The sequence below is a fragment of the Pedobacter heparinus genome, assembly GCF_032678725.1.
Classification (GTDB): Bacteria; Bacteroidota; Bacteroidia; order Sphingobacteriales; family Sphingobacteriaceae; genus Pedobacter; species Pedobacter heparinus_A.
Genome location: NZ_JAVTSC010000010.1, coordinates 173,015 through 230,102, shown reverse-complemented (window position 1 = coordinate 230,102; position 57,088 = coordinate 173,015). Strand labels below are relative to the sequence as shown.

Annotated in this window: 63 protein-coding genes (2 of these 63 cut by a window edge); 54 read left to right on the top strand and 9 right to left on the bottom strand. The window is 40.9% G+C overall.

Translation table 11 applies throughout. The features are described 5' to 3' along the window. A protein-coding gene (locus tag R2Q85_RS16305) for a hypothetical protein (RefSeq protein WP_316812870.1) crosses the window boundary here: on the top strand, positions 1-493 show its 3' portion. 254 nt of this gene lie to the left of the window's left edge; 493 of the gene's 747 nt are visible here — the last part of the coding sequence; its start codon lies off the left edge, out of view; its stop codon occupies positions 491-493. A gap of 59 nt (positions 494-552) precedes the next feature. Here R2Q85_RS16305 and R2Q85_RS16300 read toward each other — a convergent pair whose 3' ends face one another. After that, on the bottom strand, positions 553-990 hold the full coding sequence (locus tag R2Q85_RS16300; RefSeq protein WP_316812869.1) for a DUF3997 domain-containing protein: 438 nt from the start codon (positions 988-990) through the stop codon (positions 553-555). A 238-nt stretch (positions 991-1,228) separates the two neighbouring features. Between R2Q85_RS16300 and R2Q85_RS16295 the strand changes: the two genes are divergently transcribed. The 3 genes from R2Q85_RS16295 to R2Q85_RS16285 all read left to right on the top strand — a co-directional run bounded on the left by R2Q85_RS16295 (position 1,229) and on the right by R2Q85_RS16285 (position 3,098). After that, complete coding sequence (locus R2Q85_RS16295) at positions 1,229-1,819, top strand: hypothetical protein (protein ID WP_316812868.1); 591 nt, start codon at positions 1,229-1,231, stop codon at positions 1,817-1,819. Between the two features lie 21 nt (positions 1,820-1,840). Next, positions 1,841-2,146, top strand: coding sequence for a hypothetical protein (locus tag R2Q85_RS16290; RefSeq protein ID WP_316812867.1), 306 nt, complete (start codon positions 1,841-1,843; stop codon positions 2,144-2,146). Between the two features lie 208 nt (positions 2,147-2,354). Then, entirely contained in the window at positions 2,355-3,098 is a 744-nt protein-coding gene (locus tag R2Q85_RS16285; protein ID WP_316812866.1) for a GNAT family N-acetyltransferase, read from the top strand. Between the two features lie 93 nt (positions 3,099-3,191). Here R2Q85_RS16285 and R2Q85_RS16280 read toward each other — a convergent pair whose 3' ends face one another. The 3 genes from R2Q85_RS16280 to R2Q85_RS16270 all read right to left on the bottom strand — a co-directional run bounded on the left by R2Q85_RS16280 (position 3,192) and on the right by R2Q85_RS16270 (position 5,621). Further along, on the bottom strand, positions 3,192-4,097 hold the full coding sequence (locus R2Q85_RS16280) for a hypothetical protein (protein WP_316812865.1): 906 nt from the start codon (positions 4,095-4,097) through the stop codon (positions 3,192-3,194). Positions 4,098-4,179: 82 nt separating this feature from the next. Further along, positions 4,180-4,683: a LapA family protein gene (locus tag R2Q85_RS16275; RefSeq protein ID WP_316812864.1), complete on the bottom strand. Its 504-nt coding sequence runs from the start codon at positions 4,681-4,683 to the stop codon at positions 4,180-4,182. A gap of 134 nt (positions 4,684-4,817) precedes the next feature. Continuing rightward, the gene (locus tag R2Q85_RS16270; RefSeq protein ID WP_316812863.1) at positions 4,818-5,621 is read right to left on the bottom strand and encodes a deaminase; all 804 of its coding nucleotides are present in this window, start codon (positions 5,619-5,621) and stop codon (positions 4,818-4,820) included. A 304-nt stretch (positions 5,622-5,925) separates the two neighbouring features. On the opposite strand from R2Q85_RS16270, the gene R2Q85_RS16265 reads away from it, so the two are divergent. The 36 genes from R2Q85_RS16265 (at position 5,926) to R2Q85_RS16090 (ending at position 39,359) form a co-directional block, all read left to right on the top strand. Next, positions 5,926-6,504, top strand: coding sequence for an RNA polymerase sigma-70 factor (locus R2Q85_RS16265; RefSeq protein ID WP_316812862.1), 579 nt, complete (start codon positions 5,926-5,928; stop codon positions 6,502-6,504). 135 nt (positions 6,505-6,639) lie between these two features. After that, a complete protein-coding gene (locus R2Q85_RS16260) occupies positions 6,640-8,064 on the top strand; it encodes a putative phage abortive infection protein (protein ID WP_316812861.1) in 1,425 nt (474 codons plus the stop codon). Between the two features lie 81 nt (positions 8,065-8,145). Further along, positions 8,146-9,321, top strand: coding sequence for a FecR family protein (locus R2Q85_RS16255; RefSeq protein ID WP_316812860.1), 1,176 nt, complete (start codon positions 8,146-8,148; stop codon positions 9,319-9,321). A gap of 228 nt (positions 9,322-9,549) precedes the next feature. Further along, positions 9,550-12,891, top strand: coding sequence for a SusC/RagA family TonB-linked outer membrane protein (locus R2Q85_RS16250; protein WP_316812859.1), 3,342 nt, complete (start codon positions 9,550-9,552; stop codon positions 12,889-12,891). A gap of 11 nt (positions 12,892-12,902) precedes the next feature. Then, a complete protein-coding gene (locus R2Q85_RS16245) occupies positions 12,903-14,303 on the top strand; it encodes a RagB/SusD family nutrient uptake outer membrane protein (RefSeq protein WP_316812858.1) in 1,401 nt (466 codons plus the stop codon). Between the two features lie 74 nt (positions 14,304-14,377). Next, positions 14,378-16,273 carry a redoxin family protein gene (locus tag R2Q85_RS16240; RefSeq protein WP_316812857.1) on the top strand — a complete coding sequence of 632 codons (1,896 nt, stop codon included), beginning with the start codon at positions 14,378-14,380 and terminating at the stop codon, positions 16,271-16,273. Continuing rightward, a complete protein-coding gene (locus R2Q85_RS16235; protein WP_316812856.1) occupies positions 16,267-16,812 on the top strand; it encodes a TlpA disulfide reductase family protein in 546 nt (181 codons plus the stop codon). Before R2Q85_RS16240 ends, R2Q85_RS16235 begins: the two co-directional genes overlap by 7 nt. Positions 16,813-16,823: 11 nt before the next feature. Then, positions 16,824-17,252 (top strand): MauE/DoxX family redox-associated membrane protein, encoded by a 429-nt coding sequence (locus tag R2Q85_RS16230; RefSeq protein WP_316812855.1) that lies wholly within the window; start codon positions 16,824-16,826, stop codon positions 17,250-17,252. Positions 17,253-17,341: 89 nt separating this feature from the next. Further along, a complete protein-coding gene (locus tag R2Q85_RS16225) occupies positions 17,342-17,617 on the top strand; it encodes a hypothetical protein (RefSeq protein WP_316812854.1) in 276 nt (91 codons plus the stop codon). 40 nt (positions 17,618-17,657) lie between these two features. Further along, entirely contained in the window at positions 17,658-18,689 is a 1,032-nt protein-coding gene (locus R2Q85_RS16220; RefSeq protein ID WP_316812853.1) for a hypothetical protein, read from the top strand. Positions 18,690-18,695: 6 nt separating this feature from the next. Next, positions 18,696-19,055, top strand: coding sequence for a hypothetical protein (locus R2Q85_RS16215; RefSeq protein WP_316812852.1), 360 nt, complete (start codon positions 18,696-18,698; stop codon positions 19,053-19,055). 33 nt (positions 19,056-19,088) lie between these two features. After that, positions 19,089-19,415, top strand: coding sequence for a helix-turn-helix transcriptional regulator (locus R2Q85_RS16210; protein WP_316812851.1), 327 nt, complete (start codon positions 19,089-19,091; stop codon positions 19,413-19,415). Position 19,416: 1 nt separating this feature from the next. Beyond that, positions 19,417-19,941 (top strand): hypothetical protein, encoded by a 525-nt coding sequence (locus R2Q85_RS16205; protein ID WP_316812850.1) that lies wholly within the window; start codon positions 19,417-19,419, stop codon positions 19,939-19,941. Positions 19,942-19,979: 38 nt separating this feature from the next. Continuing rightward, complete coding sequence (locus tag R2Q85_RS16200; RefSeq protein ID WP_316812849.1) at positions 19,980-20,168, top strand: hypothetical protein; 189 nt, start codon at positions 19,980-19,982, stop codon at positions 20,166-20,168. Position 20,169: 1 nt separating this feature from the next. After that, on the top strand, positions 20,170-20,532 hold the full coding sequence (locus R2Q85_RS16195) for a hypothetical protein (protein ID WP_316812848.1): 363 nt from the start codon (positions 20,170-20,172) through the stop codon (positions 20,530-20,532). Between the two features lie 166 nt (positions 20,533-20,698). Continuing rightward, positions 20,699-21,328, top strand: coding sequence for a hypothetical protein (locus R2Q85_RS16190; RefSeq protein WP_316812847.1), 630 nt, complete (start codon positions 20,699-20,701; stop codon positions 21,326-21,328). A 67-nt stretch (positions 21,329-21,395) separates the two neighbouring features. After that, on the top strand, positions 21,396-21,626 hold the full coding sequence (locus R2Q85_RS16185; protein WP_316812846.1) for a hypothetical protein: 231 nt from the start codon (positions 21,396-21,398) through the stop codon (positions 21,624-21,626). Between the two features lie 9 nt (positions 21,627-21,635). Next, on the top strand, positions 21,636-22,046 hold the full coding sequence (locus tag R2Q85_RS16180; protein WP_316812845.1) for a putative toxin-antitoxin system toxin component, PIN family: 411 nt from the start codon (positions 21,636-21,638) through the stop codon (positions 22,044-22,046). Positions 22,047-22,359: 313 nt separating this feature from the next. Then, positions 22,360-22,704 (top strand): hypothetical protein, encoded by a 345-nt coding sequence (locus tag R2Q85_RS16175; protein WP_316812844.1) that lies wholly within the window; start codon positions 22,360-22,362, stop codon positions 22,702-22,704. Positions 22,705-22,725: 21 nt separating this feature from the next. Next, positions 22,726-23,172: a MauE/DoxX family redox-associated membrane protein gene (locus R2Q85_RS16170; protein WP_316812843.1), complete on the top strand. Its 447-nt coding sequence runs from the start codon at positions 22,726-22,728 to the stop codon at positions 23,170-23,172. A 129-nt stretch (positions 23,173-23,301) separates the two neighbouring features. Next, the gene (locus R2Q85_RS16165; protein WP_316812842.1) at positions 23,302-23,580 is read left to right on the top strand and encodes a hypothetical protein; all 279 of its coding nucleotides are present in this window, start codon (positions 23,302-23,304) and stop codon (positions 23,578-23,580) included. Between the two features lie 97 nt (positions 23,581-23,677). Then, positions 23,678-24,076 (top strand): hypothetical protein, encoded by a 399-nt coding sequence (locus tag R2Q85_RS16160; RefSeq protein ID WP_316812841.1) that lies wholly within the window; start codon positions 23,678-23,680, stop codon positions 24,074-24,076. A gap of 160 nt (positions 24,077-24,236) precedes the next feature. Further along, positions 24,237-24,425, top strand: a complete 189-nt coding sequence (locus tag R2Q85_RS16155) for a hypothetical protein (protein WP_316812840.1) — start codon at positions 24,237-24,239, stop codon at positions 24,423-24,425. Between the two features lie 31 nt (positions 24,426-24,456). Then, entirely contained in the window at positions 24,457-24,642 is a 186-nt protein-coding gene (locus R2Q85_RS16150; protein ID WP_316812839.1) for a hypothetical protein, read from the top strand. Positions 24,643-24,834: 192 nt separating this feature from the next. After that, a complete protein-coding gene (locus tag R2Q85_RS16145; RefSeq protein WP_316812838.1) occupies positions 24,835-25,479 on the top strand; it encodes a DUF6266 family protein in 645 nt (214 codons plus the stop codon). A gap of 186 nt (positions 25,480-25,665) precedes the next feature. Then, positions 25,666-26,046 (top strand): hypothetical protein, encoded by a 381-nt coding sequence (locus R2Q85_RS16140; protein ID WP_316812837.1) that lies wholly within the window; start codon positions 25,666-25,668, stop codon positions 26,044-26,046. Beyond that, positions 25,986-26,483 (top strand): peptidoglycan-binding protein, encoded by a 498-nt coding sequence (locus R2Q85_RS16135; RefSeq protein WP_316812836.1) that lies wholly within the window; start codon positions 25,986-25,988, stop codon positions 26,481-26,483. Before R2Q85_RS16140 ends, R2Q85_RS16135 begins: the two co-directional genes overlap by 61 nt. A gap of 267 nt (positions 26,484-26,750) precedes the next feature. Next, complete coding sequence (locus tag R2Q85_RS16130) at positions 26,751-27,395, top strand: DUF6266 family protein (protein ID WP_316812835.1); 645 nt, start codon at positions 26,751-26,753, stop codon at positions 27,393-27,395. Positions 27,396-27,672: 277 nt separating this feature from the next. Continuing rightward, positions 27,673-31,056 carry a hypothetical protein gene (locus R2Q85_RS16125; RefSeq protein WP_316812834.1) on the top strand — a complete coding sequence of 1,128 codons (3,384 nt, stop codon included), beginning with the start codon at positions 27,673-27,675 and terminating at the stop codon, positions 31,054-31,056. Positions 31,057-31,066: 10 nt separating this feature from the next. Beyond that, a complete protein-coding gene (locus R2Q85_RS16120; protein ID WP_316812833.1) occupies positions 31,067-34,579 on the top strand; it encodes a DUF6443 domain-containing protein in 3,513 nt (1,170 codons plus the stop codon). Next, entirely contained in the window at positions 34,579-34,926 is a 348-nt protein-coding gene (locus R2Q85_RS16115; RefSeq protein ID WP_316812832.1) for a hypothetical protein, read from the top strand. The genes R2Q85_RS16120 and R2Q85_RS16115 overlap by 1 nt, the downstream gene beginning before the upstream one ends. A 1,142-nt stretch (positions 34,927-36,068) precedes the next feature. Beyond that, on the top strand, positions 36,069-36,734 hold the full coding sequence (locus R2Q85_RS16110) for a hypothetical protein (protein ID WP_316812831.1): 666 nt from the start codon (positions 36,069-36,071) through the stop codon (positions 36,732-36,734). Between the two features lie 344 nt (positions 36,735-37,078). Next, on the top strand, positions 37,079-37,441 hold the full coding sequence (locus tag R2Q85_RS16105) for a hypothetical protein (protein WP_316812830.1): 363 nt from the start codon (positions 37,079-37,081) through the stop codon (positions 37,439-37,441). 249 nt (positions 37,442-37,690) lie between these two features. Continuing rightward, positions 37,691-38,083: a hypothetical protein gene (locus R2Q85_RS16100; protein ID WP_316812829.1), complete on the top strand. Its 393-nt coding sequence runs from the start codon at positions 37,691-37,693 to the stop codon at positions 38,081-38,083. Positions 38,084-38,183: 100 nt separating this feature from the next. Further along, positions 38,184-38,546 (top strand): hypothetical protein, encoded by a 363-nt coding sequence (locus R2Q85_RS16095; RefSeq protein ID WP_316812828.1) that lies wholly within the window; start codon positions 38,184-38,186, stop codon positions 38,544-38,546. A 129-nt stretch (positions 38,547-38,675) separates the two neighbouring features. After that, positions 38,676-39,359 carry a HEAT repeat domain-containing protein gene (locus R2Q85_RS16090; RefSeq protein WP_316812827.1) on the top strand — a complete coding sequence of 228 codons (684 nt, stop codon included), beginning with the start codon at positions 38,676-38,678 and terminating at the stop codon, positions 39,357-39,359. A gap of 365 nt (positions 39,360-39,724) precedes the next feature. Here R2Q85_RS16090 and R2Q85_RS16085 read toward each other — a convergent pair whose 3' ends face one another. Beyond that, positions 39,725-39,973 carry a hypothetical protein gene (locus R2Q85_RS16085; RefSeq protein WP_316812826.1) on the bottom strand — a complete coding sequence of 83 codons (249 nt, stop codon included), beginning with the start codon at positions 39,971-39,973 and terminating at the stop codon, positions 39,725-39,727. A 434-nt stretch (positions 39,974-40,407) separates the two neighbouring features. Here R2Q85_RS16085 and R2Q85_RS16080 point away from each other — a divergent pair, with 434 nt between their 5' ends. The 13 genes from R2Q85_RS16080 to R2Q85_RS16020 are packed head-to-tail and all read left to right on the top strand — an operon-like array spanning position 40,408 to position 51,801. After that, positions 40,408-40,836: a type IV pilin protein gene (locus tag R2Q85_RS16080; protein WP_316812825.1), complete on the top strand. Its 429-nt coding sequence runs from the start codon at positions 40,408-40,410 to the stop codon at positions 40,834-40,836. Between the two features lie 5 nt (positions 40,837-40,841). Further along, complete coding sequence (locus tag R2Q85_RS16075) at positions 40,842-41,369, top strand: hypothetical protein (protein WP_316812824.1); 528 nt, start codon at positions 40,842-40,844, stop codon at positions 41,367-41,369. Further along, positions 41,356-42,786 carry a GspE/PulE family protein gene (locus tag R2Q85_RS16070; protein ID WP_316812823.1) on the top strand — a complete coding sequence of 477 codons (1,431 nt, stop codon included), beginning with the start codon at positions 41,356-41,358 and terminating at the stop codon, positions 42,784-42,786. Before R2Q85_RS16075 ends, R2Q85_RS16070 begins: the two co-directional genes overlap by 14 nt. Position 42,787: 1 nt before the next feature. Beyond that, positions 42,788-44,848: a hypothetical protein gene (locus R2Q85_RS16065; protein WP_316812822.1), complete on the top strand. Its 2,061-nt coding sequence runs from the start codon at positions 42,788-42,790 to the stop codon at positions 44,846-44,848. 1 nt (position 44,849) lies between these two features. Beyond that, positions 44,850-45,968 (top strand): hypothetical protein, encoded by a 1,119-nt coding sequence (locus tag R2Q85_RS16060; protein WP_316812821.1) that lies wholly within the window; start codon positions 44,850-44,852, stop codon positions 45,966-45,968. Next, a complete protein-coding gene (locus tag R2Q85_RS16055; RefSeq protein ID WP_316812820.1) occupies positions 45,958-46,482 on the top strand; it encodes a hypothetical protein in 525 nt (174 codons plus the stop codon). Before R2Q85_RS16060 ends, R2Q85_RS16055 begins: the two co-directional genes overlap by 11 nt. A 13-nt stretch (positions 46,483-46,495) precedes the next feature. Beyond that, on the top strand, positions 46,496-47,461 hold the full coding sequence (locus R2Q85_RS16050; RefSeq protein ID WP_316812819.1) for a hypothetical protein: 966 nt from the start codon (positions 46,496-46,498) through the stop codon (positions 47,459-47,461). A gap of 3 nt (positions 47,462-47,464) precedes the next feature. Next, the gene (locus tag R2Q85_RS16045; RefSeq protein WP_316812818.1) at positions 47,465-47,974 is read left to right on the top strand and encodes a hypothetical protein; all 510 of its coding nucleotides are present in this window, start codon (positions 47,465-47,467) and stop codon (positions 47,972-47,974) included. Further along, positions 47,971-48,558, top strand: coding sequence for a hypothetical protein (locus R2Q85_RS16040; RefSeq protein WP_316812817.1), 588 nt, complete (start codon positions 47,971-47,973; stop codon positions 48,556-48,558). The genes R2Q85_RS16045 and R2Q85_RS16040 overlap by 4 nt, the downstream gene beginning before the upstream one ends. Then, the gene (locus R2Q85_RS16035) at positions 48,559-49,818 is read left to right on the top strand and encodes a hypothetical protein (RefSeq protein ID WP_316812816.1); all 1,260 of its coding nucleotides are present in this window, start codon (positions 48,559-48,561) and stop codon (positions 49,816-49,818) included. Then, complete coding sequence (locus tag R2Q85_RS16030) at positions 49,812-50,168, top strand: hypothetical protein (RefSeq protein ID WP_316812815.1); 357 nt, start codon at positions 49,812-49,814, stop codon at positions 50,166-50,168. Before R2Q85_RS16035 ends, R2Q85_RS16030 begins: the two co-directional genes overlap by 7 nt. Beyond that, on the top strand, positions 50,155-50,634 hold the full coding sequence (locus tag R2Q85_RS16025) for a hypothetical protein (protein WP_316812814.1): 480 nt from the start codon (positions 50,155-50,157) through the stop codon (positions 50,632-50,634). The genes R2Q85_RS16030 and R2Q85_RS16025 overlap by 14 nt, the downstream gene beginning before the upstream one ends. A gap of 3 nt (positions 50,635-50,637) precedes the next feature. Beyond that, positions 50,638-51,801 (top strand): type II secretion system F family protein, encoded by a 1,164-nt coding sequence (locus tag R2Q85_RS16020; RefSeq protein ID WP_316812813.1) that lies wholly within the window; start codon positions 50,638-50,640, stop codon positions 51,799-51,801. A 6-nt stretch (positions 51,802-51,807) separates the two neighbouring features. Here the strand turns inward: R2Q85_RS16020 and R2Q85_RS16015 are convergent, their stop codons facing one another. The 4 genes from R2Q85_RS16015 to dcd form a co-directional block, all read right to left on the bottom strand. Continuing rightward, on the bottom strand, positions 51,808-52,683 hold the full coding sequence (locus R2Q85_RS16015; protein ID WP_316812812.1) for an SDR family oxidoreductase: 876 nt from the start codon (positions 52,681-52,683) through the stop codon (positions 51,808-51,810). A 3-nt stretch (positions 52,684-52,686) separates the two neighbouring features. Continuing rightward, on the bottom strand, positions 52,687-53,448 hold the full coding sequence (locus tag R2Q85_RS16010) for an enoyl-CoA hydratase/isomerase family protein (protein ID WP_316812811.1): 762 nt from the start codon (positions 53,446-53,448) through the stop codon (positions 52,687-52,689). 4 nt (positions 53,449-53,452) lie between these two features. Continuing rightward, entirely contained in the window at positions 53,453-56,158 is a 2,706-nt protein-coding gene (locus tag R2Q85_RS16005) for a TonB-dependent receptor plug domain-containing protein (RefSeq protein WP_316812810.1), read from the bottom strand. 77 nt (positions 56,159-56,235) lie between these two features. After that, the gene (dcd, locus tag R2Q85_RS16000) at positions 56,236-56,772 is read right to left on the bottom strand and encodes a dCTP deaminase (RefSeq protein ID WP_316812809.1); all 537 of its coding nucleotides are present in this window, start codon (positions 56,770-56,772) and stop codon (positions 56,236-56,238) included. Positions 56,773-56,840: 68 nt separating this feature from the next. Between dcd and R2Q85_RS15995 the strand changes: the two genes are divergently transcribed. Further along, positions 56,841-57,088, top strand: partial view of a 4'-phosphopantetheinyl transferase family protein gene (locus R2Q85_RS15995; RefSeq protein ID WP_316812808.1) — the start only. The gene runs 394 nt beyond the window's last position; only the first 248 of its 642 coding nucleotides appear in the window; its start codon is at positions 56,841-56,843; the stop codon falls past the right edge of the window.

The window sequence follows — 57,088 nt, the reverse complement described above, 5'->3', positions numbered from 1 at the left end:
AAAATTGCATGGCAGCAGACATGTTGATGCAACTGCAGATATGGCTAAGATTTTGTGCCTGGCATTAGATGCCATAAAAACCAGTGGTTTTTTTGCAATAACCAAGAACAATGAACCATTCGGATTTGAATGCCTTATGGAGTACCCTGATATATTGAACAATGCCGGTAAAAGAGCCGGATTTATAAAAAATGCCCACAAGCGATATTTTGGTTACTCTCCTTGTTTAAACCCGATCCCTAAAGATTTAGAAGCCCCGCTATTTAATCATATTTTTAGCGCATTAAAGGAAATGGATATCATATGGTGTTACTACAACGCCATGCTTGCCTATTATGTTCGGCTTGCCAATGGCAACGGGCATTTGGAAAAAACATGGTTTGATCAGTTTACTAAAGCCAGAAAAGAAGTGCCCAATGAAGTAGTTGCTTATTTTGATATCAACAGCACCTGGCCGCAGGGGTATCCGCCACAATTAGCCGATTATCGTTAGTTGTAAATTTAATACCTGGACTTTATCAATTTCATATGTATTGCAATGCTAGATAAAATTTACCTATCAAAGGTGAGTTCAACGCCATGTTCTGTCTTAGCTTTTAATAACGCTTTTTCGGATAGAGGGCCATACATTGTGTCTCTTTCTTTATCGATCAGGTAATAGTTCAGTTTATTTTTAAACATACTTTTGAGAGACGTATTGTTATTAAATATGCTGTCATTTTGATCCCCATGATACTTTTCCATTAATCTTTTGTTTGGTTTTTGCGCTGCTAAAATGTACCGGCTGTCTGAAACACATTGTACGACGTCTGCGTAGATCAGTACGTTCTGATAGCTATTTTTTGCACTTGATTGATAGACAATAGCCCCATAGGGATACCCGATATCCAAGGCTTCATCTGCTGGTAAATAATAATATCCCTTACCAAGATCTTCTTCTGAACAGCTTAGTAAACTAACTGCGGTAAGTAATATGAATAACTTTTTCATTTACATTTAATGTAGGATTAAGTTACTGATTATTTCTGTGCAATTTCCTCTTAGCGAGCCAATGCCTTTAAAGCTGATTGCAAAAGTTGTGAAATTCAGGGTAAATGAAATGGTGTAAGGTCTGCATTGAGGTTAGGTTTTCAAACTCTAAATTTTATATATTTAGAAAATGAATCGCTCCTGTCTTATAGCTCTAGTATTGGTTTTCCACTGGTTTTCTGTGGCTAGCCAGGAAAAAATGATCGTCCATGAGGAAGATTGGGTAGCCTATACCTATCAGGAAGCTTCCAAAACAGTGTTATCACTTAACAAATTACCAGTTAACATACAAAAGGAAGTTAAAACATTAATAGACGAATCCTTCTGGGAGTTCAAAGATTCCATTCATTTCGTAAACGCTCAAATCGTAAATATTACCTCTTTTCTTAAAGATGCCCGTCTTCATAATAAACAGGAGCCAGTTCCTAAATATGAACTTAATTTTTATTGGAAAGATGAATCAATAGGCGTTATTCGTTATAACATAACACTACATTTAGACGATTATGGACAGATACTAAAAATAAATTGGCCAATGAATGGCGCTGGAATTAAAAAAACGTTTCTTCCCAGAGATTTAATTAAAGATTTTGCACTAAAAGAAGCCAAAAGACGTCACTACAATCTAGATAAATATCTAGTCAATTTTGAATATAACGAGCAATTTGACAGATTTTGTTGGGAGTTTTCCTTTTTGGAAAGGGAATTGGTAGGTGCTGCGGAATATAACTTCATTAAAGTTCCCTGGGATGAGCTATTTGTAATTGATAGTACTGAATACAATAACTAATTATCCACCGGAAATCTACAAATGGAAAATTACTTACAATGCGCCTGGGGCGATGCTATGGATAACATAGGTATTGACGAAGTAAAAAATGCAATTACCGAATTACAGGAAATGGATGATGAACATGGGGCGTTCTGGGTTTCCGTGTTTGAAGAGGAGGAAACTATACTGGAAATAGATAAAAACATGAAAATGGTTGCCATATTTAATGGCGATGTTGAAAATCCGGTTGTAAAGCAGTTAAAAACCTGGGCGGAAGTTCTATTCTTTTACGAGCTACTGTTAAACAACGATTTTGAAAGTCTACGCACGAGAATGGAACAATAAAACCTCAGATTCATCTAAGGGCTTTCCTATTGTGGCCCAGACGATAAGGGACTCGAACACTTTCCTCGCTGATTTGCAAGTAGCAGTGGGTTTAGAGGATGATTCATTTAATTGGTTACCTCCAGAATTTTAGAATAGTTCAATTAATTTACAGTCGGCAAGTAAGATTACTAACTTTTTTGTTTACTGTAATCGCTACTTTTAGCATATGCAAAACATTAATGTTTCATTTGAGCCTACGTCTGAACAATGCAACGAAATCAAGGAATGGTTAATAGAAGAAGACAACAAAGTTCGGCTATCGGGATTTTTCTGTAACTGGAACAGCATTCAATTTTCTTTTGATGATCGAAAGATGGCTGTAATATCAGTAAACGGACGGACGTCGGGATTTATAACATGGTTCGATATGGAACGTGTGACAAAGATCCAGATTGCGGAAATAAAGCCAGGCTTTCGGAAAATGGGCTTAGGAAAAATATTAACCCATGCCCTGTTAAGCCGTCTAAAAAACGAAGGAGTAATTGCCGTAAGATTGCAATGTCAACCATCTGATGCGGAGAATGCATGGAAGAAAATAGGGTTTAAGAATTTTCCAAGTGTACCAGAAATGGAGCCATTTAACAACTATGACGAAGGTCGTCACCTTTATCAAATATTAACCAAATATGCTGAACCAAACATAACAGAATCCAGCAATGAAATTATTGAAATGTGGGCAGTAGAATCCTATCTTTCCGACAAGCATTCCCCGGTATGGGTTTGGAATCTGAAGTTTGAAAATGGAAGCAGAAAGCTGGCAACACCTATAATTGCGCCAGCTAAACATAAATGGAACATTTGCTGGAAAATCAATGGTGAAATGATAAAAAATAGTCAAATCAAATATTTTAGCAAAACCGAAGTCTATTTTGACAACTTTTTATTTATTGAAGAATTACCTCTAAACTAGTTTGAGAGGGACTGTAAATTGAACTGACACAGTTCAATTTACAGTCTCCAAAATGCTTAAAAATGTCGCTGACACAGTTCAATTACAATCCCATTAAATATCGTTTTTATTTAGCACTGCTTCATACTCTGTAGTTTTTAGTGCTTCTAAGTGTTTTTGGCTGCCTTGTGTAATAATTTTATTATAATCTTCCTTTCCTAGAACATCCAACATTAGATTATTTCCTTTATAGTTTTTTATATCATTTGTTTTAATGTATTCTTTAAACTTTGGGTGTTGTAAAAAGAGTTCTCGCTGCTTTTCGAAACTTTCGGCATGGGAATCGCGATATTTATTAAATGAATCTTCAGTAAATTTTGTCAGATATATGCATTCGTCAAAATCGTCAGTTTTACCGTAATTGTGTTTGCCATCGTATTTAAACAACCTGTGTAATTTAATCGCAAATAGATCAGATCCCATATTTATTGGGAAGTTAGTCGTATTACTGTCTCTTTTAAAACTATAAACTTCGTCCTTAAAATAAATATTAAGAATATATAAGGCAGCTAAGGCTCGTAGTAAATTCTTAATATTTCCTTTTTTAAGATTTTGTGTTCTATTGTGCTTCACCGCCTGATAGGCTTGTTTCCATTCGCAACTGCTGGTTCCCCTTTGGTTAGCTTTGTATAAAGGCGATAAAACTTTATTTTTTTCATCCTGAAAATAAAAATTTGTGGCGGAAACTAGTACTTTCTTCTTGCCTAATAGCCATTTTTCTTCAAGAAGTTGAATGCAGTGAGTGTCAAAATATAAATTGCCCTCTGCGGGTATTACGCCACCGACTTTTAAAAACAAATCTTTTGATATTGCTTCAATCTCAACGGAACATCTAATCAGTAATTCTGAGATTTTAACTGAATATATTGACAATTGGTGATCATCGAATTGGACTTGATTGGATATCTCTAAAACATCTTTTTCAAGATTTTTATAAATTGGCCAGTATAGATTTATCATAAGTTAGAATTTCAATTGTCTTGTAACTGTAGAGCACAAGTTAATAAAGTAAATTGTTTACCACTCGCAAACAAATTGTAGCTTAGACTATTGGTCTCATCATTACATAATTCTTATTTTGGTCATCGGCGTCAACAAATATTGCATCATAGTTCCTCTCCAAATGTTTTATCCTTCGATAGAAAACATTCCGGTATTTGTAACTGATTGTGTTTGTAGTAAAGAAATACAAGTTACCATTAAAGCGATCATCAAATGTCATATGGCCTTCACCCATAATTTCACCATCTTCCGCCTCTTTCCACTGATAGTGAAACTCACCGACGTTTTCATATTTTAATCTCATATATGAGGCTATAGAGCATTCAGCGATTCTCCCATCTTTTACATCCCAGTGTTGCCAATCAAACAAGGTGCCGTTGCCTTCAAGATGTTGAAATTTTTTCCACTGTTCCTTCATTTTTCGACGGTGCTGGAATCTTTCATATGACCACGCGGCAAAATATGAAAGTGCTAAACCAATAACTGCCGAAATGATTATATTGATTGTTTCCACACCGTCTAATTGTAAAGGTAAGCAGTTCATAGTATAATAAGTTAAGTACAAGATCGTACTAGTTTATTTCTTCAAGACACAAAATGAAACACTAGTACAGTTATAAAATTAATAATGGTAAATACTCAGGTGCCGGCAAACAGGTAAGGTAAAGGCTACGTTTCCTAATCGTTTCGAACTTCCCATTGAAATAGTATGTCGTTTTCGTAAATTTCTAATAACTTAATTAAAACACAAAAGGATGCGTCTGAAGGTTTTACTATTGCTATCTCTCCTTTCTTCATTCTGGCAAAGTGACTTTGAAATCTAAATATCATAGGCTCAGTTATGTCAGAGAATTTTGAAGCACCAGCGGCAGCCCTTATAGATCCGTTTTGACCTAATAAATCAACGCATCCATGATGGAATTGTAGCGTACTCCATCTTATCTTAATTGTCCTTGTGTCGTTTTCTGCAAATTGAATGTCAATGCTTATACCACTTTGTACAACCGGAATCCTTCTCTTTCCATGCCCAACTATTTTATCAATTTTACCATATTCAAAGCTTTTTTCTTCAATTGCCACTCGTAAATTCTTGTTAAAAAAGGTGACTCTAATATTATTTTCAAGTAGCTTTTTATATCCTTCAGAATAGACAGTACCATTAGGATCCAAAATACCAATTATTGTCTCTTTAATTCCTGATTTAATTATCAGTTCAGAACAAGATTCTATTGATTGTGCATTATGAACTCTTATACAAGGCTCTAATGTTGTGAACAATATTGAGTCATTTAGTTCCTCTGAGCTCAGTTTTTCAATTGCAATTCGTTCAGCATGGATACCGGATTTTTCTCCTCTAAATCCTGTAGATAAAATGACTCCCTCTTTAGAAATGACTGCCCCAACCCTTGGATATTCTGTACATTTCAAATGTTCTTTAATGGCAACTTTCATTAAGTTTTTACGAGAGTGTTTTTTATCCATGATGTTAAGGTAAAATATCCGTTTTCATAACATTTTGCACAAGAGCTTTTCATTGCATTCCAATATCCAAATTGTGCAACGTATAGTAGTAAAGGTATTGAAAATAATATTCGTAGTTACAAAATTTGACGATGAAGTCTCACATCATGCGAAATGTATCAAGTCGGAAATAGATGCTCTTTGAATATCATTTAATAAGGTAAATGACTGAGTGTAAGCGCTACACTAAGTAAATTATTACCGAATAATTTGTGGTTAGTTATTTAAATTATGGGTAAATTTACAGTAAGGATAACCTATTATCATGATAACTTATAATTCATATACTGACCAGGAACTGGCGGCTTTGCTTAAGGACGGGGATTCAAGTGCTTTTACCGAAATATACAACCGGTTTAAAGGACCATTGTATATTCATGCATTTAACCTATTACGGGACAGAGAAGAAGCAAAGGATATTTTGCAGCAGGTATTTGAATTGTTATGGACAGGCCGGCAAAGCCTGGTGATCAAATCTCAGCTTTCGGGTTACCTGTATACTTTAGTTAGGAACAAGATATTTAAAACAATAGCGCATCATAAAGTAGAGTCTAAATATATTTCATCATTGGCTGGTTTCGCTACCAAAGGAGAGTGTATTACTGACCACCTGGTGCGGGAAAAATTGTTGATTGAAATTATAGAGAAAGAGATTTCTGAACTGCCTGAGAGGATGCGGGAGATATTTGAGCTGAGCAGGAAGAGCGGTTTGTCTCACAAGGAAATTGCAGCCCAACTTAATATATCCGAAAAAACCGTACGAAACCAGGTAAATAATGCACTGAAAACTTTAAGGGTAAAGCTTGGTTTAGTTGTGTATTTGATGTTATTTATGAATTCCTAATTAAGTAATACTGTTTCTTAAAAACTTTAATAGTTTCTCCTAGATTGTTAACGTTAATTGGATTTTAAAATTATTTCCAATAAATTGCTGCTTGATTTTATAAACAAAGTATGATATTTTTAAGTAACGCTCAGTATGTCAAACGAACTCGAAACAGCTAACTCCAAAAAGCTACCAAGCGAAGATATTATTCCTAAAAGAACGAAGAAAAATAGAAATTTTTTTAATAAATGCAGTTTGATATTTGCATGGACATTTGGAAAATATAGAATAGATAAGATTAAATTATACCAAACTGTTTCCCTTTGGATTACCGGAATTCTCACGGTATGTATATCTCTATTTTTTGTATTTTGGTCTATGTCAAATCTTTATTTAAATAAAGGAGTAGATATAGAATGGGATACTACAGGACAGGTGGGGGATTTTTTTGGCGGGGTCGTGGGAACTCTAGTAGCAGCCTTTGGGTCCATATTGATCTATATGAGTTTCCGTTCTCAGTCAAAAGCTCAACAGAAACAGCATGAGCAATTCGAAACTACACTAGAAAGGCAGGAGAAAACTGACAGGCAACAAAGGCTGGAATTTATGAAGGCCCAGATAGAAAATAGATTTATTGTCTTGGTGGAATTACATCAAAAAAACCTAGCCTCGGTATTCTGTAATCACTATACTCCCGCTCTTAAGGAAAGAGACGCAATCGCTTTTATTGTCAGCCAAGTTGAGTCATGTTTTAAAGAGATTAAGCCGTTTTTTGATAATGTGAAAGTTAATGAAATTTATACAGCGGGCTATTTAATTAACTGTAAAAAAATAAAGGAAAGAAGAACAAAACTGGATTTGATAGAGATGGCCAGGCTTGATATAGCTTATTGTTTTGTTTTTTATGGTGTTTCCATAGCTAGTCTGTATTCTATTTTACCTCAATTTGTAAAAGCCTATAAAATCAAATTTATAAGCTTGATCTTCTATTATCTATACTTAAAGTTGCCTGAAGAAAAGAATATTAAATTATGGAAAGAGCTTACGCACCGTCGAGATGTGAAAACTATATCAGAAATTGCGGAAGATATTCATTTGAGGAAGCCAAAACCCCGGCATGTAATCAAAGGGGAAGACTATGATATTATAAATGCCTTGCTAAAAGAAAGGACTTATCCGAGATTTTATAATGGTCATCACGACGCTATTGGACATTATTTCCGTCATTTATATCAAGCTGTAAAATATATAGATAAACAAAATATACTAGTTTATGAGGAAAAGTACGATTACATAAAAACATTAAGAGCCCAACTTTCTAATAACGAGCAGTATCTTTTATTTTATAATTCAATCTCTTTTATGGGACGTGAATGGGAGTTTGAGCATTTAACTGTTGATAGTAAGGAGCCGAATTGGGATTTATGTTTCTTTACAAAATACAATTTTATAAAGAACATTCCGAACATCAGTCATGTAAACGGAACTATTGACATTACATACTATTATCCCGATGTTCATTTTGAGTTTGAGTCTGAATCACGAGGAAGAAAAGATTTGATAGAAAAATTTAGTTAAAAATATTTTCATTTTTATCTGGGCCATACCTGGGTAGCTGAGGGTCTATATTATAAGTTAAGGGAATGTTACCCTAAAGTTATGGACAACAAGGAAGCAAAATTACTATTGTTAAAGTATGAATCGGGTGATTGCACTGCGGAAGAGATCCAATTACTTGAATCCTGGTTCTTGAAAATAAAATCAGAACAGGGACCGGGTAATCTGAAGGAGCATGAACTTAATACGGATTTGGGACAGGTATGGAATGAGTTAAGTAAGCAGCTTGGCAGAAAACCCGTAGAACTTTGGCCACGCATAGCGGGCGTAGCCGCTGCGGTAGCAGCGATTACCTTAGGAATATGGTTATATTATGCACCTGGCCTGTTTGGCGGTCGTCATCCTGAATTTATTTCAGGATCCCCGCTGGCCAACGACATTGCCCCTGGTAAAAACACTGCGACCATAACTTTACCTGATGGAACCGCAATTCCGTTGAGTGACAAGCAGAGTGGGGTTATAATTGATGCTGCAAACCTTAAGTACAACGACGGAACGATTATAGACCCTTTGTCATCCAGAGCGAATGCGAAGGATCCCTCGGGACTCGGGATGCTAACCGTAACAACCCCACGCGGCGGAACTTACCAGGTAACCTTACCAGACGGAACTAAAGTATGGCTTAACGCCGCTTCCAGATTAACTTACACGATGCCGCTAAATGAGCGTGGCGGTGTACGGTTAGTTGAACTAAGCGGCGAAGCCTACTTTGAAGTATTTAGGAATAAAAATCAACCTTTTGTAGTAACTACCAGAAATTTGACAACAACGGTGCTGGGTACGCATTTTAATATCAGTGCTTATGATGATGATCCTGGTACAAGGACTACTTTGTTGGAGGGAAGTGTGCGTGTGGTTTCCCTTACCCCTTTGGGGAGAGGTGGCGTAGCCGGAGAGGGGCCTGTAACATTAAAACCCAATCAACAAGCTACCATCACAAGTGCTTCTGGAATAGCTGTAAAAGAAGTTGATGCGAATGACTATGTGTTATGGAAAAATGGCAAGTTCAGCTTCACAAGCGAAGAAATGGGTGCCGTTCTAAGACAGGTAGCCAGATGGTATAATGTAGACATTTTATATCGTGATCAGGTACAAGGCAAGAAAGTAACCGGATCAGTTTCCAGATTTGCACAAGTATCAAAACTACTTGAGATTTTGGAAACTACCGGTGGGGTGCATTTTAAAATTGAAGGAAAAACAATAGTTGTAAGTAAATAACCAGATATCATCCTAATAAAACATATATAAATCAATTAAACTGAAACTAAACCAAACCAAATGAACAGACATTTACGAACGGGATGATGAATAGCATAGGCTAATAAAAAAAGAAGCCGGAAAGTGCTTGCAACACAATCCGGCAAAAGCTTGAGTTAACCTTTCCCAATAAGGGATAAAACAATTTTTGCGAACCATTTTTGAATCAACTCAAACCAAACAAAGGTAATGAAAATATATATTTCTAACCTGGGTATGCCGCGTTTGTGGCTGCCACCTAAATTACTATTGATTATGAAATTAATCATAGTTATTCTAATCGCCTGCTTTATGCAGGTTAGTGCATCATCGTTTGCACAAAGAATCACTTTGTCTGAACGGAATGCATCACTACAACAAATTCTAAAAAAGATCAAAGCCCAAAGTGGCTTTGACGTCATATACCTTGATGAACAATTAGATAAAGCCGGAAAAATAAATCTGCAATTTAAAGATCTTCAATTGGCAGAAGCCTTAGGTCAGGTTTTTAAAGGCCAGCCACTTAGTTATGAAATAAAAGAAAAAACTATTGTAATCAAAGAGAAAACGCCTTCCTTTCTGGATCGTCTGGCTGAGCGCTGGGCAACTGTTGATATACGTGGGAAGGTTGTTGGTGAGGATGGTGCTCCGATAGCAGGAGCGAATGTGAGTGTGAAAGGTATGAATAAATCTGCGATTACTGATCAGAATGGCGTGTTTTATATCTCAGGAGTTGATGAGAACTCTGTGTTAGTGATTTCATATATAGGATACTCTACTAAGGAAGTTGCTGCAGCGGCTACGACTATGGGAAATATTATTTTAGTGATGTCTAGTTCTGATTTGAATGAGGTGGAGATTAATAAGGGATATTATACTGAGAAAAGAAGGTTATCGACCGGTTCTGTTGGCCGAGTTACAGCTGACGAAATTTCAAGGCAGCCTATTAGTAATCCTTTGGCTGCTTTGTACGGAAGAGTGTCGGGATTAGTAATTACCCAAACTACAGGTGTACCTGGAGGAAATTTTGAAATTCAAATTAGGGGACAAAATAGTTTAAGAAGATCAGCAGGCAATAATGGAAATACTCCTCTGTACTTAATTGATGGTGTTCCCTTTAATAATACTACCTTAAACACTAATGCAGCCCAAAGTGCCTATCCTACAGGAGCAGGCAATTCGGCTGGAGCACCGGGGTCTAGTCCGTTCAATAGCATTAATCCCGCAGATATAGAATCAATAGAAGTTCTTAAAGATGCAGACGCAACAGCCATCTATGGTTCGCGTGGCGCAAATGGAGTAATATTGATTACCACAAAAAAGGGAAAAAATGGGCAGATGCAAGTTGATGCGAGTGTATATACTGGTGCTGGAAAAGTGACGCGTAAGATGGAATTATTAAATACCGATCAATATCTTGAGATGCGTAAAGAAGCCTATAAAAATGATGGAATCACAACTTATCCTGCAAATGCCTACGATGTGAATGGAACCTGGGATCACGATAAATATACTGACTGGCAAAAAGAACTAATAGGTGGCACTGCAAGGAATACAGATGCCCAATTAGCTGTTTCGGGAGGTAGCGCCAATACTCAATACCGATTTGGAGGAGGTTATCACAAAGAAACAACGGTATTTCCTGGAGATTTTTCAGATCAGCGTGCTTCTGGTCATTTGACTTTGAATAACACTTCCTTAAATAAAAAATTTAGAGCTCAACTTTCTGTTAATTATGCAATCGGCACAACCAATTTATTTGTTCAGGATTTAACTTTAAGGGCACTTACTTATGCACCAAATGCACCTGACCTGCTTGATGGAGATAGTAACCTAAGCTGGCCGGCAGGTGTTACGCAAAATCCCTTACAATTTACCAAGCAACCTTATGATGCAAGAACTAATAATTTGGTTACAAATGCAAGTTTAAGTTATGCATTGATTGGAAACCTAATACTTAAGACAAATATGGGATACACCACCTCAAGTAGAAAAGAGGTTAGTAAGATACCCATAAGAACACTTAGGCCAAATCTGCAGGCATCCTCACAAAATACTTCAGGATTTGGCAACAGTTCAACTAATTCGTGGGTAATTGAACCTCAATTAGATTGGCATAGACAGTTTAATAAAAGCCGAATAAACGCATTGGTTGGGGGAACATTTCAAGACCAAAATACAGAATCTCTCTATCAATTTGCTTCAGGATTTAACAGTGAAGCATTGATGGATAATATTAGTGCGGTACCTAATGCTCAGGTTTCAAATAGTTATGCATTTGCCAAATATAGATATAGTGCAGTTTATGCTCGTTTGAATTATGATTATGGAGGTAAATATTTATTAAATCTAACAGGTCGTCGGGATGCCTCTAGCCGTTTCGGCCCAGGCAGGCAGTTCGCCAATTTTGCGGCTGCAGGTGTAGCCTGGATATTCTCGGAAGAGGAATTTATTAAGAATAATGTGAAAGTACTTAGTTTTGGAAAATTAAGGAGTAGTTATGGTACAAGTGGTAGCGATCAAACCCCAAATTATGCCTTTTTAGATCTTTACAGCTCTTCTACATCTTATGACGGCATCCAAGGTTTAGGGCCAACGCAATTGTATAACCCTGATTTTGGCTGGGAAGAAAACAGGAAATTAGAGCTGGCACTGGAACTTGGATTTTTAAAAGATAAAATCATGGTAAGTGCCGCTTGGTTCCGCAACAGGTCTTCTAATCAATTGGCTGGTTATCCACTTCCATCTTCTACAGGCTTCGGAAGTATCCCCGCTTACAATCTTGACGCTGTTGTGCAGAACAAAGGATTTGAGTTTGAATTGAATACGCATAACATTACAACCAATAAATTTAAATGGAGTACATCTTTCAATGTTAGTTTCCTTAAAAATAAGCTGGTTTCTTACCCAAATCTGGCGGGTTCATCCTATGCCAGTACTTACGTAGTAGGCGAACCCTTAGCTATAGCCAAGACCTATGAATATCTGGGCGTTAACCCTGCTACAGGATTTTATCAGGTAAAGGATGCGGACAACAATGGCATTTATAATACAGTTGATCTTACCGCTATCAAATTCCTTGGGCCACGTTTTAGCGGAGGTTTTGGCAATAGCTTAAATTGGAAAGGGTTCCAGCTCGATTTTCTTTTCCAGTTTGTAAAGCAAGATGGCCGCAATTACCTGACTGGTTTTGGTTCTTTTCCGGGTGCTTTATCAAATCAACCGGTAGCAGTAATGGCCAGATGGGAGAACAGTGGCGATCAGACAAATATTCAAAAATTCAGCACCTCAAATATTAATGAGTATTTAAGGGCCCAAGGAAGTACTGCCGCAATAACTGATGCGTCATTTATCAGGCTAAAAAATACGTCTTTGTCCTATGCATTGCCTTCAGCTTTAGCAACCAAAGCGAAGTTAAAAGGAGCAAAAATATATATGCAAGGGCAAAACCTATTAACTATTACCAATTACAAGGGCCTGGACCCGGAAACACAGGGAACAACACTACCGCCATTGTTTTTTGTAACAACCGGTATTCAACTAACATTTTAAGCGATAGAATTATGAAAAGGTTATATAATCAAAGTATCTTAGGCTTTATTGCAATCGTATTTTTAATATCATGTAGGAAGTTTGTGGAGATTGATCCTCCGAAAACAAGTCTGATAAAAAGCACGGTTTTTACGAATGATGTTACGGCGACTGCTGCCATGATGGATATTTATGCACAAATGGTGTCCCCAGCCAGCTATACAGGAGGATCAAATGCGAGTTTAAGTTATTTAGGGGCATTATCAGCAGATGAGCTGGATCTGTATTCAACCACACCTGCCGAGGTCGAATTTGCGAATAACAATTTAACCCCGCTTACTTCTACTTCATTATGGAGATCAGCTTATCAGCAAATTTTTAGGGCCAATGCGGTATTGGAAGGATTGATAGGTGCTACACAGCTTACACCGGCCTTAAAATCAAGATTAGAAGGCGAGGCAAAATTCATTAGGGCATTTGCACATTTTTATCTGGTTAATTTATATGGCGATGTGCCTTTAGTGCTAACAACAGATTATAAAGTTAATGCTGTTCAGCCCCGCACACCTGAAGCAGCCGTTTATCAGCAAATCATAATCGACTTGAAAGATGCTCAAAATTTGCTGAGCGAAAGTTATCAGGCAGCAAACGGGACTGTTACAACGGAAAGAAAACGATTAAATAAATTTGCCGCTACTGCAATGCTTGCTAGGATTTATTTGTATACCGGAAATTGGATAAATGCGGAATCAGAAGCAACTAAGGTAATCAATTACACTGCGCTTTATGGTTCGGAACCAATCGCTAATATGTTCCTGAAAAATTCTAAAGAAGCCATCTGGCAATTGGCCCGGGATGGCGGGAACACCAATGATGCCGGTACATTTGCCTTTTCAACCCAGCCCAATAGCGCCTCACTTAAGCCTGCCCTGGTATTGAGTTTTGACAATGCAGACTTACGAAAAGCAAATTGGATCTTGACAAGGACATTTAACTCCAGCACTTATTATCAGCCTGTTAAATATAAAGCCACCGCTTTAAGTCCAATAACAGAGTATTCAATGATTTTGAGGCTGGGTGAACAATATCTGATACGTGCCGAAGCCCGGGCACATCAACCAGGAAAGGTTATGAGTGCCAATAGTGCTGAAAGTGACCTTAATTTTATTCGGAACAGGGCTGGGATAGGGAATACCTCAGCCAGCAACGAGACAACAATGCTGGCCGCAATAGAACAGGAACGTCGGTTTGAACTGTTTACAGAGTTAGGGCACCGGTGGCTGGATTTAAAGCGTACTAATCGGACAAATGCAGTAGTTGCCCCGCTAAAGGGTACAAACTGGCAATCAACGGATCAGTTGTACCCAGTCCCGCAAGAGCAAATTCAAAATGATCCTGCAATGGCAAATCAACAAAACCCAGGTTACCAATAGAAATTCAATTTATGCGTATTTGTAAGCAGCATGGCTGCTTACAAATTAATATTCTTTTATAAAAACAATACACAATGAAACGATTAATTTATTTGTTGGGGCTAATGTTATGGCTACCATTTAGTGCTTTTTCACAGCAAAAAGATTTGGATATTCCTGAAGTAGGTAGGGCTATGCCAGATTTCATTTTGAAGAAAGTTACCGGATATAAGACTAACCATGCCTCTTTAAAAGACTTTAAAGGGAAATGGTTATTTCTAGATTTTTGGTTTACTGGTTGTATTTCTTGTATAGAAAGTTTTCCAAAAATAAATGAATTTCAAAAACAGTTTGGAAGTGAAATTCAATATATGCTAGTAGCTGCGGTAGACGATGGCCCCGGGAGCTGGAATAAAAGTGAGCCAACTAAAAGAGTTTTTGAAAAGCTTAGAATTAAACAGGGCTTGGTTGTTCCTTGTGCTTATGATTCAGTTTTAACAAAAAAGTGGAAAATCGGTGCGATGCCGTATATAATCATAATTGACCCTAATGGGATTATAAGGTCTATTACAACTGGAGTGGATTTAACGGCATCAAAAATTAAAGAGCTAATTAATGGCCGAAATCCAAATTTTGCTCTGACTGCTGGAAAACGCTTGAAATTTGAAGGAGGCGTAGATAATTCTTTTCCTAAAGAGAAGGATTCTTTGGTTTATTTTCAGTCGTTATTTACGAGATATACCGGTGAAACCCATGAAGCAAAAGCTTTAGACTATCAACTAATATCCAACGAATTTACCAGGAAGGGTTATAGAATGGTAGGTAATCCTTTGTACATGATATATAATCTTGCCTATTTTGGGGAATTTAATTGGGATGCAAGTAGTCCATTGCATGGGAGGATATACCCCATGCCTATTCTTCAAATAAAAGACAGCATCGCTTTTGATTGGAATATGCAACTTAACAAAGGTCAATATAATTATAGTTTGACCTTACCAACATTTTCAAAACCAACGAAAGAATATGTTATGCAAGTTATTCAAAATGACTTAAAAAATTGTTTCGGTTACGAAGTTCGGATGGAAACGCGAAAAATGCCTGTCTATCTCTTTATTGCAAAGGCTAATGCCTTAGAAAAATTGAAAAATAAAGGTATGCCGGAGAGTTTTACCGGTGAGGCGACATGCCCAGCTGGTTTTTCTGCGGTAAGAAAGAGAATGAAAGATTTGATCCCTTTTTTAACTCAACATCTTAAAGAGTCCCATTATATTCCATTTTTCGACGAAACAGCAATAACAGATAGAATAGACATCACAATCAATGCAGATATGAGCCAAATTGATCAGGTCAAAAGAGAATTGCAAAGGAACGGCCTGGATTTAATGATGGGAGAGAGAGAATTTAAAGTGATGGTAATCTATGATGCTAAAGGTGAGAAATTTTTCACAACGGACGACTTCACCTATAAATCAAAAGTATTTACGTCCCAAGACAGTGCAAAGATCAATACCATAATAGCCAAATTTGTAACGCCAAATTTGAAGCCTAATTGGAATGGTTTAAATGAAGCTCTTGATATCAATTATTCAAATCAGGCTGAAGAAATTGAATGGAGAACTAAAACTGAATATTACAAAGCTAATCTCGATGTTATAAATTTTGAGCGTTCAGTTAAGGTCTATGCTTCCAAATTCATCCATATGATTCACCCAACAAAACTATCAGAATATGCAAAATTTGTTTTTCGATATTCATTAAACGAGGATTTATTGGAAGATGCTGATCAATGGAGGAGGATTTATTTAAATACCGGTTCTATAGATGAATGGTTTACGGCGGCAAATGTGCTATATAAGTTAAGTCTAATTAAGAACCAGAAAATAAAAGGCTTAGAATATATGAAGACAGTTGTACTTAAAGCTGAACCCAGTAATAAATGTTATCAGGAAACTTTAGCTAAAATGGAGAAGGGGGAACCTACATGGTGAAGAAGATATTCTTGTTTTTACTGGTTACACATATCAAATGTATTCATGTTTTTGCACAGGAACAACAAATTTTACCATGGTTATTAAAAAAGGAAAAAGTGGTTAAGATCATAGAGCGGAAACCCCTTGTTATTGGTGAAAAAGCACCTATTTTTAAGCAAAAAGATGGTTTAGGTAATTTTTATAGTTTATCATCTTTTAAAGGCAAATATGTTTTGGTAGATTTTTGGGCTTCATGGTGTCCACCTTGTAGGGCGGAAAATCCTTATTTGGTTAAAGTCTATAAAAAATACAAGGATAAGAATTTTACCATTGTTGGAGTTACGAGGGACGAGGAAAAAGATATACATATGTGGTTAATAGCAATTAAAGAGGATGAATTGCCTTGGTTACAGCTTTCAGATTTTGATCAATCGGCAAGCAAGTTGTATAACGTCGTTTCTTTACCAACAAATTTCCTGATAGATCGAGAAGGGAAAATTATAGCGATCAACCTACGGGGAGAAAGACTGGATAAGGTATTGATGGAAGTCTTATAATTATATTAATTATGAAAAGAAATATAGTAGTTGAAATCATCTGTTTGCTATTCATTTTACTTTTTGCGTACGCGGCTGTAAGTAAGCTGTTGCATTATAGTCAGTTTAAAAACGAATTGGGGCGCTCTCCCTTACTTGCTGTCTTTGCTGGTTGGGTGGCAATTGGAATTCCATTTCTAGAAATTATACTATCGTTGCTGTTAATGTTTACGAAATTCAGAATTATTTCTTTGTACAGTTCTTTTGGACTAATGGTATTATTCTCCTTATATATTATTGCAATTACCAAATTTGCTGATTATGTACCTTGTTCATGCGGTGGCGTTCTAGCGAGATTGAACTGGAACCAGCATTTGATTTTTAACAGTGTTTTTATTTTGCTTTCTGTGGTTGGTGTGCTTTTGTCACCTAATAGTAGGGCAAGAGTTAGTGAGGATTAGTTTGCATTTAAAATATTGTGAGATTTTGATCAAACAGGCCAAGCCGAAAACCTGAAAAAGAGTAGGCAATTAACTTAAAATTAAGATTTATGAAAAGTTTTGGAATTTTAGCTGTAATTGTATGCGTTATTGCATTATTGAGTGCTTTTACAAACAGTAAAAGAATGAAAACATTAGATAACTACGGATGGTATCGAGCTACTCCTTATGCCCCCAACTGTACGTATGGACACATAGACAATGATTATTGGTGTGATGCATCATTTTCTGGCCCCATTTGTACTATTAATGGAATTGATGCTTATGCAAGTGAAATAGGTTGTGCCTGGGAAATGCCTAACGTTCTTCGTCAGGAGGAATTTTAATTGTTTTTTCGCATACAAGATATAAATAAGTTTTAGTTCTATGAGTAAAAGAATTGGCATCCTGTTTTTAATTTGTGTTTTTAGTACGAGCTTGATTTGGGGACTGTATATGTTGTCTTATGAGGTAAATAGAGATCCAAACAACTTTATTAGACTTTTTCCTCCTCATCGTTTATCATCAGCACTTAAAATGAATTTGAATTATAATACAGATCAAATTGCTGGTATTGATTCTGAAAAAGTTGTACTCTCAATACCTGATGTTATGGATCGTTTATTATTAGTTCAATTGGATAAGGGAAATATAAGGAAGGTGAAAATCGATGGAATTGAAGAGATGAAAAAAAGTATAGTAAGCACTGTATTTACCTCACCATTTTTTTATGTTGTAAGAGACGACGTCAAACAAATTTACCGTGGTGATACTATTGAATGGAGGGCTAAACCTTTTTCTAAAATAGACTTGAGTTATGATACTTTTATTCCTTTGCCTGATTCTTCATTTGTTTTAAGAACCATAACTGCAAAGGAAGGGTATGTGTTAGTTAAAAAAGACAAGGCAGGGACAATTAAAAAGGCCCCTGCCTTACTTGAAAAGCAAGTGGACGGGCTTTTTTGTAGAGATGGCATACTACATTATAATCAGAAGCTTGGTCTATTGGTTTACTTATATTATTACCGCAATCAGTTCATCGTGGCTGACAAAAATTTAAATTTACTTTATAAGGGTAAAACCATAGATACGGTCAGCAGAGCTAAAATAAAGATTGGACTACCAGATCAGGATGGACATATTAAGCTAGCCGAACCACCAATAGTAGTAAACAAAAAGAGTTGTGTAAGTGCAGAATATTTATTTGTCCAATCAAACTTAAAAGCAGACAATGAAGATGCTGAACAATTCAAAAATGCCTGGGTGGTTGATGTATATGAACTAAAAAACGGCAAATATAAACTCAGCTTTTATTTACCCAAAACAAAGACCGGAAAGATAAAAGATATGAAGGTTACTGGAAAAACTATGGCAGTGCTGTATGCACATAGGCTTTGTACCTATAAACTTAATTTTTAACAAACCATGAAAGAAACCAACCAAGGCATCCTCCAATTCAGCAATCTGCTCAACGAAATTGCTGATACCAAAGCTAAGTTGATCAAACCAGATGATTTTGCAGACCGCAGCCATAAAGCCTATAAAGCATTGCTACGCCAACCGGAAGATTACCTGCTGGAAGGAGATCAGTATCACTCAGACAGATACCAGGAAATGAAAGAAAAGCTGGAATTGTTACTGGCCAGGCCTGATGAGCTTGTTTCTTTTCACTCACGCATTACAGGTGACATCAATATAAGCCCCTACCAGGCCAGCCTGGCCATATATGTAAGCAGCCAGTTAACAGAGGCTTTAGATTTGATAAATCCGGTAAACATGTTTTAAAGATATGCCCGATGCGTAAAATTAGCTATAGAAATGAAAGACACAACCATCAGCCAAAAAATAAGAGCCCTGCGCAAAAAACGGCACTGGAGCCAAAAACACATGGCTGATCTGCTCGGAATTTCTGTCCCTGCATATTCAAAAATAGAGTGTGCATTTACAGAGGTATCCGTAAGCAGGTTAAAATTACTGGCGATAATCTTTGAAGTAAAGACCAGCTGGTTGTTGGATGAAGAAGAGGCGGTGGTTAGACAAGAGAATGAAGCGCTGAAGGAAAAACTAAAAATCAATAATAAAGAGATTATGGCATTGCAAAGGAAGCTGCTGGCTTGTTTTGAAGCGCAAACCATAGATATTTAAAATGAAAATATTAAAACAAAATACGGGCTTATTACCAGCAGAAGAACTGAATGCCTTTTTTACCTTTTCTGGTTTACCCATAAAAACAAAAGAGGAAATCTATTTTGAGTTGCATGAAACATGCCAGGTAACAGCAACCTATAACTTAAGTTTTGACGAGAAAAAAGGCATCAATATAGACCTGATTGCAGATTACAACAACATTGAACAATTGATAGCAGATCATCAGCTTAAAGCTTGCGAAGAATTGAATAAGATTACGCTTGCTAACCTATGGCTTAGGTATTTAAGAGGTAACGGCTATGTGTGCGCTGATATTGAGGAACTGGATGCAGAGATTTGCTTCAGGATTGTGAAAAGTATCACAATGGTGTACAGTGCAGATCTCAGTTTTTACCAGGAAATTATCCATGCAATGAGTATGACCCATCAGTTTCAAAAGTACATTGATGAAAATATGCACAGTTTTGGTGTGGCCGTACTGATGCGGCCAATGCTGTTGCCGGAAGGATTGTGGGTGCCTTAAATAGAAAACTAACAACAAAACATAAAAAACTACTACTTATGAAACAAACCAAACTCATCCCCAATAGCCCGCAACCGGTGTTAAACACCGAAAGCCTGATGGCCGCGCTGGGCATTACCCGGAAAGCGGCCAATGACATCTTATGGGATTTATTCGAAAGAAAATACATCGACCTGATCCCTGAGCTGGATGAAGAAAAGGTAAATTTTTTGAAGTCCGGAGAATAAAATGAAAGCAAACAACCTGGACCCTATTGCCCGGCTTTCCTCATCACTTTTAGATTTGGCCTACTTTGGAGATCCATTGTCTGCTCCTGCAATGCTGCATAAAAATGAACTGTTTATGCAGCTGTTTACGGAGATTACCAATATAGGCCGCGAAAAAGACATGGAACTGGCGCTGGCTAAATACTACAGCAGCAAAACACAATTGCTGCAGTTGCAGGGAAGGATGCTGGAGTTGATCAGGGATTTAGGTAAAAGGCAAAGTAAGCTCATTGCAGGTATAGATGCTGATTTGACGGCGTTGCTGACTGTGCTGGAGTTTTTAAAAAAAGAACGGATTGACAAGCCTTTTTTTAAAACGACATGATACAATATTTTGCCAATACACACAATGATTTTGCTGGTTGGGCATAAAACTTATGCTTGCCAAATAAATAAAAAAGAGAGAATTATAAGGTGCCCTGGGCACTGTGCTTAGCCTGGTTGTAAAACGAGAAAACCAGGCGGCAAACAAACAGTTAACGTTATCTTAAATGTTAGAAAATGAAAAATTCCTGGCAAGGTTAATTGCCGTATTGCGGAGTATTGATCCAAAAACTCCCCTCCCAAGAAAACTGGAGCCCGAACTAAGGGCACGCATGAAAAAAGTACCTTTTAGTAAAAAACTATTGGAACTGGTTGCCCAGGACGATGTACCGGATATGGCCTTCTTTTTAATTGCTGGTTTTATACTGGTATATTACATAGACGAGTTTGGCGAGATTCGGGTAACCCGCATTTACGACAGGGACACCATAATTGCCCTCGATGCTTTTATGAGCCAGGTTAAATCGGCCTTTTATATTATAGCCACCAGAGAGGCCGTAATATTGAGTATTACACACGCAGATATGCTGGAAATTTACAAAGACATCCCCGAAGTACAGGAACTTGCCCTTAAAACCGCTGCCAGCTATGAAAAGCTGGAAAGGAAACGCGATGAGCTGATGAACAGATCTAACCGGGAAAAGATACTGGAATTTTACAACGATAAGAAAGAGTTGCTGCCACCAAAGAAAAGCCCTTTGCAGGACAAGTACATTGCCAGCTACCTGCGGATAAAGCTGGATACTTTTAGAAAAACCAGGGCAGCACTTAGAAAAGAAGGCCTGTTAAAATGGTAGGGTGAAGTTGAAATAGCAAATAAATAATAAATTCGTTAACTTTACACATATAGTTAATTGAATTGGTATGGCAGTGAATGTAGATATTGGTAATCACTTAAATGAACAGCAGGTATTAATGTTGCGCTTGTTGAAAAACCCTTTGCCTGAAAAGGATTTTCTGCAGATGCGTAAACTTGCCGTAAAGTTGCTGTCAAAAAAATTGGATGAAGTGGTTGAGGATTGGGATAATAAAAATAATGTTAAACCCGAAGACTACGAAAAACTAAGCAAGGGCCACTTTCGTTCTAAATCTTAACGGGCAATAATGAGGATTGTACTTGATTCTAATGTACTGGTCTCTTCTCTAGGAAAGAGAAGCCCTTTAAGGCCAGTTTGGGAAGCATTTACAGAAGGTTACTACCAGATTGTAGTTTCAGAAGATATACTTAAAGAGTATGAAGAAATTATGCAGGAGCATTCTGCTCCGGGCGCTGCCGAAATTATAATGGAAATTTTTATTGAATCACCTGATATAATTACTCAAAAGGTGTTTTATAACTGGAATGCGATTATGGCTGATCCAGATGATAATAAGTTTTTTGATATTGCAGTGGCCGCTGATGTTGACTATTTAGTAACCAATGACCATCATTTTAACATCGTTAAAACACTACCTTTTCCTAAAGTGACGGTGATTACTGCTCAAGAATTTTTAAATATTCTTATGCAAGGCTAAAGCCTTCTTTATTTCGCAACAACATTTTAATTACCCTGATGCTGCTAAAGTATAATTTGCCCAAGTGTACTGGTATTGGAATTTATTTTAACCCCACATATCTCGAAATTCCATGTGCAAACTCTTGTAAGGTATTTTATATGAGGTCTTTGGAACATGATTTACGAATTACTCAGTACGTTGAGTAAAATTACTCAATATGCTGAGTAATTCGTAATTTCTGTTAAATTATTTTTTAGGGTTTTGTGGGTGTAGCGCCCACATCTATTCAAAGCCGTCATTGTAATTTTGCTTCATCAACCTGATATAACCTATGAGCAAAATTTTACTATTTAACATTTACAATGACGGAATAACTGTAGGCAGTTTGGTGCTAAAAGCACAGGGCCAGCATTACAGAATAACCGGCTTGCTTGGGGTGCTGCCCCTGGCTGCAGATACCCAGCAGTTTATCCGTTCGGTAACCGCGGGCGCAACACCCCATAGCTTTTTTACCCTGGCCGATGTGAACGGCAGGAAGCATGAATTGGAACTATGTTATAGGGTATGTATTGTGTACCTGAAGTTGTGGCTAAAAACCGTTGATGCCGGAAAGGTATCGGTGTTTGATTGGGCTGGTGGGTTTGATGTTTTTTGTGCGGGTTTTCAAATCATATAATATTATCAGGAACCACTTATTATGAAACATAAAGAACGACTGATTGAGGTGTGCATCACGCTGCTGGTGATCTTGTTTGGCTACACTGCATTGAGTAAGCTGCTGGAATATGACAAGTTTATTTTCCAGATGAGGGATTCGCGTTTAGCGCTGATGCAGGCTTATGCGCCCGTACTGGCCTGGTTGTTACCCCTGATAGAATTGCTGATTGTTGTTGCTTTATACTTACCTGGTTGGCGCAAGAAAGGCTTATGGGCTGCTGTTATTTTGCTGGGCGTGTTTGAGGTGTATATAACTGGCATGATGCTGTCTGGTTTAAAGCTCGGCTGCACCTGTGGCGGTGTGGTTAGCGGGCTTTCCTGGAAAAACCACCTGTTTTTTAACGCGACTTTTATGTTTATCGGTACAGTTGCATTGTTGGGCATGTACAATAGGTGGCCCTTGCGGGGCGGGGCGGGCCCCGCGTAGTTAGGGTTGTGCTTACCCCATGTAGTCATGGTTGGGCATGCACAAGACTGACGAACGCTTTATTTAATGTGATATTCCAGATCTGAATATATAATTAACAAATTTTTTTAACCATTTAATTTAAAAAAAATGAAAATCAATTTCAAAACAACGATGATGATTGCTGCCTTAACGGTAGTAACCCTGGGCGCATTTGCTACAAAGATTGTGCACATGTCAGGTGCCAATGAAAACGAGTACACCTGGACCAGGGTGGGTGGCGAAACACCACCGGAAGAAACCAACCCATTTGTTGGTACTAAAACTGACGCCGAGAATTACTATGGCTGCAGTGGTACTGTAGACCAGTGCGCTGTTGGCACATCGACCAGCCTTGGCGTACCGCCGGAAGTGATTTACCAGCACTAATCCTTTCGTTGGATTAAAATGAGCCTTAATGTTTGGCAAGGCTCGAAGGCCCGGCACTCATAGCCGGGCCTTCATTTAAAATTAACGTTTTATACTTATGAAGAATAGTTTACAATTAAACATTTATTTAAAGCGCAACAATCGTGCTTGCATGGTTTTTAAGCGCAACGGTATTTTGTACCGGATTAACAATTTAACGAAGGTTAATGAGTTTATACAGGCCATGAAGGAGCTGGTTGTTTCGGTTAAGATGGAAGCAATGGAAGATTTTTACCTGGAGCTTTATGACCATAGGGGCAAATGCTGGGTATTGGAAAGTACGCTTTTGAAGGGTATAGTAGCATTGAAGCTGTGGTTTCAAAGTGAAAGCTCTGGCGAGCATCTGGATGTGAGGTTTAGCTGGGAAGGGATAGCACTGGATTTTATCAGATCGGTGCATGATATGGAGGTAATGGCGGGGATATCGAGGGTTTTTGGGATTTACCGTAAGGATTAAGCCCCACGTCATCTCGACGATAGGAGAGATCTCTTGGTTAAGCATAGTTCAAGAGATACCTCGTCGCTTTGCTTCCCTCGGCATGACGATCGACTAAACACCTTGTGCTGCCCAACAGCGCTGTGTTATTCTGAAAAACACATTTTTAAAAGGAGTTTATATGTCAAGATTATTTATTTATACAAAGGATGTGCAGTTATTGACGGGGAAAGGCAGAACGGCTGCCCAAAAACTGATATCCGTTATTAAAAAGAGATTTAATAAAGGCAGGTATGAACAGATTACTGTAGCGCAATTTTGTGCCCATACTAATCTGGATACCAAATTGGTAATTGAACAATTGAGTTGAGGTTGCAAAAATTTTTATGTAAATTTGATACATGATACGGAAACTCGTAAAAGTTGAATCTGATAAGATATCCATTTCTGTTCCAAAAGATTACATTGGGAAAGTAATGGAGGTGATTGCTTTTTCCAGAGATGAGACCGTAAGTAAAGAAGCTAAGAAAAAGAAAAAAGCTACTTTTAATGCGGTGTCATTAGATACGGTTGGTTTTAAATTGTAAATCCATTTAAATAGTCCAGGCTTGATGCCTGCATAAGTCCGCCCATGCCTGTTCATGCCTGCGGTACTATGATTTTATGAATAGCCGCTATACCTTTGTTTCCAGCATCGGGTTTCAATGATCTTACCGGCCGGGAGATCAGCTAACCTCAAAGGTGCCTTCTAAAAAATCAAATCATTAAATTTTAAGATTATGGCTACTTATAAAAAGGGCATCCTTGGCTACTTTCGCGGTACCGTGGGCACCGTTGTTGGCTCAGTTTGGCGTGGCATCCACTACATGAAAAGTTTGCCTGATGTGGGCGAGGACAACCCTAGCCCGGCGCAAATAAATGTAAGGGCAAAACTGGCATTGGTGAGTCTGTTTTTCAAACGCCTTAAGGCTTTGATCAATATTGGCTACCAGCAGTTTAAACGGGGTGCTACACCGGTAAATGCGGCTACCGGCTATCATTTAAAAAATGCAGTTACCGGAACCAGCTCATTAAACTATGCCATTGATTATGAAAAGGTGATAATTAGTGTTGGGGATTTGCTGCCTGTTGAGGAAGCGGAGGTCCTGATTACTACTGCTGCCAAGCTTGACTTTAGCTGGGCAAATAATGCACCGGTTGGCGATCCGGGTGAAACGGATAAGGCCACCTTGCTGGTGTATAATCCGACCAAAGACAAGTTTGTAACGCTGGCAGGTGCTGCGCCAAGATCGGCAGCCGCTTATGTGTTGCAACTGCCTGCTACTTTTAGCGGGGATAATGTGCATGCCTGGATTTCATTTGTAAGCGTTGACGGGAAGGAAGTTTCCAATAGCTTTTATGCAGGGGAATTTTTGGTGCTTTAACTATTGGGGTGCTGCGCGCGCAGCACCCTTGTTTATTTCTTATACGTCACGTCATCTCGAACCGCAGGGAGAGATCTCTTGATTATGCATAGTTCAAGAGGTTCCTCGTCGCTACGCTAGCTCGGAATGACGACCGCGTTAGTAGCGTGATGCTAAAACAAAAAACACTTAAAAAACAAATTCATTATGAAAACATTAGATATTAAGTATTGGGGTATAAACCTCATTAACCTTATAAACGAGGTGAAGAAAGAACACAGGTTGTTTGGGCTATTGATGATTGCCTGGGGCATGATTACGGCATTTTTAAACAGCCCTGGAATGACTTCGGGAATTAACCAGAGTGTGCCGTTAATGGTGGTATTAAGCCTGATTACCTTTCTGCTATTGCTTGAATTGAGCTGGTGGTTGTTTACGAGGTTTTGGTTGCGGGTTGGATTGCCCGGAATGGAACATATGGTTGTACAATTTGAAGATTTGGACGCATGGCAAAAGCTGGGATTTTTATGGGCATCGTTTGCCTTGGTATTATTGGTGGGGCTGGGGTGTTTGATGGTGGTGGTGTAAGACAAGAGGTGCTGCGCATAGCCAGAGCAGAGGTTGGTGTTAAAGAGAGGACAGGGAATAATGACGGGCCAAGAGTTGAAGAATACTTAGCCTACACAGGGCTTAAAAAGGGAAATCCTTATTGTGCGAGTTTTGTTAGTTGGTGCTTTCATAAAGCGGGATATGATCAGCCTAGAACGGCCTGGTCTCCTTCTATGTTTCCGGCATCAAGGATGGTAAAAGAGCCAAAGCCTGCTGATGTGTTTGGCGTTTATTTTCCAGAATTTAAACGGATTGCGCATGCAGGGATAGTTGCTGAAATAAAAGGCGACTGGCTTGTAGGGTATGAGGGTAACAGTAACAATGATGGCAGCAGGAACGGTGATGGGGTTTATCAGCGCTTGAGGCACAAGAGAACGGTTAGCCGTTATGCTGATTGGATAATTTTAAAACAATGAACGGTATGTTCATGAGCGGGCATTGGCTGGGTTGCGAATGCAATGAGCTTCGCAGGCGCGGTCCTCGAAGGATATACCTTCATTGTTATACGGAGTTAGATCCTTCACTTCGTTCTGGATGACAAAGGATTCGTTCTGGATGACAAAACATTGTTCAGGCATAGTTCAAGAGGTTTAACTCGAAGCATTTATTGCGCTTCTGTTGAGCTCGCAAGCTCGGTTCTCCCTTCGGTTCGAGAGGATGAGTGTATTAAAAAAACATAAAAAATGGCAAGATATAAAAACGGAATAAACGGGCCATTTAGTGGCAAAATAGGTAATGCAGTTGGTGCAAATTACCGAGGCATTGATTATATGCGGAGTTTACCAGAGCTTACGCAAAAGCAGCCAACAGAAAAACAGTTGAACCAGCGGGCCTTGTTGGCTATGGTAAGTGGCTGGCTGGCGCCTTTAAAAGCGCTGATCTGGATAGGCTACCAGGTTTTTACGGGCGATAAAACGCCTATGAATGGATGTGTATCCTATCATTTAAAAGAAGCAGTTACAGGTAATTCGGCTGCGGAATACGCGATCAATTTTGCCAGGGCCATATTTAGCCGCGGAGAACTGCTGATCTCTTTGATTAAAGAAGTACTGGTGTTAATTGAGGGGATCCTGCGGATTGAATGGGACAACCCATCGCCCTCGGCTTTTTGCAGGGATGACGATAAGGCCAATGTGGTGATTTACAATCCTGCAAAGCAGAAGTTTGTAACTTTTAAGGATGTGGCGCAACGCGGGGATAAGCGGGTGGATTTACAGCTGCCGGCAAACTTTGCCGGGGATAGTTTACATGTTTGGATGCATTACGTGAACGCAGAAGGAAACGCGGTAAGTACGACGGTTTACGTTGGCGAACATTTATTGAGCTGAGGCTTTGTTTTGGTGATTTTACGCAGGGGGTGGTACAAAAAACTGCCCCGGTAATTTTGGGAGAGCTTAGCGGATTTGGTTTTCTGGTGTTTGGAAAGTTGGTTTATGGGCAGTTGAGGTGGGTTTTAGAGTGATTTTAATTTTTTTTTCAAAAAAAAGCAAAGGGCAAGCTGGTTGCCCTTTGCTTTTTTAGTATTGGGGGTAATTCTTAATGGCTAAAGCGATATATAGCTGGAGCTGTAAAAAGAGTTTGAACACCTAAAAGAAATAATAAAGTATGAAAAGTACTGCAAGAAATCGCATCAAAGCTGCTGTAACCTTAGTATGTTTTTTGATTTTGTGGATGAGGGGTTATTCGCAAAACCAGCCCACTCCGGTTATTCCTCCATCACCAACAGCAACGGGACTGGGTAAATATGGTGATATTCCTGTTTCATTGTATACGGGAATTCCCAGTGTTGATATCCCGTTATATGAAATTAAAACAAGTGGGTTAAACGTACCTATCTCCTTAAATTATCACGGGTCTGGAGTCCGTGTGGAAGAAGAAGCATCTTGGGTTGGTTTAAATTGGAGTTTATTGGCTGGCGGTGTAATTACCCGGTCCGTGCGTGGTCTTGACGATTTAAATGAACAAGCGTATCTTCCTTCTTCGCAGGAACGTTATGGTTATCCCGATGCCCCTGCATTACCACTTTCTTTTGGGAATATTCCTGGCATTAATGACTATGGTTATTCAGAGCAAGATATGTTGGCTCACCTGGCCATGTTTGGAGATGCCTGTTCGAAAAGAATTGATGTAGAGCCAGACGCCTTTTATTTTAACTTTGGCGGGCGTTCGGGTAAGTTTGTGCTTGAAAAGAGAGCCAGTTCTTCCGATCCGATTGTTGTATGTCTTTCTGCACAGGAAAAGATTAGCATTAATGTAAACTATGACCCCGGTATTGCGGGTTTTAAATGGACGCTGATAACTGAGGACGGCACTCGATATATTTTTGGTACATCAGAGAAAACCAGGAGTACCAGCTCTTCTTCTGGTATGGAAAGTTCCAGTGACCCCGGAGGAGACCCGGAAATAGTAACCTCTTCGTGGTATTTAGATGAGATAATTGCACCGAATGGCGAAAATATCCATTTTAAATATTCGGCACCTTCAGTTAATGGTAGCCGAAGCCAGTTGTCTAGAAGTGAGAGCAGAATTCATCGCATATCTTCAGGTGGCGAGGAATATGAACCGGTTGGACATACTTACCATCGTTCCCTTAATGTAACCTACAACGTTTATCTGGAGGAAATTGATTTTAGGAATGGCAATATAACTTTTGTGAGAGACGACAGGACTGATGTCCAGCCCTTTGTTGCCGGAGCCTTACCAAAAAAACTAAAAGAAATAATTATATCAACGGTTATAAATACCGTCAAAACACCATTTAAAAGTTTTGATCTGGGTTATACTTATTTCAATAACAGTTCATCCTCTTACGCAGAAAAAAGACTTAAACTAATTAGTGTAACTGAAAGAAATGGAAGCGATATTAAACCGCCTTATACTTTTGAATATATTGACGGCAGTGGTATGGATTTGCCAGCAAAGAATTCAAAAGCCAGAGATCATTGGGGTTTTTATAACGGGAAGTCTAATACCAGCATTTACGACGTTACTTCGCCCAACAATAATGGCGGCTGGATCAGTACCCTCATTCCTCCAACCAATACGCTAGCTGCATTTGGCCAAAATTTCTTAGCCGGAGCTGATCGTAACGCCGATACTGCCTATGTAAAGTATGGCGTATTAAAAAAAGTTACTTATCCTACCGGGGGTACATCTGAATTTGAGTTTGAATCCGGCGATTTTCAATCCCAGCACCAGGTTGTTAATCACCGGAATGAATATCTTAGGAAATTTGGAAGCTTGATTGCTTATCCGGGGATTGATTTTCCTGATCAAACCTTTCCAGAGGAAATTACAATCACCGTGCCTGACAATACAGTAGTTACAATGACTGCCAATGTAAACTATAGTCCTTATGATCCATGTTCAAATAACGCGTCTCCCGACCTTTATGCCAGCATAGAAAGGGTAGGTACACCATATTATGTCAAAGGTCTTGTGCTGGAAGTTGGGTGTGATCCTGGTTCGGATTACAAAGTAGGCCAACTGGTTGTGTCGCTTTCGGCTGGAACGTATTTGATAAAGACATATGCTGAAGGTACCATTGAAACAGGCTTGGTGGTTTCCTGGGATGAGCAGACTTCAGTTGTAGAGTATTCTAAACCTGGAGGTGGGGTGCGCATCAAAAAAACCAGAGATTATGATGGTATTGATCACGCCAATGATATTGTTAAACAGTACACTTATGGCGCTTTAACGACTGGTGGCGCTTTTGCATCTTCCGGGACTTTGTTAAGAACCCCACTTTATGAAAATATAGTAAACAATTCGCTAAAAAGAAGTTCTGATTCAAATATCCCACTAGGTAATTTTGCTCAGGGTAATCCAATTGGCTATGGAATGGTAACGGTGTCAAGTGGTGACAATGGTAAGAGCGATTACTATTACCGGAGTATTGCCGATGAAGTTTCACCTGAATATTTTCCTGGGATACCCAATGCTGTTGCTCCAGGAAACGGGCTTTTGGAACAAACTATTGACTATAAAAAGGTAAACAATAGCTATAAAAAAATTAAAGAGGTTACTAATACCTATAATAATAATTTTTCCCAATTAAAAACGGTTAAAGGGATGAAAATTCAGGGTTGTGGGAATGTTGGGGAGCTCGGTTATCTAACCAATACCAAAATCATGTTTTATGACAATTTATCAGAATGGATACATCCCGAATCTCAAACAACTACGATTTATGATCCTGATGATGAGAGTAAATTCACCCAGTCGTCAACTTTATCATTTTACGGGAACCCGGCTCATTACCAGGTAACAAAAACAGAAAATATACAAAGTGACGGTTCAAAGCTCATAACGGAGTATAAATACCCGGCAGATTATGCAGGTGTAAACAGCGGTTTCATAGGTATGATGAAAGGACCAGCTCATATTCATAATGCTGTTGTAGAAAAAGTGGTAAAGAAAGAAAAGGATTCAAATACTAAAATTGTTGGGGCATCTTTTAACACGTATGATGACTTTGGTTTCCCGGTAGGTATTTCAGAATTAGAGCTCAACGCTCCTAAAGTTAATTTTACAAGTTCATTAGCTACAGGGACAGCGGCCGATAGCGACTATAATTTAAAACGGACTATAAAATATAGCCAGACTCATAACCCTATTGAGGTAAAGGATAAAAATGAAGTGGTTACTTCTTATCTATGGGGTTATGGCGGACAATATCCTGTAGCAGAAATAAAGAATGCAGATTACACTGCTATAGAAAACATTAAAGGTGCTGTTGTTATTGATAACTTTAGTCAATCATATCCCGATAAAGCAAGTTTAGATGCATTTATAGCACCCTTGAGAACCGGCTTGCCCAATGCTCAAATCACTACCTATATCTACAATCCTCTTGTTGGCTTAACCAGTCAAACGGATGCCAAAGGTATGACTGCCTATTATGAATATGATACTTTCCAGCGGTTAAAATACATCAAAGACCAGGATGGGAACATCTTAAAATCATACGATTATCATTATAAACCTTAAACGAATCCTTATGAAAAAGCAATTGATGGCTGCTCCAAAGGGAGCGTTAATGATAATGTTATTGTCATTGTTTATTTTTACCGGTACAAAAGCGCAGCACATTACGCTGAATAGTTATAGCAACCAAACTGAAATAAAAGCTACGGGAAGCGTGACGCTGACGGATGGCTTTTATATTCCTGCAGGGAAAATTGTAAGGATATTTACCGGGGCAAGTTTCCAGGAATGTGTACCTTTTTTAAGCACAGCAAGTGCCGATCAGAATTACATCAGCACAAAAATTTTTAAAGTAGCTGGAGTTGATAATAGCAATATTAACAGCGCCCGGAGTACATGTGAGGTAAACCAGACCATACAGTATATAGATGGGCTGGGCAGGCCACTGCAAAGTGTAACTGTACAGGGCAGCCCGACGTTCAAGGATGTAGTGCAGCCGGTGGCTTATGATGCGTATGGCCGGGAACAGCTTAAATACCTGCCTTATACAACTGTTACAGGTGCGAATGGGAGCTTTAAACCTTCTGCTTTAACAAGTCAGGCAGGTTTTTATGCTAGCCCACCTGCAGGTGTGACTACTATTGGTACAGCTTTTTCGGAAACCAGGTTTGAAGCTTCTCCTTTGAACCGGGTGCTGGAGCAGGGCGCCCCGGGTGCCAGCTGGCAGATTGCTGTCAACAATACCGGCCATACCCAGAAAATAGACTATGGATCCAATAACAGTTCCACTGCTTACAGCAGCATCGGATTTGCCGTAAGGTTATATAATGCTGTCTCTTCTACTACACCTGGTGAAGAGTATAAACGCAGCTTAAGCGGAACAGGTTATTACGGAGCAAATGAGCTATACCTGACGATCAGCAAAGATGAGAACTGGGTAAGTACCGATGTAAAAGCCGGTACTACGGAAGAATATAAGGACAAAGAAGGCAGAGTGGTGCTGAAAAGGACATTTAACAGAACACCTGCACCTGCCAATGTTATCGAAGTGCTGAGTACTTATTATGTGTATGATGACTTGGGGAACCTGAGTTTTGTATTACCTCCCGGGGCAAACCCCGATGCAGAAGCCGTGCCTAGCCAAACCACGCTGGATGAGTTGTGTTACCAGTACCGTTATGACGGTAGAAAAAGATTAATTGAAAAAAAGATCCCCGGTAAAGGCTGGGAACATATGGTTTACAACAAACTGGACCAATTGGTGCTGAGCCAGGATGCCATGCAGAGAGCAGCAAACCAGTGGCTGTTTACCAAGTATGATGCTTTGGGCAGGGTGGTTATGACAGGGTTGTATGCAGATGCTGCGCTGAGAGGTACTTTAGCTACTACAGTGAATAACCAAACGTACCTGTGGGAAACCCGTGCAAGTAACGGGACAACCGGATATGACAATGCCTCTTTTCCGCAAAGCATTGCCTATCGTTATACCATCAATTACTACGATGATTACAATTTTCCAGGTACTTATGCCCAGCCCGATGGCACTACACAAATGTCTGCTGGCAGGGTAAAAGGATTGCAAACCGGAAGTTTTGTTTACCTGATCAACAGTACTACCCGTTACCTGAATGTAAACTATTACGACGCAGACGGGCGGGTGATCAAAACTACAGCAGAGAACCATTTGGGCGGTAAAGACATCATCGACAATACCTGGAACTTTGCCGGGGAACTGACGGCCAGTACCCGAACACATACAGGAGGATCGGCTGCTACAACAACCATTGCGAATCGTTATGAATATGATCATATGGGAAGGAAGAAAGCTACGATGGAATCGATCAATGGACAGCCTGAAGTGGTGATGAGTAAAATGGATTACAATGAACTTGGTCAACTGTCAAAAAAATCGTTGCATAGTACCGATGGCAGTAGCTTTTTACAAAATACAGATTATGCTTACAATGAAAGAGGCTGGTTAAATAATAGCAAATCAGATCAGTTTAGTATTAAACTGAAATATGCTGATGGAACTTCCCCACAGTATAATGGCAATATTGCTAATCAGGAGTGGGGTATTGCTGAACCTTATCCAAATGTGTACACCTATAATTACGATAAGTTAAACCGTTTGGAGAGCGGTGTAAGTACTGGTGTGAATATGAGCGAATACCTGACCTATGATGTAATGGGCAATATTGCTTCGATGAACCGGGATGGCGCAGGTGTAAGCACTTATAGTTATACTGGTAACAGGTTAAACCAGATTGTGAGCGGGCCATTGGCAACCGCTGGCTATGTTTATGATTTGAATGGTAATGCCACAACCGATGGACGGAACGGGGTAACGATAGATTATAACATGCTGAACCTGCCATCAACAGTTAGCAAGCCTGGGCTGTTGGGCATGAGTTACACTTATGATGCAACTGGTGCCAAGTTGAAGAAGGAGAGCAATATGGAAGCTACTTCTGATTATGTAAATGGTATCCAATATACCGGAGGAGCCATTGAGTTCATTATGACTGAGGAGGGGAAGGCGAGAAGAAATCCTGGAACTCCTGATATTTATAGTTACGAATATAACCTGACTGATCATTTGGGTAATGTAAGGTATACTTTTAATCAGCATCCAAGTACATTACAGTTGCAACCTTTACAAGCGGATAACTATTATTCTTTTGGTAAACAAAAAGTTGCAAGTGGAGGAGTGAATAAATATCTTTACAATGGCAAGGAGTTGCAAAATGAGCTGGGACAGCTCGATTACGGGGCAAGGTTTTATGATCCGGAGATTGGAAGGTGGAATGTGATTGATCCATTGGCGGAGAAGATGATGACATGGTCGCCATACACCTACGCATTCAACAACCCAATAAGGTTTATTGATGTTGGTGGCATGTGGCCATATCCCGTTACAGTTAGAGCATTTGCACCTACAGGTTCCTTTAGAGGTACGGGATTCAATGATGATAATAGAGGTTTCTCAGCTAGTAATAATGTAACTTCTCGTTTATCTCAGACTACTACAATCGATCCGAGTAAAGGCACTATACGTGGTGGAAACGTAACTAGTTCTGGAACACATTGGAATGGCATACCTGCTGGTAATGCTGAAAACTTCACTTCGGAAGGGGGTGTAGATAGAATTTTTACTTCCAGCGACAACGGTCAAAGTACTATGTCTTATGACGCACATCTTACTGGCTCAGATCCTGTGGGTCTTGGTCTGGCACCAGAAGTAGGTGTAAATTCATCTGTTAGTTTAACGGAGAATCTTAAAGAAGGTTATGTTGATGCGAGTGTTACCTTATCAAGTAAAGGGTTTCCTGCAACTGAAGCAACAATAGGCGATTCAAAAGGACAGCGTATTTTGTTGACTGGGGCTGCAGCTTATGGTGGACTTAAAACATTAGCAAATGGTGATGTAAAAGAAGTTGCGAAAGTAGGTGTTCGCATTAATATTAATAATAAAGGTCAATTTACTGGGATTGTATTTGGAGGTAAAACCTATAAAATAGATGATTGGAACAAGGCACAGCAAGCGAAACCAGCTGGTCCATTCCCAGAAAAAAAGCAACAATAATGAAGAAGACTATATACATAACCTTTAACCTAGCATATCAGTTGATTGTGTTCTTTTGTTTACTATATGCAAATACGTATATTAATGATAATGTTGTGCCAGAGAGTCTTTTGTGGCAAAATAATCAGCCTAGAGTAGATACAGCAGGTATGTTGGGGTTTGCAGCTATTAAAACACTTGTTTTGATCGTTGAAGGAGGAATCCTTGTATTATTGGTATATTTTATCAATCGATCAGTTATGAATAATGGTACTATTATAAAACGTACCCTAAAAGTAAATGTGATTGTGACTATGTGTTTTATTATAGTACTTATCTGGGGTAGTTTTAATGGGTATCTTTGGTGAAATTAATTTCTAAAATAAACAATAAAAGCCCTCAATTGAGGGCTTTTATTGTTTAGCTAATAGGCTGTATATACGCTTAGCTGCATATACGGTCAACCTGTTTGTTTTTATATCTGCAAGTTGTGTTTTTGTACGTACATCCCGCCTTCGGCAGGTCTGTCTACAGCATGCATACGGTAACTGGTATTATTTCATATCGAAAACAAAGGCATTGCCATTAAAAACCATCTATGAAAATCAGCAATTTACCTTAACAAGTGTAGCTGTTAATATTACACCTATGAAGTTAGCGGCAAAGCTATTTGAGATACCTAATAAAAGCCGAATTGCACGTGCTAGATGGTAAACTAGGATCGGTAAAGAAGGCTGTTCAGTTAATCTTTCCTAATGATGAAGGCCGAATTATAGTTAAGGCAGTCGTATTCATATTGTGTTCGATAATAGCTGATAACAGGCAATATATGAAATTGCCAGAAAGTCTTCATCCGGCAATAATTAATTGAAGATTAATAGATAGATTAGTAGTAAAGTATTTTGGAAGAATAAGGGATTACCTTTTTTCAGAAGGGTTAAAACAAAGTGATGATTCAGTTTAAATGATATAATCTCTTTGTCTGAAGATACGTACAGATGGAATGGTAGTAAATGGACAAAACAATATTTTTGGTAGAGCGGGTCAGCCATTGTCCATTTATATCGCATGATCACTAATAAAAGAATGAAAAAATTACTATATCTTAGATTACTAGTTTATACTGGAATATTATGCTTTTTTAGAACAATATACGTAATAGCCGCATTTTCACTGGGCTTTGGGTCGGCTTCTGATCATCTTAGAACAGATATTTTATTGAATGTAATGCTGCTTATCTTTAACTGGCTCGCCTATGGGCTATTTTTGTATTTACTGGATCTTTCAAGTAGAAGAACAGAACTTTTGATAATGTTCTTTATTACTTTAATAGTTTGGGTATCATTATTTTTTTATTATAATTTTTAAAAAATTACGGAACAAGTGTGTGCATGGTACATTATAGAACGCCATTAGTCGGTACATGTATTAGTATGCATATGAGGGCGGGTTATGGGCTGAACTATTTAGGTCAACCAGGAAAAATATAGATTTCAAAAAAAGAAATAACATGAAAAAATATTTATTATTGTGCGCATGTATAATAGGATCTTCCTTTTATGTTAAAGCTCAAAAAAGTGAAGATGATCTAAAGAATCTGGTTATTAAAAATATTCTTAGTTATCAATTCAGGTACGCCCTTGATTACAAGCTTTTTATTGAACATAAAGACTTACTGCAGGGAGAAAGATTATTTTTTAATGAGTTTTGGTCAGATAGTACTAAAAAACTGAAGATCGATATGTTTAAGTCCGAATTGGCTTATCCTGTAAAGGGATACACAATATATCGGTTTTTCAAAAAAGGTTATCGATTTAAGGTTGATTCTAATACAGAAAGTTATAGTCCGTCATCGGCAGACTTTGATGAAGATTACTTAGTGGCCTATAATGAGCGTACAAAAAGCATCAAGTTTATCAGCGGGAATTTTTTTAAGTCAAAGATTGCGGATGATTTCAAGCTAGATTTGAATAATCCGTTGACATTTTCAGATTATTTAAAGCTTAAATATTATAATACCAAGTGTACACAGTTTAAATTTATTAGCGAGAAAGCAGGAATTCTTTATTTTTATGGAACGGGAGGGGTTAATAATCAGGAATTGTCTTTCATTGTAGATGCGAGAGACTTTAATATTTCAAAAGTGCAGTATAAAGAAAACAAGATCATTAAATAGCAATGCCGCTGTAAAGCAGTATCTGCATTGACCCTAACATGACTTTGCTAAATTTGAATTAAGAATGAAATCATTGATTAAGGCTGTTCAACTTTTATTGATCATACTATTTTTTTTAGTAGCATTCATTATGTTACTTTATCACGCATCAGGTCATAAAATACCCATAGAGACTGATTTGAAATTTGGTGGGATATTGGTTTCTTTAATTGTTTTGTATTTCCTTTTAGGATTTTTAAATCGCAGGATATTTTAAAAAAGCTTATATAAATGAAGATATTTCTACCGATCAAATATTTTTCAAGAGCGTGAAACATAGAAAATATTTGATTTATTAGCTGGCTATGAAATTATTTATAATATTTATTTTAAGTATCGCTTTGCACTCTTGTCGTACTACAAGAATTGATGTTTCGGAACGGGAGTATTCTACAGGGTATATGGGAATGCCTGGGGAGATTACGTTTGTTTTTAAGAATGGGAATCAGTTTTATTATTATGAACGATTGTATTACTCGGAAGGAACGTTTGTTTGGGTAGATAAAAGCAAGATTAAACTTACTAGCAAGATAAAGGGCTTTGAAATTCCTTATAAGGAAGCAAAATGGTTCCAGAATATCAGTAATAAAGAAATAACACTTAAAGCAAATAAACTGTTATTCGAGGGTTTTACATTGAAACGAGTTAATGTAAAAAGGTTAAAATAAACTGGATTAAAGATGTTGCATTAGACTTTTTCTTCGGATCAATCAAATTTAACAGTAGTTCTGAAAGTTGGCGAAGATTAATAGATAGATTAGTTGTATGAAATCAATCTTAGCTCTGGTGCTGTCTCTTGTCTTAAATTGTTCTTTTGGTAAACAGGTTTTAGAACTAATATTAAAACAAAAATAGCTGAGATTAAGACACCAACCAGAAATTCATTAATTGATAGAGACCCAAATCATAAGTAAAGCATGAAAATAAAATGTATTGCGATAAAATTAGAAAAAGATCAGTTGATTTTGCTTGGGAAATACGGTAATGCTAAAAACCATTTTTCTGTTAGTATTGGTAAAGAATACATCGTATTTGGGTTGACATTTAGATTTGAGGAATTTGGTAGCGGATGTTTCGTTGAGATACTTTCTGATAATAATCATCTTATTCAGGTGCCAATTCTTTTGTTTAATATGATAGATCCACGACCATCAAAGCACTGGGAAATCAAACAGTTTTCAGAAAAGCTTATTACCTTTTGGCCTCCCTCAATGTATAAAGATTTTTATCATGATGATTTGTCTGAAGATGTACCCGATGTAGTGGAGGATTTTTTGGAAGTAAAAAAGAAAATTCTATTTGAGTTTTAATTTGAAGTGTATTTTTATTTGAAGTTGATTTTTAAATCGCAGGATATATGATCTGTCTTCGTTTGGGTGTATCCTAAAATATTTAAAAAAGTGAATGATTATGAATCAAGATGAATTTATCAAAATATTAAAGAGAGATGTGACAAAATCTGGCACCAACGATGTAATTAAAAATTTAATTGCTCCTGTAGGTCGAAAATCTTCAGAAAAGCTTTTAAAGATGTCTGAGTTTTATAATTCAATGGATGATGCAAATAAAAAGATCATAAATGAAATCATTTATGAGGCAATTGATACCGGTATTTTTGGGTTTCTTTGTCTTATTGACGGAGTTCGATCGGTTAATATGAATGGAGAAGAAAATCACCTGAAATTAACTTTTATTAATGATAACACTGGAAAAGAGACGGTTCTCAACAATCCAAATCAAGATTTTTTGCATGATATTTATAATGCGGAGTAAAAGCCTATGTATTTAAAACAAGAACTAATCAACAATAGGACGAATAAAGTGAAAACGTTGCCTGGATAAGTTGGTAGAAAGAGGCCGGTTATTATGGATTATCCAACATGGTCTTTAAACTATTTAGAAATGAATGAATTGGAAAAGTTAGATAAGCGTTGGAAAGAACTTGTTGGTAAACCTCGTTCTAAGGAACAAATTGAAGAAAGCCGTTTGGTTGCTAAACAACTGGAGATAGAAATGGCTAAGGAAGTTAATGACCTACTTGGCGAATTAAAAAAGCAAGGCATTTTTATTAAGTCTGTTTGGGATTTAGTGAATACTAAAAAAGCCTATCCTGATGCGATAGATATTTTGATTAAGCATCTGCGAAAAAAATATCATGATAAGAATATGGAAGGGATAGTAAGAGCCCTAACCGTAAAAGAAGCAAAAGGAAAGGCTGCAAATGTATTAAAGGAGCTTTATGATAATACTTCTAAAGACAAGAGTAATTTACGTTGGGTTATTGGAAATGCAATAGCAACTGTAATGTCAGTTGATGATGTAGATTGGGTTTTTTCAACAGTGATAGATAAAAGTAATGGAAGTAGCCGTGCGCAACTTGTTTTAGCTTTAGGATCAGTTAAGTCCGAACAGTCACAAAATATTCTAATAGATTTGCTTGACGATAAGGACGTGGTGCCACAAGCACTTGCCGCCTTAGGTAAGATGAAATCAAAAAAAGCTAAAAATAAGATACTTCAAATGAAAGAGAGTAACAATTCTTTAATCCGGCTTGAAGCAATAAAGGCATTAAAAAAAATAGATTAAGCAATTATGCAAAAGACCAATTAATATTGTCTATGCATGTATAGAAGTCTTCATCTGGTAGAAATAGTAACTATATGCTTTAATAAGATTAGTGAGCTGTCTGATTTGAGTATAAAAGGGTTACAGCTTAATCTGGTACCTCACAGATCTTCCGGCTCCTTCCTGATCAAAAGCGCCAATTTCATGTAATTCCTGTAAGTCACGGGGCATTATTTTTTGGTGTATAATGGAAGTTTCGATATAAATCTAAAATCCTTGGTATTGTAAGTAAACAATTCCAATATTTTGTTCTAGTATGAGTTTTGTTTCTTGGTGACGTTTTTGGGTTGCGTCAAAATAATCGATCAGGACATCTGTATCACAAATTACCTTTTCCTTTGCCATCCCGAACTCCTCAGTTGAGTTGCATTTAAACCTTTACCTGTAAAAACTTCATGGAGTTCCGAAATGTCTATAGATTCATCGCCAGGAATCATCGTAACTCCGTTGATATGAAAACCTTCTTTTCTTTTAGAGTCGGCCTTTTCAGAAATAGAAAAGCCCAAGTATTTCCCCAACTCCTTTAGGGCCTCTAGGGTTTTGCTGCTTTTATATTTTACTGTAACCTCTTTCATGGCTGACTGCTAACGTTTCTTTACCAACGATACAAATTTAAACAATATTCTTCATAATAAGGTAATGGTAAGAAGAGGCAATTATTTTGGTTGCACACCAACCCTTAATTGCCAATTGTACCTTTGAGCCATTTAAAATTCTTAATCGGCTCAAAGGTTTTTAATAAAATGGTGATTTCGCCCAGATACAGGTAGAAATCACGAAAGCCCGGGGCAATTTTTTAGCCCCGCTTTTTTTGGATTTGACTGTACTTTCTCTTTAACCGAATAAGATAATCCCGCTTAATGTTGCTTTAAACCTTGTTTTTGCTGCAAAAACGCGCCTTAAAAATTATTTTCAAATAAATAGCAAAGGGCAAACTGGTTGCCCTTTGCTGTTCTATATTGGTCGGTATCAGGAGGCATAAAGCACCTGTTATTTGATACGACATTAAATGAGAACGCAATCAAACTTAAAATTACGCCACAAGTTAAAAGCCTATACCCTTACCGAGATCCTGGTGGTGCTGGTGATCATCGGGATCCTGATCCTGCTGGTTTTACCGAATCTGATGCCCTTAATTACCAAGGCAAAAAACACCGAGGCTAAAATGCAGCTACAGCATGCCCATCAGCTGGAAAAGACTTTCTTTTATGAAAAGTCTAAGTATTCAACCGATCTGGCCGAGATCGGCTATATCCAGGAGAAGCTGAGCACGGATGGTAAGGACGGAAAGGCCAATTACCGCCTGGAAGTGATTTCTGCCACCAGCAATGCCTTCGTGATCCGTGCAACGGCAGTAGTAGATTTTGACGGGGACGGGGTATTTAACGTCTGGGAGATTGACCAGGAAAAGAACCTTCGGGAAACGGTGCAAGACTGATCTTTATGCTAAGCGTAATTTCTTTAAGGCTTTTGCTGGTACTGATCTTATTGGTCATGGGCATCCAGGATTTGAAATTCAGGGCCATTTCCTGGTATTTATTTCCTGCGCTTGCGCTATGCCTGTTATTGGCCAACCCATCCTTTACTGTTTATAGCTGCTTGTTGAACATCGGCTTTGTTGCCTTTGTATTTGTACTGCTTACCTGCTGGTTTTCTTTAAAACAGGGGAGCATGGTTAACCTTACCCGGCGGCACCTGGGCATTGGGGATGTACTGTTCTTGCTTTGCCTGGCCTTTTTCTTTTCGCCGGTCAATTTCTTTCTGTTCTACCTGATGAGTTTGCTGCTGATCTGTATGGGCACCGGGGCATACCTGCTTTTGTGCAAGCCTGCAAATTTTAGCATCCCGCTGGCCGGGCTGCAGGGCTTTGTTTTCATCCTGCTGCTACTGGCTTCATGGATATGGAAAACAGAGCTGGGCAACAGCGATTTCTTACCTGAATTTTTAATGATGAGTTATGAGCGAAGCTAAAGAACTTACCGTAAACGCCGATCTGATCCACGAAATTACCATGGAACAGGCCTGGTATTACCGGATCTTCCCGGAAGAGTTGCTGGCGGATACCTTATGCCTGTATTGTGAACAAGGGGCTGATGTAGCTGCCCTGACTGATGAGCTGGAGGTTTTACTGGGCAAAAATATCCTGCTGCAAACGCTGGATCCGGTAGTGATGGCCAGGCTGCTGAACCAATATTACATCAGGGAAGCGCAGCAAACCAGCATCAGCAACCTGAGCCATGACCATGCTTCGGATGATTTCCTGGAAAACCTGATCTCTGAGGCCAAGCGCTTAAAAAGCAGTGACATCCATATTGAAACCTACGAGGAGAAATGCAGGGTAAGGATCCGGATAGACGGTATGCTGATTGAGCGTTACCTGCTGAGCCGGCTGGAATACCCCGCCATCATCAACCGGATCAAAATTCTGTCCAACCTGGATATTGCAGAGAAAAGGCTCCCCCAGGATGGCAGGATCAATTTTAAAACTGCCCAGCACCAGTTTGACATCCGGGTATCGGTGCTGCCTACGCTGTATGGCGAAAAGGTAGTGCTCCGTTTACTGAACAATGATGCCACAAATATTGACCTGTATACCCTGGGCTTTGCCGAAGGGGACCTGAACAATTACCTGGAAGGGGTAAAACGGCCCAATGGCATTGTGCTGATCAGCGGGCCAACCGGATCTGGTAAAACCACCACCCTGTATGCTACCCTGAAACTGCTGAACAAGAATACCCGGAACATTTTGACCATTGAAGACCCTATTGAATATACGCTGGATGGGATTAACCAGGTGCAGCTGAAAGAGAACATCGGCTTAACCTTTGCTGCGGCACTGCGGACCTTTTTACGGCAGGACCCGGATGTGATCATGGTTGGAGAGATCCGTGATCCGGAAACGGCCAATATGGCCATCCGGGCAGCGCTTACCGGTCACCTGGTGCTTTCTACCATCCATACCAACTCGGCCTGGGGTACAATATCGCGTTTGATGGACATGGGCATTCCGCCTTTTCTGGTGGCCAATACCCTGAACACTTCGGTAGCGCAGCGCCTGGTGCGTTTGCTTTGCCCGCATTGTAAAACCGAAACTGCCATGGAACATAGCCTGTACCCTAAAAGTTTTAACCCACCGGAAAAGGTGGAGCGGCATTGGACAGCAAAGGGCTGCGATCAATGTTATTTTACCGGTTATAAAGGCCGCAAGGCGGTATATGAAGTGATCCCGCTTGATCAGGAGCTGGCTTTCCAGATCAAGGCAGGCAACCAGCAGCCTGAAGCCTTATTAAAAGAACGGGGAATTTGTACCATCGGGGAAAATGCTTTTGCCTTGTTTGCCCATGGCCATACCTCACTAGAAGAAGTTTACCCATTATTACTGAATTGATATGACACCATCACTATACGGCCTCAGCCCTTTGTCATCCCGAACGAGCATAGCGAAGAGGGATCTTTTTAACAGCACAGGCAAGAGATCCCTCCTGCGTCGGGATGACGGGCGTATGAAGCGGGCCCTTAATATAATCGCCATATTGCTGTTGTTTGTGTGTGTATCGCTAATGGCACAAAATCCGTCATTTGCTCAGCAAAGCCAGCAGGAACGGATGGAAACGCTGGAGAAAAAGCTGGTGGGGCTTTCGGCATTTGTACCGGGCCTGAAACAAAAGGTAGAGCTGGGGCTTTCGGGCGCTTCTATACAGGAGTTTTTAAGGGCGGTAGCCCAGGCCAACCAGCTCAACATCAATGTAGACCCGATGCTGAACATCAAGGTATCTAATAATTTTACCAATGAGAATGCCTTGAACGTGTTGCTGTTTCTGGCCAAAAATTATAACCTGGAAGTAAACGTGATCGGTTCTATCATTACGGTTGCCCCTTACAACCCGCCGGTGATCAAGGCGCCTTATGTGCCCAAAGTAATTGCCCTGAAATACAATGGGGCCGCAAATACCCTGTCGATGGAACTGAGCAACGACAGCCTGGTGCTGGTGGCGAGGAAGATCAGCCAGCTTTCCGGGAAAAATATTGTGGTGCCGGTAAGTTTAAACAGCAAACTGGTGAGCGGCTTTTTTAACGAGGCCCCACTGGAAACCGCTTTGGAGAAACTGGCTTTTGCCAACGAGCTGAAGCTGACCAAAACCAGCGATAACGTCTATGTTTTTCAAGCCCTGCAGGAAGGGGAAGAGGTTTTTATCAACGGGGATAAAAATACGGACGTCAGGAAAAACCTGAAACCCGCTGCGGGCGGGGCGGCTAAGGGCAATTTCAGCATTTCAGGTAAAAGCAACAAACTGCTGAGCATTGATGCCGCCAATACCCCGATCATGGACCTGGTAAAATCGGCTGCGAATGAGACCAACATTAACTTTTTCCTGTATTCGGAGCTAAAGGGCAACATCAGTACCAAAGTGACCAACATCACTTTTGATAACTTTTTAACGGCCATGTTTAATGGAACGGATTATACCTATAAGGTAGATAACGGGGTGTACCTGATCGGCGACCGCAGGCTGGAAGGGCTGCGTAAAAATAAAGTGCTGCAGCTGCAATACCGCTCTGTAGATACCATTATGAACATGATCCCGTCGGAATGGAAAAAAGGCGTAGACATTAAGGAATTTAAGGAACAAAATACTTTGCTGTTATCGGGTTCTGCCCCGCAGCTGGCAGAAATTGAGACCTATATCAGGGAACTGGATAAACTGGTGCCGATGGTACTGATTGAAGTGACCCTGCTGGATATCCGTAAAGGACATACCACCAAAACCGGGATAGAGGCCGGCCTGGCAGATTCTGTGGTGCGCACTAAGGGTACCATACTGTCTGGTGTGGACATGACCTTAGGCGCCGGTTCTATCAATAACCTGCTGGGAAAAATTGGCTCCAACAGTGTGTTTAATATCGGTAAGGTAACCCCCAACTTTTACGTGAAATTAAACGCACTGGAAGCCAACAACAACATTGAGATCAGGCAGGTGCCTAAACTAGCCACCCTGAACGGGCATACGGCCAATTTAAGCATAGGCACCACGCGCTATTATGTGACCAAAACGCAGAACGTGTTTTCTTCTGTAAATACCCAGACCGTGTTTACAGAACAGTTTAACAAAGTAGATGCGAACCTGGCCATAGGCATTAGCCCGGTAGTTTCGGGAGATGACCAGGTGACGCTAAAAATTAAGGTAGAGATCTCTGACTTTATCGGTACGCCACCGGCTAATGCTCCGCCCCCTACTTCAACCAGCAAGTTTGAATCGATCATCCGGGCGCATAACGAGGACATGATCGTATTGGGTGGCATGGAAAGGACAGAAAAATCGGATAATGGAAGTGGGGTACCGCTGCTGTCGCGTATACCGGTGCTGAAATGGATCTTCAGCAGCAGGGAGCAAACCAAATCCAAGGTGGTAACGCTGGTTTTTATCAAACCAACCATAATTTATCAATAGGATGAACAAGGCTTTGCTACAGGATCTGATGCAGCTGAATACCCTTACCGGTGTGGAGGTTTTTACCGGAAAGGACGGAGAGCGGGTAATACACGCCTGTACGCTGAAGCTGGGTAAAGCGCAGCTGGGTTTTGAGCACAAACATAAAGACCTGAAAAGTGTGGTCCATTTTGCCAAAAACTTTAAACCCGGACCTGTTGCACTGGTGATCAGGGGAAAGGGGCTGATCACTAAAAAGATGGAGCGGGTGCAGGGCCTGGACCCGCAGGCGCTGAACCAGGTATTGCCCAATGCAAACCCGGAGCATTTTTACTTTCAGCATTATGACAACGGGGAACATTCGTTCATTTCGGCCATCAGACGCAGCGATACAGATGAGCTGATGGCAGCTTTCCGCGAACAGGGTTTTCAGGTATTATCGCTGTGCCTGGACGCTTTTGTTTTGGAAGAGGCCATGGAACTGAAGCAAGGGCAGCTGGAAGAGGAACTGCTATTGGCCTATGCCGCTGCATTTCAACTGCTGCTGGGCGGAGCGCATGGGAACTATATTGAGGTAGAGCAGCAGCAGCTGAGGGATAACCGGGCCCAGGCTTTTGCCAAAGCAAAACTCAAAGGGATAGGCCTGCTGGCCGGGATGGTATTACTGGTATTGCTGCTGCTGAATTTTAGCCTGTTTAGTTATTACAGCGGGCAGGTCAAGGCGCTTTCGGCCGCCAGTAACATCAGCAGTACAGAAATAGGAAAACTCAAAAACCAGGAAAAGGACATCCGTAAAAAAACGGCCCTGATTAAGGCTGCAGGCTGGACGGGTGGTTTAAATTACGCTTACCTGTGTGATCAGCTGCTGGCCTGCATGCCGGCTAAAATGAGTTTGCAGGAATTCAGCATCAACCCGCCCGATGAGCAGTTGAGCAGGGCCAGGCATGAGCTGGTTTACCAGACCCGGTTGGTAAAGGTGAGCGGGGCCTGCAGGGATGCCAGCATGCTGAACAACTGGATCTTTGCTATAAAGGCAAAAGACTGGGTGGAGGGCTGTAAAATATTGAATTATGGAATTAACCCTGATGATGGCAGCGGATCTTTTGCCATCGCTATTCAACTGAAGGACCATGAAGAATAAAGCGCTGGATTATACCCTGATACTGAAGCTGCTGATACCTATGATGCTTTTGCTGCTGCTGGCCTGTTACCAGCTGGCTTTTAAAAAGACCTGGGAAAGCTACAGGGAATATAGCTTACTGAAGCAGCAGGGGCAGGGTACAGATCGCCTGAGTGTGAGCCCGATCTATACCCTGGCACGCATTCAGAAAGTAGATGAATTATACCTGCGCTTTCATGTGGATACCCTGGCCTGGAAAAATACCCTGTGGAACAATGCTGCTGGTTTAGCGCAGCAGCATGCCTGTATGATCCATGCTTATCCGCCGGTAAAAATGCTGAGTTATGAGCAGCAGCAGTTTTACCGGCAGACCATTGGCTTTAGCGGTGAATTTACGAGCCTGCTGCAGCTGCTGCGAGAGTTGAGCTATTTAAAAAATATAGGCATGCTGAGCGGGATCACTTATGTGAAAAGGCCCAGGGAAAAGCAGCTGCTGCTGAATGTGGAACTGCTGGCACTGCCAGACAAAGACTAAATATATCTGTGTGATGAAGAGAAAAACAACATTTGGCGCTATGGTGCCCTTGCTGCTGATCCTGCTGCTGAGCGGCATGATGAGCGCCTGTAAAGATTTTATAGAACCTTCGCTGGAAAAACGTAAGGTGGTATTGCTGGCCCCTGCAGATGGGACTGAATCGGGGAAGTACCAGGTAGGTTTTTGGTGGGAACCGGTTGAGGATGCCCTGTATTACCGGCTGCAGGTGGTTACGCCTGATTTTGCTGGCGCAAGCTCGCTGATTGCGGATACGGTGCTGACGGGCTTAAACAAGATCAGCCTGACGCTGGATCCCGGGCAGTACCAGTGGCGGGTAAGGGCCGAAAACGGGAGCAGCAATACGGCTTATACCACCGCTGGTTTTATCATTCATGAATCTTCTATCGAAGAGCAAAAGGTGATACTCAGCTTGCCGGGAACCGGTTACCTGACTAACCAGGAGGCGGTGCAGCTGAAATGGAATGCCTTGTTTGGCGCAGCGCAGTACCGTTTGCAAATAGATACGGAGAATTTCGGGGATGAGGCAAATATGGTTTACAACGGCACATCGGCAGGGCTTTCTTATGGCTTTACTTTTCCGAAAGAGGGTTTGTTCCGGTGGCGGGTAAGGGCCGAAGATGCAAGCCTGAACTCGAAATGGTCGGATGTTTTTACCCTGAGCTATGACATTAGCCCGCCTGCTAAAGTGATTCCTGTTGCCCCTGCCAGCGGCCTTGGGGTGGCTAAGCCGGTTACCCTGCAATGGACAGCTGTAGCTACGGCCAAAAAATACAGGTTATATGTTTTTAAAAATGATAAAACGGCATACAGCAGCAGTTTCCCCGCATTGGTTAACGGCACCAGCTATGTGTTTAATCTGGGCGAGCCGGGTGAGCGGGTATACTGGCGCGTTTCGGCAATAGATGAGGCGGGGAATGAAGGGGCGCTGAGTGATGAAATGAACTTTAGCATCCAGTAAGGTATGAAGAACAAAAAGGCGCTGCTCTATTTGCTGGGTTTTTTGGTGGTCTGTATCTGGGGCATCATCATCATGCGGGTGTACGCTGCAGTTGGAACAGAGAAGGAGCTTTCGCCTGCCTTAAATATTGCCGGAGATACGATAAAGACCCGGGTGCCGGTATTGCAGCCGGATACTTTTCAGCTGCAGCTGGGTTATGGCGATCCTTTTAAAGAAATGGGCATTTCGTTGGAGGAACCTGTCGCTGTTGCCAGCCCGGTTGTTACTGGCAATTTCCAGCCCATCAGGCCGATGCCGGCGCCGCCAATGGTCAACCCGGTAAACACCAGATACCTGGGTTATGTATGGAATGCGGGGAACAAAAAGAAGGTGGCGATCATCAACCAGAACGGCAAAGAACTGATGCTGGAAGAGGGCGGGTTGATCGATGAGCTGCAATTGCTGAGCATCAGCAACGATTCGGTTAAAGTGAAATATAAAGGTAAAACGAGTTTTATAAGGATAAACAAATGATAAAGGTAAACCGCATTTTGGTAATTGGCTTGCTGGCATTTTCGGCCTGTAAACCCCAGGAATTGAGTTTGATGGCTAATCTTGGCCGTAAGGTGAGGGTAAGTACTGCCGATGGTTTTGTTTATGCAGAACTGGCGAAACAGGAAGATAAAATATTTACAGCCAGTGGTAAAGTATATGCCTGGTATGGCAAAGGCCTGATCCATACTACCCAGGGGGATTATGCGGGCAAACTGCTGCATGGGCAATACCTGGCTTATGATGGGATAAGCAGGCAGCTGAAGGAAAAAGGGGAATATGCTTATGGCCTTAAAAAAGGGAAGTGGCTGGTATGGCGGCCCAATGGACTTTTGCTGGAAGCGCAGCATTGGCATATGGGTTTAAAAAATGGCCATACCCTGGTGTACGACAGCCTGGGCAAGGTTAAGCAAAAGGTAAAGTACAATAACGGAAAGCTGGTGGAGCAGAAGAAAAAAGGGACAAGCCTGGTGATGCGCTTAAAGAAAATGCTGAAAGGGAAAAAGAAGCAACCGGGTACCGGGGCAGCAACAACAAAAAAACAAGCACCAGAAATTAACAAATAAATGATCCGGGCCTCTGCACTTTATATTTCTTTGATCCTCTCGATGCTGATCGTATTGGTATGCGGATCGGTATTGCTGATCGGTTATACCTACCGGATGGAAAATAAAAAACTGGAGCGCAGGGACAAACTGGAACAGAACCTGGAATCGGGCTTGACAGTTGTTTTGCAGGCGGGTTTTGGTGCGGATACTTTAAAAAAGACGAGTTTGTATGGCCTGGAACAGGACAGCGTATTGCTGGATAAACAGCCCTGGGGGATTTATGAAATGGGCCTGGTTAAGGCCTGGATTGGGGGAGATACTTTACAGAAGGCTTTTTTAATTGGGGCCGGGGTAAAAGATTCACTGAAAGTGCTGTACCTGGCCGATGAGGACAGGCCATTGTCCATCAGTGGTAAATCTTTGATCAGGGGAACGGCTTACCTACCCAAATCGGGTATAAAGGCCGCCTACGTAGAAAACGCAACTTATACCGATAAAACTTTGGTGTATGGGGGGATAAAAGATAGCGGCAGGCAATTGCCCGAGCCGGAGCAAGATTTTTTGCAGCAGGCGGTGGATCTGCTGGCGGCTTTGGCTGACAAGGACCTGCTGGCTAATCAAATGACCGCGCCGGATAAGGACAGTACGGTAAACTCTTTTTACAGCCCGGTAAAAAAGATTTACATGCAGGAGCCGCATGCGGACCTTTCCGGTTACAGGGCCAGGGGGAAGGTAATGATCTTTGCAGACAGCTCCCTGGTGCTTGATGAAAGCACGGGTTTAGAGCAGGTGATCCTGGTGGCGCCTTATGTACAGATCAAAGATGGTTTTAAAGGGCAGCTGCAGGTTTTTGCCAGCGACTCGATCCGGGTAGGTGATAAAGTACAGCTGAACTATCCTTCGGCATTGCTGGTATTGAAAAATGATACGGCAAAGTTCCAGGTAAGGATAGACATCGGGAAAGATTGCAGCATAGCAGGGCAATTGTTTGCTTATGAAAAGCAGCGCAGCCAGCTGATGCCGGTGATTGCGGTTGCTGAGGGTACAGTGGTTAAGGGCGAGGTTTATGTAAAAGGGTATTTGAACCTGGCTAAGCGCGCTGCTGTGCAGGGATCGGTTGAACTGATCCGTTTTATGGCCAAAACCAGCAGCTCGCTGTACGAAAACTACCTGATCGATGTGCAGCTGAACCGGCCTGCGCGCTCCAAATATTACCTGTGTTCCAAATTGTTTAATGGCAGGGCCGATCAGAATAAAGTGTTGTGCTGGCTATGGTAAGAGTAGGAAAATTGAGCGGGTCATCCATTGTAGAAACCATTGTTGCGGTGCTGATCCTGCTGCTGAGCTTTGCAGCGGGTATATCCCTGTACAACCAGGTGATGCTGAGTACGTATTCGGATGTGAAACTAAGGGCAAACCTGGAACAGGCTTTTGTAGCGGACAGCCTGCTCAGTGCTGGCGGATTTGAAGACCAGGTGCTGGAAAGAGGGCCCCTGCGTTTTGAGCTGGATTATAAGCCATCGGAAGCTTACCCGGGGCTGCTTGTGATGCAACTGCAGTGTTACGACCGCTCGGGCACTAAATTATCGGAATTCAGGCGTATGATCAAAACAGATGATGGGCAGTAAGCTAAAGGCTTTTACCTTGTTTGAACTGGTGCTGGGCATGCTACTGGCTACCATCGTGATCGGCATGGCCTATTATGCCAGTTCTATATTTATGCGGCTTTATCAGGGTTACAGCAAAACCAACCAGGTGCAGGCGGAACTGGTATTGTTTAAAAAGGTGATGGCTAAGGATGTGGAAAGGGCTGCTGCGCTGGATCTTTCAGCTGATGAACTGCTGCTGAAGGACCCGAAAGGGGAGCTGCTGTTAAGCTATGAAATAGGAAAGGATTGGGTACTGCGCAAGGCCTTATCGGCGGATACTTTTAAGCTAAAGGAGCTAAGGGTACAGGGAAGTTTTGAAGGGCAGGTACAGGAATCGGGCTTAACTGACCTGTTGGTTTTCAGTTTTAGCCATGCGGGCGAACCGGCCTTGTTCCAGGTGAAGAAACACTATTCAGCAGTGGATTTATTTCAATTAAACAGATAAGTTATGGATTCGGTAGACATTTCAAATTATCAGCAAAAGCAACGCGGCAAGGTTTTAAAAAAGCAGGTTCCAAAACCTGGTTTTTCCTGGGGCGAACTGCTTTCCAAGGACATCAGTTTCGGTTCGGGAAAATTATCAGACAAGAAGAAGGACGGTTTCTTTTTTGAACTGAGCACGCTGCTGCAATCGGGCATTGATTTGAAGAACAGCCTGGACCTGATGACGCTGGAACGCATTAAGGGGGTAAAAGATAAACATACAGCGCTTATTCAGCAGATTAAGGAGCAGGTGATTGCGGGGCAATCGATGGCTTTGGCAGTGCAAAGTTCGGGCAAGTTTTCTGACTACGATTTTTTCAGCATACAGATCGGGGAAGAGACGGGTAACCTGGCCGAGGTGATGAAGGATCTGGCGGTGTATTATCGCCGCAAGATTGCCCAGCACCGGAAGATCGTTGGCGCACTTACCTATCCGCTGATCGTATTGAGTACTTCGGCCGGGGCAGTGTTTTTTATGCTGCGTTTTGTGGTGCCCATGTTTAGTGATGTGTTTAAGCGCTTTGGAGGCAAACTGCCCTGGATTACCCAGGTGGTGATCTCTTTTTCTGCTTTTGTGGAACGTTTTTTTATTCCTGGTTTCTTGCTGATAGCGCTGCTGGCTTACCTGGTTTACCGGAATAGAAATAGTATTGCTTTCAGACGGGTAACATCTGACCTGGTGTTGAAGATCCCGGTACTGGGTGAGCTGGTGAAGAAGATTTACCTGGCCAGGTTTTGCAACACGATGCGCCTGCTGGTGAGTACCAGGATACCTTTGCTCCGGGCCATTGCTATGTCCGGGCAGACGATTGTTTTTTACCCCCTGGAAGTTTCTTTAAAGAAGGTGGAGCAGGGCATAATGGAGGGCAGGGCTTTGCATGAGTGTTTAAGTGATTTCAGCATTTACCCGCCCAAGCTGGTGCAGCTGATTAAGGTGGGTGAGGAGATCAATAAACTGGATTATTTTTTTGAAAGTATAGCCGGGCAGTATGTAGATGAGATAGAACACCAGACCAATACGCTGAGCAAGCTGATAGAACCGCTGATCATCATTTTTTTGGGACTGGTGGTCGGGTTTATCCTGGTGGCGATGTACCTGCCGATGTTTGAAATGAGTAATAGTTTTTAACGCTGATCAGCTCCCTTTAGCCGATCGCGTCATTTGCTCAAAAGCATCCCACATCTCATCAGGAATAGCCTCCAGCCCGTTAAACTGCCCCGCACCCTGCAGCCACTCCCCTCCATCGATGGTAATGACCTCACCGTTGATATACCCGGAGAAATCGCTGACCAGGAAGGCAGCCAGATTGGCCAGTTCCTGGTGTTCGCCAACCCTTTTTAAGGGAACCCGGTTTTTGAAATCGAACTTTTCTGCCAGATCGCCTGGTAACAGGCGTTCCCAGGCACCTTTTGTAGGGAAGGGGCCGGGTGCTATGGCGTTGGTACGGATGCCGTATTTACCCCATTCTACTGCTAACGACCGTGTCATAGCCAATACGCCCCCTTTTGCACAGGCAGAAGGTACTACATAAGCCGAGCCGGTAAAGGCATAGGTAGTGACGATATTCAATATACTTGCGGCCTGTTTTTCTTTGATCCAGTGTTTGCCAAAGGCAAGGGTACAGTTTACCGAACCTTTTAACACAATATCAATAATGCTGGAAAAGGCATTTGCCGATAAGCGTTCCGTTGGGGAAATGAAATTACCTGCAGCATTGTTTAACAGGCTGTCTACCCTTCCAAAGGTTTTCAATGTTTCGGCCAGCACCTGTTCTACCTGTTCATATTCACGGACATCGCAGGCCAGGGGCAAAACCTTGCCGCCGGTTTCCTGTTCCATCTCTGCTGCTGTTTTTTGGAGCACCTCCAGTTTACGGCTGGTGATGACCAGGTTGGCGCCCAGTTTCAGAAAATAAGTACCCATGGCCTTGCCAAGGCCGGTGCCGCCACCGGTGATCACAATGGTTTTGCCTTTTAAAGCATCATCTCTCAGCATAGGTTGGTTATACATGGCTTATTTCTTTTGCAGGTTGTCAATAATTGTTTTCAGGATATTTCTTGTAGTTGGGGCCCACCATTGCTGCAGCATTTTTTGCAGGGCTGCAGTCTGATCGGCACCGGTAGCCGCGATCAGCCCTTGCCTGATGCTGAGCTTACTCTGTTCCCAGGTATTGCGCTCCATCCCCATGTATTTCCTGATCTTCCGCTCGGCTGCAGTTAAAATACTGGCCGGATTGACCAGCTCGTCTACCAGGCCAATCTGTAAGGCTTCCTCCGGGCTGAACAGCTTTCCTTCCAGCAAGCTGCGCGAGGCATTTGCCTGGCCCAGCCAGAAAGCATACAGGTTAAATATGCTGTTGGGAACAATGATGCCTACCGGAACTTCGTTTAAGCCAATAATGTATTTGCCTTCGGCCATGATCCTGTAATCGCAGGCCAGCGCAATGACACAGCCGCCGGCAGGACTATGCCCGTTGATGGCGGCAACCAGTGGCTTTCTGAAAGCAGTAATCGCCGCAGTGAAATTCAAAAATAAATGCCAGAAAGACTCGGCTTCTGCCTCGTTGTAATTGTACAGTTCGATCAGGTCCAGACCGGCCGAAAAGAAATTTTCCTTTCCGGTAATGATCACTCCGGCAATATTCGGGTCTCCGGATATGTTGTGCAGCATGTCTGTCAGCTCGGTAATCATTTCCCGGTTAAGGGCATTGGATTTTCCTCTGTCTAAGGTAATGATGCTTAAATGGTCTTTTATCGTAACTTTTATGGTATTCATTTTATTATTTTACTTCGTAGGTATATACTGCTCTTGCCAGATGGCCCATCATGTCTATTCCTTCTATAACAACGCGGTAAGTACCGGCTTCGTCTGTATTGAAATAATTAAATGCAGCCTTTCCGTTCACATCGGTTACTACATGTGGGTTCCAGTATACCGTGCTGCGCAAGTCTGCCCTGTTGTCGGGTTTTGCCGGGTCATATTTAGGGGAATAAAACTCCCTGACGATGTGATAGCCTTTAGGCGAATAGGTGATGATGCCCGGCGCAAAGCTGGATCCGGTATAACCCCCGCCGCGTTTGGTGGTAATGATCAGCACACCGCCCCCTCCCCTGGAACCGTAGATGGCCGTATTGCCGATGGACTTTAAAACTTCTACGCTTTCTACATCTGAGGGAACGATATTGTCAAGAAAATCTGATTCCACGTTCATGCCATCCAGAACAATCTGCATGGGTGCTCTTCCGCCGCCACTGAAGGCACTTCTGGTAAGGTAAGGAATGCCCATTTCAAAGAACAGGCCTGCTACCCGACCTTGTAAACACTGGGAAAGTGTAGCACAGTTATCCAGCATCTCGCCACTGAGCACAAAATCTGCCCTGCCTGCGCCGTTCAGGTTAGACGAGTTTGGTGCGGGATTCTTTTTCTCTACAATGTTTACCTCATCGAGCGTGATGCTCCGCTCCAGCACCCCGCGTTTGGTCAGCTCATCGAAGTAGTTGTTGCTTTTTTTCAGGTAGCCCTGGAGTGCCTCGTTTACATTTACTTCAATGTCGCCGGTGTTTTTGTTCCGGGTTACAATCTGTCCGGGCACAATGTCCAGTTTAATGTCAACACTCTTTTTGTCTTTTGCAGTTCGGCCCTGTACAATAAATTTAGTGCTGTCGGTAAAGATCAGCTTGTCAAAGTTAAACCTGCCCTGTGCATCGGTGAGGGTATCGATGGCAAAAAAGCCGCCGGAAGAAGAGAACAGGGAAACTTTACTGTTTGGCAGGGGCTTGCCCCCGTAACTGGTGATGACGCCGCTGATGCCCAATGATTTTTCGGGCTGATAATTGATGGTTGGCAGGGTATTGCTGATGATGTTTTTCCAGATAATCCTGCGCCAGCCTTGTGTAAGCATCAGGTTGTCCATGGCTTGTATGGTTTTTGGCTCATTATCGAGGAAGTAAGAATTGGGTTCCTCCACATAGCCAACCAGGTCTGATGTGAGCAGCAGGCTGCTGAAAATATTGCTTTCATTTTCAGGATCAGGTTTTACCGAAGCGGTATTGGTAACGGCTACAGAAAAGCTGCCCTGTAAAGGTTTATCACTAAACTTGCCCAGCAGGTTTAGCGCTACTTTTTCTCTCCTGGCATAGCTTGGCTTCAGGCTTTCCAGGCTGGCATTGATCCGGTCTTCTATATTGTTTACAAAAGCCAGCCGCTCGCATACCGGTGTATTGGATGCATTGAAGAGCGTGAATTGTGCAATGCCTGAAGGCAGTTCTTTTTTAGGGATGGAGGCCGTGATGATCTGTTTCTGGGAAGCGGACCTGGTTACGAAATAAACATTTCCACTGTTCTGGGCAACCAGTTTTAGCTCATTGGTTCCCACCAGGTCGGTTGTCATCATTATTTTTACCACAATCTTTTCCGGGCTCGTATTGTTTATGCTCAAAACATATCCGCTTGCCTGTGCTTTGGGCAGGTTAAAGTTTTGTTCAGATCCATCTTTAAATTTAACTTTCGCAGTATAGACCTTTCCTGGCTGGGGATTTACTACAAAGCTTCCCATCCCAAGGTGCAGGGTTTCGAAACGGTTTACCTCAGTACCCTCATTGTCTACAATCACCCCGCTTACAGGTTCGCCCAACCCACCTGCATTGGTTGCTTTCATGGCAACTTTATTGGGCAGCCCCTCTACCAGGTTGCCACCTTCAGGGAAAAACTGTACATCTACTGTATTTGAAGTGGCTTTTAGCGGAATGCTTTTGGTGATTTTCTGTTTGTTGGGCAGATTAATGGTGGCCATGATCTTGCCCGATTTATATAAAGCCGGCTGTGTGTTCAGGTAACTGATGCTGATTTCGCCTTCACTATTGGTGCTGGCCTTACCTTTGGCCAGATTTCTGAAATTCAGCTGGATTTCATAGCTCACTTCACTATCGGTATAAGGCAGCCCGTTCTTATCTGTAAATTTGATTTTGGCGTTTACTTTTTCGGCAGTATTTTCTTTGCTGTAACTGTATTGTGTACTGGTAAACACTTTGTTTGCCCAGGAGTTCCCTATTTTTATGGTCTTGTCAAAAAAGAATTCCGGCCCGGCATTTCTCATCCATTGTGTATAGGCCCTTATCCGGTAATTTCCTTCGCTGAGGGTATCCGGCAGCTTAAAATCGCCCCAGGTGATTCCGCCATCCATGGGTAGTTTTAGCTGACTTTTTATAGAATCCTTTTCATTGATCAGCTCTACATATAAAGCCTTGCTGATGTTGGTAGGCCCGGAAGTTTGTGTGTTGATGACATAGGCTTTGAACCAGATGTCGTCTCCAATGGCATAATAAGGCTTGTCCAGGTGCAGGTGTACTTTTTCCTGCGCATATTTTTTATTGTAATCCTGCAATCTTTTAAGAAGACTCTCGAAAGGGTCCTCTACCAGTTTAAAGGCAAAAGAAAGGCAGGTTCCAAGGATAAGTATCCCTGGCAGGATGAATTTTAATTTCATAATGTGAGCATAATTAACAAAGCCTCAATATACAAATATTGAGGCTAATTATAATTTAAAAAATAGCTGGAGCCTTGTTAAAATTTATTCTTCCACATCATGCTTTCAACCGGCTTGGTGGTTTTATTGTTGTATTTCGCATTGCTTTTGGTATTGTACAGCGTTCCAATGCTGCCCTCAACCATAAAATAGATCAGCTGACCGATGGGCATGCCGGCATAGATACGTACCGGCTGGGCACAGGAAATTTCAAGTGTCCAGGTGTTACAGAAACCAACATCCCCTTTTCCTGCGGTGGCATGGATGTCTATCCCTAAACGGCCGGTACTCGATTTGCCTTCTAAAAAGGGGATATGCGCATGCGTTTCGGTATATTCCAGCGTTACACCCAGGTATAAAGTGCCGGGCTGAAGAACATATCCTTCTTTGGGAATTTCAAAATGATCCACTTTGTTGTGGGCTTTCGCATCCAGGACCCTGTCTTTATAGGTAGCAAGATATTTACCTAAATGCACATCGTACGAGTTGGTACCAAGGCATTCTGCGTTAAAAGGTTCAATTATTATGGTGCCTTTATCTATTTCTTCAAGAATTCGTTTGTCAGACAGGATCATTATTATATAGTATTTGGACGAAATTATGATTAATTTAAGATACTTTTGCATTGTTTTCTAAAATAGAGATGCCTGTAGTTTTTAATAAAAATATTGATGAGGATACCATACTGGCTGTATGGAAAATTGAAGAAAGTGAAGAACAGCTGCAATCAGGCTTACAACTGAAACAGCACGAGCTGGATATCATCTCTTCTTTTAACAATGGCAAGCGCCTTTTGCATTGGCTGAGTACGCGTGTTTTGTTAAGAACAATGCTCAACACGGTCGAGTATATCGATTGCAGAATGGATGAACACGGCAAACCCTATCTGAC

Excerpts from the sequence above, each read along its gene's own strand:
- R2Q85_RS16300 (WP_316812869.1), bottom strand. The coding sequence starts at position 990 with ATGAAAAAGTTATTCATATTACTTACCGCAGTTAGTTTACTAAGCTGT.
- R2Q85_RS16295 (WP_316812868.1), top strand. The coding sequence starts at position 1,229 with ATGATCGTCCATGAGGAAGATTGGGTAGCCTATACCTATCAGGAAGCT.
- R2Q85_RS16290 (WP_316812867.1), top strand. The coding sequence starts at position 1,841 with ATGGAAAATTACTTACAATGCGCCTGGGGCGATGCTATGGATAACATA.
- R2Q85_RS16285 (WP_316812866.1), top strand. The coding sequence starts at position 2,355 with ATGCAAAACATTAATGTTTCATTTGAGCCTACGTCTGAACAATGCAAC.
- R2Q85_RS16280 (WP_316812865.1), bottom strand. The coding sequence starts at position 4,097 with ATGATAAATCTATACTGGCCAATTTATAAAAATCTTGAAAAAGATGTT.
- R2Q85_RS16275 (WP_316812864.1), bottom strand. The coding sequence starts at position 4,683 with ATGAACTGCTTACCTTTACAATTAGACGGTGTGGAAACAATCAATATA.
- R2Q85_RS16270 (WP_316812863.1), bottom strand. The coding sequence starts at position 5,621 with ATGGATAAAAAACACTCTCGTAAAAACTTAATGAAAGTTGCCATTAAA.
- R2Q85_RS16265 (WP_316812862.1), top strand. The coding sequence starts at position 5,926 with ATGATAACTTATAATTCATATACTGACCAGGAACTGGCGGCTTTGCTT.
- R2Q85_RS16260 (WP_316812861.1), top strand. The coding sequence starts at position 6,640 with ATGTCAAACGAACTCGAAACAGCTAACTCCAAAAAGCTACCAAGCGAA.
- R2Q85_RS16255 (WP_316812860.1), top strand. The coding sequence starts at position 8,146 with ATGGACAACAAGGAAGCAAAATTACTATTGTTAAAGTATGAATCGGGT.
- R2Q85_RS16250 (WP_316812859.1), top strand. The coding sequence starts at position 9,550 with ATGAAAATATATATTTCTAACCTGGGTATGCCGCGTTTGTGGCTGCCA.
- R2Q85_RS16245 (WP_316812858.1), top strand. The coding sequence starts at position 12,903 with ATGAAAAGGTTATATAATCAAAGTATCTTAGGCTTTATTGCAATCGTA.
- R2Q85_RS16240 (WP_316812857.1), top strand. The coding sequence starts at position 14,378 with ATGAAACGATTAATTTATTTGTTGGGGCTAATGTTATGGCTACCATTT.
- R2Q85_RS16235 (WP_316812856.1), top strand. The coding sequence starts at position 16,267 with ATGGTGAAGAAGATATTCTTGTTTTTACTGGTTACACATATCAAATGT.
- R2Q85_RS16230 (WP_316812855.1), top strand. The coding sequence starts at position 16,824 with ATGAAAAGAAATATAGTAGTTGAAATCATCTGTTTGCTATTCATTTTA.
- R2Q85_RS16225 (WP_316812854.1), top strand. The coding sequence starts at position 17,342 with ATGAAAAGTTTTGGAATTTTAGCTGTAATTGTATGCGTTATTGCATTA.
- R2Q85_RS16220 (WP_316812853.1), top strand. The coding sequence starts at position 17,658 with ATGAGTAAAAGAATTGGCATCCTGTTTTTAATTTGTGTTTTTAGTACG.
- R2Q85_RS16215 (WP_316812852.1), top strand. The coding sequence starts at position 18,696 with ATGAAAGAAACCAACCAAGGCATCCTCCAATTCAGCAATCTGCTCAAC.
- R2Q85_RS16210 (WP_316812851.1), top strand. The coding sequence starts at position 19,089 with ATGAAAGACACAACCATCAGCCAAAAAATAAGAGCCCTGCGCAAAAAA.
- R2Q85_RS16205 (WP_316812850.1), top strand. The coding sequence starts at position 19,417 with ATGAAAATATTAAAACAAAATACGGGCTTATTACCAGCAGAAGAACTG.
- R2Q85_RS16200 (WP_316812849.1), top strand. The coding sequence starts at position 19,980 with ATGAAACAAACCAAACTCATCCCCAATAGCCCGCAACCGGTGTTAAAC.
- R2Q85_RS16195 (WP_316812848.1), top strand. The coding sequence starts at position 20,170 with ATGAAAGCAAACAACCTGGACCCTATTGCCCGGCTTTCCTCATCACTT.
- R2Q85_RS16190 (WP_316812847.1), top strand. The coding sequence starts at position 20,699 with ATGTTAGAAAATGAAAAATTCCTGGCAAGGTTAATTGCCGTATTGCGG.
- R2Q85_RS16185 (WP_316812846.1), top strand. The coding sequence starts at position 21,396 with ATGGCAGTGAATGTAGATATTGGTAATCACTTAAATGAACAGCAGGTA.
- R2Q85_RS16180 (WP_316812845.1), top strand. The coding sequence starts at position 21,636 with ATGAGGATTGTACTTGATTCTAATGTACTGGTCTCTTCTCTAGGAAAG.
- R2Q85_RS16175 (WP_316812844.1), top strand. The coding sequence starts at position 22,360 with ATGAGCAAAATTTTACTATTTAACATTTACAATGACGGAATAACTGTA.
- R2Q85_RS16170 (WP_316812843.1), top strand. The coding sequence starts at position 22,726 with ATGAAACATAAAGAACGACTGATTGAGGTGTGCATCACGCTGCTGGTG.
- R2Q85_RS16165 (WP_316812842.1), top strand. The coding sequence starts at position 23,302 with ATGAAAATCAATTTCAAAACAACGATGATGATTGCTGCCTTAACGGTA.
- R2Q85_RS16160 (WP_316812841.1), top strand. The coding sequence starts at position 23,678 with ATGAAGAATAGTTTACAATTAAACATTTATTTAAAGCGCAACAATCGT.
- R2Q85_RS16155 (WP_316812840.1), top strand. The coding sequence starts at position 24,237 with ATGTCAAGATTATTTATTTATACAAAGGATGTGCAGTTATTGACGGGG.
- R2Q85_RS16150 (WP_316812839.1), top strand. The coding sequence starts at position 24,457 with ATGATACGGAAACTCGTAAAAGTTGAATCTGATAAGATATCCATTTCT.
- R2Q85_RS16145 (WP_316812838.1), top strand. The coding sequence starts at position 24,835 with ATGGCTACTTATAAAAAGGGCATCCTTGGCTACTTTCGCGGTACCGTG.
- R2Q85_RS16140 (WP_316812837.1), top strand. The coding sequence starts at position 25,666 with ATGAAAACATTAGATATTAAGTATTGGGGTATAAACCTCATTAACCTT.
- R2Q85_RS16135 (WP_316812836.1), top strand. The coding sequence starts at position 25,986 with ATGGGCATCGTTTGCCTTGGTATTATTGGTGGGGCTGGGGTGTTTGAT.
- R2Q85_RS16130 (WP_316812835.1), top strand. The coding sequence starts at position 26,751 with ATGGCAAGATATAAAAACGGAATAAACGGGCCATTTAGTGGCAAAATA.
- R2Q85_RS16125 (WP_316812834.1), top strand. The coding sequence starts at position 27,673 with ATGAAAAGTACTGCAAGAAATCGCATCAAAGCTGCTGTAACCTTAGTA.
- R2Q85_RS16120 (WP_316812833.1), top strand. The coding sequence starts at position 31,067 with ATGAAAAAGCAATTGATGGCTGCTCCAAAGGGAGCGTTAATGATAATG.
- R2Q85_RS16115 (WP_316812832.1), top strand. The coding sequence starts at position 34,579 with ATGAAGAAGACTATATACATAACCTTTAACCTAGCATATCAGTTGATT.
- R2Q85_RS16110 (WP_316812831.1), top strand. The coding sequence starts at position 36,069 with ATGAAAAAATATTTATTATTGTGCGCATGTATAATAGGATCTTCCTTT.
- R2Q85_RS16105 (WP_316812830.1), top strand. The coding sequence starts at position 37,079 with ATGAAATTATTTATAATATTTATTTTAAGTATCGCTTTGCACTCTTGT.
- R2Q85_RS16100 (WP_316812829.1), top strand. The coding sequence starts at position 37,691 with ATGAAAATAAAATGTATTGCGATAAAATTAGAAAAAGATCAGTTGATT.
- R2Q85_RS16095 (WP_316812828.1), top strand. The coding sequence starts at position 38,184 with ATGAATCAAGATGAATTTATCAAAATATTAAAGAGAGATGTGACAAAA.
- R2Q85_RS16090 (WP_316812827.1), top strand. The coding sequence starts at position 38,676 with ATGAATGAATTGGAAAAGTTAGATAAGCGTTGGAAAGAACTTGTTGGT.
- R2Q85_RS16085 (WP_316812826.1), bottom strand. The coding sequence starts at position 39,973 with ATGAAAGAGGTTACAGTAAAATATAAAAGCAGCAAAACCCTAGAGGCC.
- R2Q85_RS16080 (WP_316812825.1), top strand. The coding sequence starts at position 40,408 with ATGAGAACGCAATCAAACTTAAAATTACGCCACAAGTTAAAAGCCTAT.
- R2Q85_RS16075 (WP_316812824.1), top strand. The coding sequence starts at position 40,842 with ATGCTAAGCGTAATTTCTTTAAGGCTTTTGCTGGTACTGATCTTATTG.
- R2Q85_RS16070 (WP_316812823.1), top strand. The coding sequence starts at position 41,356 with ATGAGCGAAGCTAAAGAACTTACCGTAAACGCCGATCTGATCCACGAA.
- R2Q85_RS16065 (WP_316812822.1), top strand. The coding sequence starts at position 42,788 with ATGACACCATCACTATACGGCCTCAGCCCTTTGTCATCCCGAACGAGC.
- R2Q85_RS16060 (WP_316812821.1), top strand. The coding sequence starts at position 44,850 with ATGAACAAGGCTTTGCTACAGGATCTGATGCAGCTGAATACCCTTACC.
- R2Q85_RS16055 (WP_316812820.1), top strand. The coding sequence starts at position 45,958 with ATGAAGAATAAAGCGCTGGATTATACCCTGATACTGAAGCTGCTGATA.
- R2Q85_RS16050 (WP_316812819.1), top strand. The coding sequence starts at position 46,496 with ATGAAGAGAAAAACAACATTTGGCGCTATGGTGCCCTTGCTGCTGATC.
- R2Q85_RS16045 (WP_316812818.1), top strand. The coding sequence starts at position 47,465 with ATGAAGAACAAAAAGGCGCTGCTCTATTTGCTGGGTTTTTTGGTGGTC.
- R2Q85_RS16040 (WP_316812817.1), top strand. The coding sequence starts at position 47,971 with ATGATAAAGGTAAACCGCATTTTGGTAATTGGCTTGCTGGCATTTTCG.
- R2Q85_RS16035 (WP_316812816.1), top strand. The coding sequence starts at position 48,559 with ATGATCCGGGCCTCTGCACTTTATATTTCTTTGATCCTCTCGATGCTG.
- R2Q85_RS16030 (WP_316812815.1), top strand. The coding sequence starts at position 49,812 with ATGGTAAGAGTAGGAAAATTGAGCGGGTCATCCATTGTAGAAACCATT.
- R2Q85_RS16025 (WP_316812814.1), top strand. The coding sequence starts at position 50,155 with ATGATGGGCAGTAAGCTAAAGGCTTTTACCTTGTTTGAACTGGTGCTG.
- R2Q85_RS16020 (WP_316812813.1), top strand. The coding sequence starts at position 50,638 with ATGGATTCGGTAGACATTTCAAATTATCAGCAAAAGCAACGCGGCAAG.
- R2Q85_RS16015 (WP_316812812.1), bottom strand. The coding sequence starts at position 52,683 with ATGTATAACCAACCTATGCTGAGAGATGATGCTTTAAAAGGCAAAACC.
- R2Q85_RS16010 (WP_316812811.1), bottom strand. The coding sequence starts at position 53,448 with ATGAATACCATAAAAGTTACGATAAAAGACCATTTAAGCATCATTACC.
- R2Q85_RS16005 (WP_316812810.1), bottom strand. The coding sequence starts at position 56,158 with ATGAAATTAAAATTCATCCTGCCAGGGATACTTATCCTTGGAACCTGC.
- dcd (WP_316812809.1), bottom strand. The coding sequence starts at position 56,772 with ATGATCCTGTCTGACAAACGAATTCTTGAAGAAATAGATAAAGGCACC.